The 55,223-nt window shown below is 70.7% G+C and carries 56 protein-coding genes and 3 pseudogenes (2 of these 59 only partly in view); 31 read left to right on the top strand and 28 right to left on the bottom strand.

What is annotated here, in order from left to right:
* The 4 genes from ACFV2X_RS01090 to ACFV2X_RS01075 all read left to right on the top strand — a co-directional run.
* On the top strand, positions 1–1,000 hold the 3' portion of the coding sequence (locus tag ACFV2X_RS01090) for a globin domain-containing protein (protein WP_385609768.1). Its footprint begins 206 nt before the window's first position; 1,000 of the gene's 1,206 nt are visible here — the last part of the coding sequence; its start codon lies off the left edge, out of view; the stop codon is at positions 998–1,000.
* 182 nt (positions 1,001–1,182) lie between these two features.
* Complete coding sequence (locus ACFV2X_RS01085) at positions 1,183–2,100, top strand: sigma-70 family RNA polymerase sigma factor (RefSeq protein WP_385609766.1); 918 nt, start codon at positions 1,183–1,185, stop codon at positions 2,098–2,100.
* A gap of 144 nt (positions 2,101–2,244) precedes the next feature.
* Positions 2,245–2,667: a hypothetical protein gene (locus ACFV2X_RS01080; RefSeq protein WP_385609764.1), complete on the top strand. Its 423-nt coding sequence runs from the start codon at positions 2,245–2,247 to the stop codon at positions 2,665–2,667.
* 72 nt (positions 2,668–2,739) lie between these two features.
* Complete coding sequence (locus ACFV2X_RS01075) at positions 2,740–3,612, top strand: hypothetical protein (protein WP_385609762.1); 873 nt, start codon at positions 2,740–2,742, stop codon at positions 3,610–3,612.
* A gap of 46 nt (positions 3,613–3,658) precedes the next feature.
* Here ACFV2X_RS01075 and ACFV2X_RS01070 read toward each other — a convergent pair whose 3' ends face one another.
* The 4 genes from ACFV2X_RS01070 to ACFV2X_RS01055 all read right to left on the bottom strand — a co-directional run bounded on the left by ACFV2X_RS01070 (position 3,659) and on the right by ACFV2X_RS01055 (position 6,198).
* Complete coding sequence (locus tag ACFV2X_RS01070; RefSeq protein WP_385609760.1) at positions 3,659–4,099, bottom strand: PPOX class F420-dependent oxidoreductase; 441 nt, start codon at positions 4,097–4,099, stop codon at positions 3,659–3,661.
* 191 nt (positions 4,100–4,290) lie between these two features.
* Positions 4,291–4,602: a hypothetical protein gene (locus ACFV2X_RS01065; protein WP_385609759.1), complete on the bottom strand. Its 312-nt coding sequence runs from the start codon at positions 4,600–4,602 to the stop codon at positions 4,291–4,293.
* 134 nt (positions 4,603–4,736) lie between these two features.
* On the bottom strand, positions 4,737–5,774 hold the full coding sequence (locus tag ACFV2X_RS01060; protein WP_385609758.1) for a zinc-binding dehydrogenase: 1,038 nt from the start codon (positions 5,772–5,774) through the stop codon (positions 4,737–4,739).
* Positions 5,767–6,198: a 4-oxalocrotonate tautomerase family protein gene (locus ACFV2X_RS01055; RefSeq protein WP_385609757.1), complete on the bottom strand. Its 432-nt coding sequence runs from the start codon at positions 6,196–6,198 to the stop codon at positions 5,767–5,769. The genes ACFV2X_RS01060 and ACFV2X_RS01055 overlap by 8 nt, the downstream gene beginning before the upstream one ends.
* 102 nt (positions 6,199–6,300) lie before the next feature.
* On the opposite strand from ACFV2X_RS01055, the gene ACFV2X_RS01050 reads away from it, so the two are divergent.
* Positions 6,301–6,891: a TetR/AcrR family transcriptional regulator gene (locus ACFV2X_RS01050; protein WP_385609756.1), complete on the top strand. Its 591-nt coding sequence runs from the start codon at positions 6,301–6,303 to the stop codon at positions 6,889–6,891.
* 32 nt (positions 6,892–6,923) lie between these two features.
* Here ACFV2X_RS01050 and ACFV2X_RS01045 read toward each other — a convergent pair whose 3' ends face one another.
* Positions 6,924–7,400 carry a tautomerase enzyme gene (locus tag ACFV2X_RS01045; RefSeq protein ID WP_385609754.1) on the bottom strand — a complete coding sequence of 159 codons (477 nt, stop codon included), beginning with the start codon at positions 7,398–7,400 and terminating at the stop codon, positions 6,924–6,926.
* Between the two features lie 112 nt (positions 7,401–7,512).
* Positions 7,513–8,037 carry a TetR/AcrR family transcriptional regulator gene (locus ACFV2X_RS01040; RefSeq protein WP_385609753.1) on the bottom strand — a complete coding sequence of 175 codons (525 nt, stop codon included), beginning with the start codon at positions 8,035–8,037 and terminating at the stop codon, positions 7,513–7,515.
* Positions 8,038–8,294: 257 nt separating this feature from the next.
* On the opposite strand from ACFV2X_RS01040, the gene ACFV2X_RS01035 reads away from it, so the two are divergent.
* Both ACFV2X_RS01035 and ACFV2X_RS01030 read left to right on the top strand, forming a co-directional pair.
* Complete coding sequence (locus ACFV2X_RS01035; RefSeq protein ID WP_385609751.1) at positions 8,295–9,131, top strand: SDR family NAD(P)-dependent oxidoreductase; 837 nt, start codon at positions 8,295–8,297, stop codon at positions 9,129–9,131.
* On the top strand, positions 9,128–9,787 hold the full coding sequence (locus ACFV2X_RS01030) for a DsbA family oxidoreductase (RefSeq protein WP_385609749.1): 660 nt from the start codon (positions 9,128–9,130) through the stop codon (positions 9,785–9,787). Before ACFV2X_RS01035 ends, ACFV2X_RS01030 begins: the two co-directional genes overlap by 4 nt.
* A 51-nt stretch (positions 9,788–9,838) precedes the next feature.
* Here the strand turns inward: ACFV2X_RS01030 and ACFV2X_RS01025 are convergent, their stop codons facing one another.
* The gene (locus tag ACFV2X_RS01025) at positions 9,839–10,174 is read right to left on the bottom strand and encodes an ArsR/SmtB family transcription factor (RefSeq protein WP_385609747.1); all 336 of its coding nucleotides are present in this window, start codon (positions 10,172–10,174) and stop codon (positions 9,839–9,841) included.
* Positions 10,175–10,361: 187 nt separating this feature from the next.
* Here ACFV2X_RS01025 and ACFV2X_RS01020 point away from each other — a divergent pair.
* Positions 10,362–11,711, top strand: a pseudogene (locus tag ACFV2X_RS01020) (DHA2 family efflux MFS transporter permease subunit); the annotation flags it as partial.
* Here the strand turns inward: ACFV2X_RS01020 and ACFV2X_RS01015 are convergent.
* A complete protein-coding gene (locus tag ACFV2X_RS01015; RefSeq protein WP_385610354.1) occupies positions 11,638–12,213 on the bottom strand; it encodes a hypothetical protein in 576 nt (191 codons plus the stop codon). The pseudogene ACFV2X_RS01020 and the gene ACFV2X_RS01015 sit on opposite strands and share 74 nt — an antisense overlap.
* A 189-nt stretch (positions 12,214–12,402) precedes the next feature.
* Here ACFV2X_RS01015 and ACFV2X_RS01010 point away from each other — a divergent pair.
* Positions 12,403–12,651: pseudogene (locus tag ACFV2X_RS01010) on the top strand (oxidoreductase); the annotation flags it as partial.
* 41 nt (positions 12,652–12,692) lie between these two features.
* On the opposite strand, the gene ACFV2X_RS01005 reads toward ACFV2X_RS01010, so the two are convergent.
* The 3 genes from ACFV2X_RS01005 to ACFV2X_RS00995 all read right to left on the bottom strand — a co-directional run bounded on the left by ACFV2X_RS01005 (position 12,693) and on the right by ACFV2X_RS00995 (position 14,326).
* The gene (locus ACFV2X_RS01005) at positions 12,693–13,061 is read right to left on the bottom strand and encodes a VOC family protein (RefSeq protein ID WP_385609746.1); all 369 of its coding nucleotides are present in this window, start codon (positions 13,059–13,061) and stop codon (positions 12,693–12,695) included.
* 87 nt (positions 13,062–13,148) lie between these two features.
* The gene (locus ACFV2X_RS01000) at positions 13,149–13,559 is read right to left on the bottom strand and encodes a zinc-binding dehydrogenase (RefSeq protein ID WP_385609744.1); all 411 of its coding nucleotides are present in this window, start codon (positions 13,557–13,559) and stop codon (positions 13,149–13,151) included.
* Positions 13,560–13,729: 170 nt separating this feature from the next.
* Complete coding sequence (locus ACFV2X_RS00995) at positions 13,730–14,326, bottom strand: CGNR zinc finger domain-containing protein (RefSeq protein ID WP_385609742.1); 597 nt, start codon at positions 14,324–14,326, stop codon at positions 13,730–13,732.
* Between the two features lie 100 nt (positions 14,327–14,426).
* Between ACFV2X_RS00995 and ACFV2X_RS00990 the strand changes: the two genes are divergently transcribed.
* Positions 14,427–15,200, top strand: coding sequence for an MBL fold metallo-hydrolase (locus tag ACFV2X_RS00990; protein WP_385609741.1), 774 nt, complete (start codon positions 14,427–14,429; stop codon positions 15,198–15,200).
* A 76-nt stretch (positions 15,201–15,276) separates the two neighbouring features.
* A complete protein-coding gene (locus ACFV2X_RS00985; protein WP_385609739.1) occupies positions 15,277–16,545 on the top strand; it encodes an MFS transporter in 1,269 nt (422 codons plus the stop codon).
* Between the two features lie 94 nt (positions 16,546–16,639).
* Here ACFV2X_RS00985 and ACFV2X_RS00980 read toward each other — a convergent pair whose 3' ends face one another.
* The 3 genes from ACFV2X_RS00980 to ACFV2X_RS00970 form a co-directional block, all read right to left on the bottom strand.
* Positions 16,640–17,314: a hypothetical protein gene (locus ACFV2X_RS00980; RefSeq protein WP_385609738.1), complete on the bottom strand. Its 675-nt coding sequence runs from the start codon at positions 17,312–17,314 to the stop codon at positions 16,640–16,642.
* A 48-nt stretch (positions 17,315–17,362) separates the two neighbouring features.
* Positions 17,363–17,548: a DUF1737 domain-containing protein gene (locus ACFV2X_RS00975; protein ID WP_385609736.1), complete on the bottom strand. Its 186-nt coding sequence runs from the start codon at positions 17,546–17,548 to the stop codon at positions 17,363–17,365.
* Positions 17,549–17,665: 117 nt separating this feature from the next.
* Positions 17,666–18,610: a LysR family transcriptional regulator gene (locus tag ACFV2X_RS00970; RefSeq protein ID WP_385609734.1), complete on the bottom strand. Its 945-nt coding sequence runs from the start codon at positions 18,608–18,610 to the stop codon at positions 17,666–17,668.
* Positions 18,611–18,708: 98 nt separating this feature from the next.
* Between ACFV2X_RS00970 and ACFV2X_RS00965 the strand changes: the two genes are divergently transcribed.
* From ACFV2X_RS00965 to ACFV2X_RS00955, 3 genes are all read left to right on the top strand, one after another.
* Entirely contained in the window at positions 18,709–19,830 is a 1,122-nt protein-coding gene (locus ACFV2X_RS00965; protein WP_385609733.1) for a diaminopropionate ammonia-lyase, read from the top strand.
* Between the two features lie 124 nt (positions 19,831–19,954).
* Complete coding sequence (locus tag ACFV2X_RS00960) at positions 19,955–21,220, top strand: M20 family metallo-hydrolase (protein WP_385609732.1); 1,266 nt, start codon at positions 19,955–19,957, stop codon at positions 21,218–21,220.
* Positions 21,221–21,335: 115 nt separating this feature from the next.
* Complete coding sequence (locus ACFV2X_RS00955) at positions 21,336–22,529, top strand: ArgE/DapE family deacylase (RefSeq protein WP_385609730.1); 1,194 nt, start codon at positions 21,336–21,338, stop codon at positions 22,527–22,529.
* On the opposite strand, the gene ACFV2X_RS00950 is transcribed toward ACFV2X_RS00955, so the two are convergent.
* Together ACFV2X_RS00950 and ACFV2X_RS00945 are read right to left on the bottom strand one after the other, a co-directional pair.
* A complete protein-coding gene (locus ACFV2X_RS00950) occupies positions 22,498–23,742 on the bottom strand; it encodes an MFS transporter (RefSeq protein ID WP_385609729.1) in 1,245 nt (414 codons plus the stop codon). The two genes, ACFV2X_RS00955 and ACFV2X_RS00950, sit on opposite strands and share 32 nt — an antisense overlap.
* 368 nt (positions 23,743–24,110) lie before the next feature.
* A complete protein-coding gene (locus ACFV2X_RS00945; protein ID WP_385609728.1) occupies positions 24,111–24,518 on the bottom strand; it encodes a RidA family protein in 408 nt (135 codons plus the stop codon).
* A 100-nt stretch (positions 24,519–24,618) separates the two neighbouring features.
* On the opposite strand from ACFV2X_RS00945, the gene ACFV2X_RS00940 reads away from it, so the two are divergent.
* On the top strand, positions 24,619–25,002 hold the full coding sequence (locus ACFV2X_RS00940; RefSeq protein ID WP_385609727.1) for a winged helix-turn-helix transcriptional regulator: 384 nt from the start codon (positions 24,619–24,621) through the stop codon (positions 25,000–25,002).
* A gap of 53 nt (positions 25,003–25,055) precedes the next feature.
* Here the strand turns inward: ACFV2X_RS00940 and ACFV2X_RS00935 are convergent, their stop codons facing one another.
* The 5 genes and pseudogenes from ACFV2X_RS00935 to ACFV2X_RS00915 all read right to left on the bottom strand — a co-directional run bounded on the left by ACFV2X_RS00935 (position 25,056) and on the right by ACFV2X_RS00915 (position 32,503).
* A complete protein-coding gene (locus ACFV2X_RS00935) occupies positions 25,056–28,430 on the bottom strand; it encodes a pyruvate carboxylase (protein WP_385609725.1) in 3,375 nt (1,124 codons plus the stop codon).
* A 245-nt stretch (positions 28,431–28,675) separates the two neighbouring features.
* Positions 28,676–29,005 carry an ArsR/SmtB family transcription factor gene (locus ACFV2X_RS00930; protein WP_385610351.1) on the bottom strand — a complete coding sequence of 110 codons (330 nt, stop codon included), beginning with the start codon at positions 29,003–29,005 and terminating at the stop codon, positions 28,676–28,678.
* A gap of 105 nt (positions 29,006–29,110) precedes the next feature.
* Positions 29,111–29,563 (bottom strand): annotated as a pseudogene (locus ACFV2X_RS00925) (tellurite resistance TerB family protein); the annotation flags it as partial.
* Between the two features lie 280 nt (positions 29,564–29,843).
* Positions 29,844–30,863, bottom strand: coding sequence for a sporulation protein (locus ACFV2X_RS00920; RefSeq protein ID WP_385609724.1), 1,020 nt, complete (start codon positions 30,861–30,863; stop codon positions 29,844–29,846).
* A gap of 158 nt (positions 30,864–31,021) precedes the next feature.
* Positions 31,022–32,503, bottom strand: coding sequence for a short-chain fatty acid transporter (locus ACFV2X_RS00915; protein ID WP_385609722.1), 1,482 nt, complete (start codon positions 32,501–32,503; stop codon positions 31,022–31,024).
* A 229-nt stretch (positions 32,504–32,732) separates the two neighbouring features.
* Between ACFV2X_RS00915 and ACFV2X_RS00910 the strand changes: the two genes are divergently transcribed.
* From ACFV2X_RS00910 to ACFV2X_RS00895, 4 genes are all read left to right on the top strand, one after another.
* A complete protein-coding gene (locus ACFV2X_RS00910) occupies positions 32,733–33,449 on the top strand; it encodes a GntR family transcriptional regulator (RefSeq protein ID WP_385609721.1) in 717 nt (238 codons plus the stop codon).
* A gap of 58 nt (positions 33,450–33,507) precedes the next feature.
* Positions 33,508–34,512, top strand: coding sequence for an ADP-ribosylglycohydrolase family protein (locus ACFV2X_RS00905; protein ID WP_385609719.1), 1,005 nt, complete (start codon positions 33,508–33,510; stop codon positions 34,510–34,512).
* A gap of 64 nt (positions 34,513–34,576) precedes the next feature.
* Positions 34,577–36,070, top strand: coding sequence for a purine-cytosine permease family protein (locus ACFV2X_RS00900; protein WP_385609718.1), 1,494 nt, complete (start codon positions 34,577–34,579; stop codon positions 36,068–36,070).
* Positions 36,067–37,086 carry a PfkB family carbohydrate kinase gene (locus ACFV2X_RS00895; protein WP_385609716.1) on the top strand — a complete coding sequence of 340 codons (1,020 nt, stop codon included), beginning with the start codon at positions 36,067–36,069 and terminating at the stop codon, positions 37,084–37,086. Before ACFV2X_RS00900 ends, ACFV2X_RS00895 begins: the two co-directional genes overlap by 4 nt.
* 45 nt (positions 37,087–37,131) lie before the next feature.
* Here the strand turns inward: ACFV2X_RS00895 and ACFV2X_RS00890 are convergent, their stop codons facing one another.
* The 3 genes from ACFV2X_RS00890 to ACFV2X_RS00880 all read right to left on the bottom strand — a co-directional run bounded on the left by ACFV2X_RS00890 (position 37,132) and on the right by ACFV2X_RS00880 (position 42,177).
* Positions 37,132–37,293: a hypothetical protein gene (locus ACFV2X_RS00890; RefSeq protein WP_385609714.1), complete on the bottom strand. Its 162-nt coding sequence runs from the start codon at positions 37,291–37,293 to the stop codon at positions 37,132–37,134.
* Positions 37,290–41,726, bottom strand: coding sequence for an HAD-IC family P-type ATPase (locus ACFV2X_RS00885; RefSeq protein ID WP_385609713.1), 4,437 nt, complete (start codon positions 41,724–41,726; stop codon positions 37,290–37,292). The genes ACFV2X_RS00890 and ACFV2X_RS00885 overlap by 4 nt, the downstream gene beginning before the upstream one ends.
* A gap of 274 nt (positions 41,727–42,000) precedes the next feature.
* The gene (locus tag ACFV2X_RS00880; protein ID WP_385609711.1) at positions 42,001–42,177 is read right to left on the bottom strand and encodes a three-helix bundle dimerization domain-containing protein; all 177 of its coding nucleotides are present in this window, start codon (positions 42,175–42,177) and stop codon (positions 42,001–42,003) included.
* Between the two features lie 170 nt (positions 42,178–42,347).
* On the opposite strand from ACFV2X_RS00880, the gene ACFV2X_RS00875 reads away from it, so the two are divergent.
* From ACFV2X_RS00875 to ACFV2X_RS00820, 12 genes are all read left to right on the top strand, one after another.
* A complete protein-coding gene (locus ACFV2X_RS00875) occupies positions 42,348–42,965 on the top strand; it encodes a hypothetical protein (RefSeq protein ID WP_385609710.1) in 618 nt (205 codons plus the stop codon).
* Positions 42,962–43,159, top strand: coding sequence for a hypothetical protein (locus tag ACFV2X_RS00870; RefSeq protein WP_089505642.1), 198 nt, complete (start codon positions 42,962–42,964; stop codon positions 43,157–43,159). The genes ACFV2X_RS00875 and ACFV2X_RS00870 overlap by 4 nt, the downstream gene beginning before the upstream one ends.
* Positions 43,160–43,326: 167 nt before the next feature.
* Entirely contained in the window at positions 43,327–43,734 is a 408-nt protein-coding gene (locus ACFV2X_RS00865; protein WP_014172832.1) for a hypothetical protein, read from the top strand.
* Positions 43,735–43,779: 45 nt separating this feature from the next.
* Positions 43,780–44,355 (top strand): phage tail protein, encoded by a 576-nt coding sequence (locus ACFV2X_RS00860; protein WP_385609707.1) that lies wholly within the window; start codon positions 43,780–43,782, stop codon positions 44,353–44,355.
* A gap of 34 nt (positions 44,356–44,389) precedes the next feature.
* On the top strand, positions 44,390–44,680 hold the full coding sequence (locus ACFV2X_RS00855; RefSeq protein ID WP_089505644.1) for a hypothetical protein: 291 nt from the start codon (positions 44,390–44,392) through the stop codon (positions 44,678–44,680).
* Between the two features lie 14 nt (positions 44,681–44,694).
* Positions 44,695–45,096 carry a hypothetical protein gene (locus ACFV2X_RS00850; protein ID WP_385609705.1) on the top strand — a complete coding sequence of 134 codons (402 nt, stop codon included), beginning with the start codon at positions 44,695–44,697 and terminating at the stop codon, positions 45,094–45,096.
* A gap of 15 nt (positions 45,097–45,111) precedes the next feature.
* A complete protein-coding gene (locus tag ACFV2X_RS00845) occupies positions 45,112–45,759 on the top strand; it encodes a hypothetical protein (protein WP_385609704.1) in 648 nt (215 codons plus the stop codon).
* 20 nt (positions 45,760–45,779) lie between these two features.
* Entirely contained in the window at positions 45,780–46,937 is a 1,158-nt protein-coding gene (locus tag ACFV2X_RS00840) for a hypothetical protein (protein ID WP_385609702.1), read from the top strand.
* Between the two features lies 1 nt (position 46,938).
* Positions 46,939–47,850 carry a phage distal tail protein gene (locus tag ACFV2X_RS00835; RefSeq protein WP_385609701.1) on the top strand — a complete coding sequence of 304 codons (912 nt, stop codon included), beginning with the start codon at positions 46,939–46,941 and terminating at the stop codon, positions 47,848–47,850.
* A 115-nt stretch (positions 47,851–47,965) separates the two neighbouring features.
* A complete protein-coding gene (locus ACFV2X_RS00830; protein ID WP_385609700.1) occupies positions 47,966–49,009 on the top strand; it encodes a hypothetical protein in 1,044 nt (347 codons plus the stop codon).
* A 5-nt stretch (positions 49,010–49,014) separates the two neighbouring features.
* Positions 49,015–50,103 carry a hypothetical protein gene (locus tag ACFV2X_RS00825; RefSeq protein ID WP_385609698.1) on the top strand — a complete coding sequence of 363 codons (1,089 nt, stop codon included), beginning with the start codon at positions 49,015–49,017 and terminating at the stop codon, positions 50,101–50,103.
* A complete protein-coding gene (locus ACFV2X_RS00820) occupies positions 50,103–50,300 on the top strand; it encodes a hypothetical protein (RefSeq protein ID WP_385609696.1) in 198 nt (65 codons plus the stop codon). Before ACFV2X_RS00825 ends, ACFV2X_RS00820 begins: the two co-directional genes overlap by 1 nt.
* Before the next feature lie 93 nt (positions 50,301–50,393).
* On the opposite strand, the gene ACFV2X_RS00815 is transcribed toward ACFV2X_RS00820, so the two are convergent.
* The 4 genes in view from ACFV2X_RS00815 to ACFV2X_RS00800 are tightly spaced (at most 2 nt apart) and all read right to left on the bottom strand, a layout consistent with a single transcriptional unit that may run on beyond the window.
* A complete protein-coding gene (locus ACFV2X_RS00815; RefSeq protein ID WP_385609694.1) occupies positions 50,394–51,890 on the bottom strand; it encodes an FAD-dependent oxidoreductase in 1,497 nt (498 codons plus the stop codon).
* 2 nt (positions 51,891–51,892) lie between these two features.
* On the bottom strand, positions 51,893–53,821 hold the full coding sequence (shc, locus tag ACFV2X_RS00810; RefSeq protein ID WP_385609693.1) for a squalene--hopene cyclase: 1,929 nt from the start codon (positions 53,819–53,821) through the stop codon (positions 51,893–51,895).
* Positions 53,811–54,230: a DUF2834 domain-containing protein gene (locus ACFV2X_RS00805; protein ID WP_385609691.1), complete on the bottom strand. Its 420-nt coding sequence runs from the start codon at positions 54,228–54,230 to the stop codon at positions 53,811–53,813. Before ACFV2X_RS00805 ends, shc begins: the two co-directional genes overlap by 11 nt.
* Before the next feature lies 1 nt (position 54,231).
* Positions 54,232–55,223, bottom strand: the 3' portion of a protein-coding gene (locus tag ACFV2X_RS00800) for a flavin-containing monooxygenase (protein ID WP_385609690.1). The gene runs 523 nt beyond the window's last position; 992 of the gene's 1,515 nt are visible here — the last part of the coding sequence; its start codon lies beyond the right edge, outside the window — the gene reads right to left on this strand; the stop codon is at positions 54,232–54,234.

Here is a 55,223-nt window from a genome sequence, read left to right as displayed (position 1 = left end):
GGTCGAACGCCCCGACGAACGTCCCGACGCCATCTTGTCGCGCATCGCGCACAAGCACGTCTCGCTGGGCATCACCGCCGACAAGTACACCCTGGTCGGCCGCCATCTGCTGGCAGCGATCGCCGAAGTCCTCGGCGACGCCGTCACCCCCCAGGTCGCCGCCGCCTGGGACGAGGTCTATTGGCTGATGGCCAACTCCCTGATCGCCGTGGAGGCCCGTCTGTACGCGCAGGCATCGGTCCAAGACGGCGATGTGTGGCGGCAGATGGAAGTAGCCGAGCGCCACCAGGAGTCCCCCGATGCCGTCTCCCTGGTCCTGCGCCGCCCCGATGCCCTGCCCGCCACCGCCTTTCTGCCGGGGCAATACGTCAGCGTCCGCGTCGAACTGCCGGACGGCGGCCACCAGATCCGCCAGTACAGCCTGTCCACCGCCCCCGGACAGAAGACCTGGCGCATCACCGTCAAGCGCGAGAAGTCCGCCGACGGCACCGCCCCCGACGGCGAGGTCTCCTCCTGGCTCCACGCCCATGCCCGCCCCGGGCGCACCCTCGAGGTGTCCATGCCCGCCGGTGATCTCGTCCTGCCCGACGCCCACACCCCGCTCCTCCTCGCCTCCGCCGGCATCGGCATCACCCCCATGCTCTCGATGCTCGACCACCTCGCCCTGGCCGGCTCCACCCGCAGGGTCACCGTCATCCACGCCGACCGCACACCTGCCGACCACGTTCACCGCGACGAGCAGGCCGAACTCGTGGACCGTCTGCCCAATGCCACCCTGCACCTGTGGTACGAGAACAACGCCCACCAGTACCCCGCCCCCAACGTGTCACCCGGCCGGGCCACCCTCGACAACCTCACCCTGTCGAAGGACACCACCGCCTACCTGTGCGGCCCCCTGCCCTTCATGCGCGCGGTACGAGGCGATCTGCTCCACCAGGGGCTGCACCCCTCCGCCGTCCACTACGAGGTCTTCGGTCCCGACCTCTGGCTCGGCAAGTAGCTGATCAGAACACTTCACGCCGCACACTTCACGCCGCACACTTCACGCCGCACACTTCACGCCGCACACTTCACGCCTCGCACTTCGCGCCTCTGACCAGCGGTGACGCTGAACCGCGCCCGAATTACTAGGATTGCCACGAGCACAGAGTGGGTCGGTCCAGTAGCGGAGGCATTGGCGGCATGAACAGGTCAGACGAGCCCACCCCTGACTCGCTCGACGAGGCGGCGGAGACCTTCCTGCGGCTGCGACCCCGGCTGTTCGGCATCGCCTACCGCATCCTGGGCAGCGTGGACGAGGCGGAGGACGTCGTCCAGGACGCCTGGCTGCGCTGGCAGGGCACCGACCGGAGTGTCGTGGAGAATCCCGGGGCCTTCCTGGCGACGGCGACCACGCGGCTGGCCATCAACGTGGCCCAGTCGGCGCGGGTGCGGCGCGAGTCACATGTGGGCTCGTGGCTGCCCGAGCCGATCGACACCAGCATGGACCCGCACGTCGGTGCCGAGCGCGGCGAGGCCCTTGAGCTGGCCGTGCTGTTCCTCCTGGAGAAACTGAATCCCGTGGAGCGGGCGGCCTATGTGCTGCGCGAGGCATTCGAGTACCCGTACGACCAGATCGCGAACATTCTGCAGCTGAGCCAGGCCAACACACGGCAGATCGTCAGCCGGTCCCGTAAGCGACTGTCGGCCGAGCGCCGTGAACCCGTCGACACGGCGGAGCTCCGTCGCCTGCTGGAAGCCTTCCTCGCCGCCGCGGCGACCGGCGACATCGACGCCCTTGAGGAGCTGCTGTCGGCCGACGTCGTCGCCTACGCGGACGGCAACGGCATGCGGGGAGTGGCACGGGTCGCGGTCACGGGAGCCCTGCGTGTGGCCAGGATCAGCACATTCGCAAAGAAGTTCATCCCCTGGGACGAGTACCGCATCGTCGAGGTCAATGGCCGTCCCGCTCTGCTGACCGCCAAGGAGGGTGTCGCCACCGCGCTGGTGACCATCACCGTGGGACCGGACGGGATCGACGGGTTCTACTGGATCCTGACGCCGGAGAAGCTCCGGGCGTACGAGCGGTCGTCCCACCGAGCTGTCCCGCGTCGGCCGTAGCGGCGGTTCGAGCGTCGCCACCAGGCTGGCACGCAGTGCTAAGCAACTGTCGCCCCCTGCGGATGACATTCGCTCCGCCCGATCGGCAGGATCTTCCATATCGGGCCGATGGTGTCGGCCCGGGAAGAAAGGGGCGAACCTGATATGAAGCAGCAGATGCGGCTTGGTCTTGGCGCGGGGGCCATGGCGGTCGCCGGCGCGTTTCTCCTGGCGCCGACGGCGGGCGCCAGCCCCGCCGCACCGGACCACGCACGCGGTGCCGCGACCGCTGCGGCGGCGTGCCCCGCGCCGCTGCACGCATACCAGTACACGAACTACACCGGTGGCTACAAGAAGTTCTGCAAGTCGGACATGAAGCTGTCCGACAACCGGTTCAACAATGGGGGAAAGGTCAACGACCATATCCGCTCGGTGAAGAACCTCACCCGCGGCTGCTACTGGACCCTGTGGACGGACTACTGGAACCGCGGCCGGAAAACCCAGATGGATCCGTGGAGCTGGGACGCCAATCTGGCCAACAACCGGGTCGGGTACAAGACCAGCTCGCTCTACAAGTGGTGTAACTGACACCTGATTTCCGCCGGGGCGCCCCACGTGCCACGCCACCTGGGCGCCCCGGCTCCCCAGGGAGCTGATGTGATGCACGCTCGCCCGGCCGCCGTGGCAGCCGTGGCCGCCGTGTGCCTGGTCGCCACCGGCTGCTCCGCCGGCGAAGCCGACCCAGCGGGCAGCGGCCCCGCGCAGCACACGCCCCGGCCTCCGGCCCCCACACGGGAGGTGAGAAACCTCGTCCTTCCCTTCGACGCCTACACCCTCGACAGCCCTCAGGTGGCACGCATCGCGGTGGCGCAGGACCGTCTGATCGGATCCTGCATGGCGCGCAGCGGATTCCACTGGCTCCGGCTGCCCGGGCGTCGCACCGAGTCCTGGCCGAACCGCGGTCGGTACGGACTGATCGAAGCGGAGCCCGCGAAGCGGTACGGATACCACCCCCTGCCCGATCCCCGCTCAGAGGCCGCCGAGGCATGGATCGCCCGGCGCGAGGAGGGGCTTACCGCGAAGGAGCGGACAGCCGCCTACGGCAGGGACGGCACGTCGGGCTGCGAGAAGGAGGCGCACAGCGAGCTGCTGCGCAATGTGCCCAAAGTCGACTTCGGCCGCTTGGACCGGATCTCGGCCGACACCTACGAGCGCGCCAAACGCCATCCGGACGTGGTGAAGGCGTTCGCCCGCTGGAGCGCCTGTATGCGTGGCGAGGGCTTCCGCTACCCGGACCCGATGGCCGCCAACAACGACCCCCGGTGGACGGGGGATTCCCCCTCGCAAGCCGAAATCGCCACGGCCCGGGCCGATGTCGCCTGCAAGCGACGCACATCGTTGGTGCGCATCTGGTGGCGAACCGAGGCCGACTACCAGGAACGGCAGATCCGGCAGCACGCGCAGTGGTTCGCCCAGATCCGTCTCGCGCGGACCCGCTACCTGACGAACGTCGACGCTCACGACGGCGCCTGACGGCTGAGAGCCGACTTCGCGAGAGCCGACTTCGGACAGATCACGCTCACGCGTCCGGCAGCACTCCGGGCCGGAACTTCTCAACGCCGACCACACGGTGGACGTGGTACGGCTCGATGTAGACCGCCACTCTCACCTCGCCGGGGGCCAGCCAGGGAAACGTCTCCGTGCCGAGGTACTTCTGCGCGAGCCGGTCCATGACCCGCACGGCCGGCTCTCCCGCCACGAAGCGGACCGCGCGGCCCCGGATCTCCACCCGGTGGTACGGGTTCTCGGTGTCCATGCAGCACAGCGACACCCGGGGGTCACGCCGCAGGTTCTCCTCTTTGATGCGGCCGACCGAGGTGTTGATGACTACCAGGCCGTCCTCCAGGTCGGCCCACATCGGTGTCAACTGCGGCGAACCGTCCGGGTTCAAGGTGGCCATCTGCCAGAACCGGGGCTCCTGAAGCCAAGCGCGTGTGATCTCGTCCAGTGCGGCTGCCATGCGATCGCTCCTTACTCACATACTCAAGCGATCCAACGCATTGGTGATCACCAGGGTTCCGGACAGGGCGCGGCGCGGTCGCTTCACACGGGCCGCGCAGCCACCCGCGCCGTCGCCGTTCACATACGGCGACGGCGCGGGTGGCCGTGCTCGCCCCGCCGTCCCGGTTCAGAAGCCGGGCCTGGTGTTCATCAGTCGACCCAGACGGCTCGGCCCAGAATGGCGATGGCGCCTCCCGCGGAACGGCCGCCGGGCGGGATCACGTCGATGACGGGACCGGTGCAGTTGGCGTTCTCGTAGGCGAGGGCGTATTCGTTGGTGGAGTTGTACACGTGGAACCTGTTGTCTTCCAGCGGTACCGCAATACAGCCGGTGGGGTTGACGACGTGCCAGGTGCTGTTGCGGAGGTCGCCATGAGAGGCGGAGGCTGATGTGGCCATGCCGAGGGTGAGGACGCCTGTGGCGGCCAGGATCCCGGCAGTGGTGGTGACGCGTCGCATCATGCCTGACTCCTTCGGAGTGCTGCGGTCGGTGTGGCAGTTCCAGACCGACTGACAGCCATCTGGATTACCTGGGGACACAAGAATCCCGGTGGAGCGCAGGGCGCCGTGCCCGTAGCCGGGCGGGCCTGAGGTGGTCAGCCGTCGGCGCGGACGAAGACGGGCTTGAGGTGTTTCTCGGGGAGTGCGTCGGGGAGTTGTTCCCAGTCGAGGACGTGGGAGACGACGCGTGCGGGGTCGACGTGGCCGGTGCGGGCGAGTTCGAGGGCGTCGGGGATGTGGCTGCGGACGTTGTCACGGGCGATACGGATCGTGACGCCGGTGAGGTACATGTCGAGCAGGGGCAGCTCGCCGGGGCGGAAGTGGTTGCCCGCCGACTCGCAGATGCCTTCCGGGGCGAGGCATTTGACGGCCAGGGCGAGCTGGTCGACGCGGCCGGTGGCCTCGACGGCGATGTCGAATCCGTGCCGTACGGGCTCGAGGGTTTCCGCGGTGGCGGTGCCGTAGCCGCGGGCGATCTCGCGGTGTTCGGGGTCGGGGTCGACGTACAGCACCTGCGAGGCGCCGAGCGCGCGGGCGATGTCGCAGACGTACAGGCCGATGCTGCCGCGGGCGACGACCAGCACGCGGGCCCCGGGCCTGCTCTTCAGATGGGGCGCGACCAGGCGCCAGGACAGGGACCAGTTGTCGCTGGCCGAGGCCATGGCGACCGGGTCGAGGTCGGCGGGCAGGGGGACCAGCATGGCGTCCGCCCACGGCACGCGGACCAGGTCGGAGAAGAGCCCGCCCCAGTTGCCGCCGATCGGCGCGCCGTACATGGCCATATGCGGTACGGCCGAGCAGTGCGCGGTCAGCCCTGCGCGGCAGTGGTCGCAGCTGCCGCAGTTGATGGACCAGGGGACGACCACCAGGTCGCCGGGGGCCACGGTGGTGACGGCGTCACCGGTTTCGACGACCTTCGCCACGCACTCATGGCCGAGGGCGAACGGCGGATCAACGCTGTGTTTGATATGCGGCTGCCGCCGCGTGGCGTGTCCGGCCAGGATCGCGGAGTCGACGTCGCAGGAGGTCGCGGCCACCGGGGCGACGATCGCCTCCTGGCCGGACCGGAGCTTGGGGTCGGGGGCCTCGCGCCATTCGACGGTGTGCCGGGCGACGTAGGTCAGTTCACGCATCGGTCCGCTGCTCCTTCACCAGGGCCACGAGGTCGGCGTAGCGGAGGACGGAGCCGCCCGCACCCCAGCTGCCGTCGGGCTGCTCGTGCACCAGCGCCCATACGCGCAGGGCGTCGGCGGGGGAGAGCCCGGCCGCGTCGAGCACGGTCTTGGTGGCGTCCTCGACCAGGCCCGCCTTGCGCCGCTCGGACAGCGCGCCCTGGGGGACCGTCACCTCGACGAGGAAGCGGGGCGCGTCGTCCTCGGCGGTGGTCTGCGCACCGTCGGGCAGCTCGACGAGGTAGCTCCACGCCTGGGCGCGGAAGAACGCGGTGTCGGGCGCGCCCTCCCAGCGCAGCAGGACGGCGGCCAGCTCGCGCTGGACGCTCTCGCGGCCCTCCTCGGTCAGGGAACCGGGCGGGGCGGTGAGCCGGATCATCGGCATGGCGAAGTCTCCCTTCGGCCGCGCTCACGGCCTATAACGGTCGTTATAAACGGAGGTCACGCTAGACTATGACGTGCGTTATAGCCAGAGGGGAGCCCGGGCGTGACCAAATCCAGCGCGCCGTCGCGCGAGCGCATCGTGGCCGGTGCGGCCGACATGATCAGCAGACGTGGCCTGAACGCCACCAGCATCCGTGAACTGGCCAAACACGCCAAGGCGCCGCTCGGCTCGACCTACCACTACTTCCCCGGGGGCAAGCAGCAGCTGGCCACCGAGGCGGTGCGGTACGCGGGCACGGCCGTCGCCCGCGTCCTGCGCAAGGAACTGGACGCGGGCCCGGCCGCCGGACTGCGCGCCTTCCTGGCTGTGTGGCGCGGCATCGTCGTCGGGAGCGACTTCCGAGCCGGCTGCCCCGTACTGGCCGTCTCCGTCGAGGAGCCACCGGCCGACGGGATCCCACCCGCCCTCGTCGCCGCCGCCGAGGCGTTCGAGGACTGGGAGAAGCTGCTCGCCCAGGCGCTACGGGACCACGGCGCCGCTCCCGAACGGGCTCCGGGGCTCGCGACCCTCATCGTGGCGTCCGTCGAGGGTGCCATCGCCATGTGCCGCGCCAAGCGCAGCATGCAACCCCTGGATCAGGTGGCGCAGCAGCTCGAAGCGCTGATCGCCGACGCGCTCGACGGCTCCGGCTGACGGTTCCGGCCGATGGTGGAGGGCGATTGGGGTCAGGCGCCGATCGCCGCGCGGATCGCCTTGGCCTTCTCCTCGGTGAACACACCGCTCTCCAGAGGGGAGAGGATGGACAGCGCGCTGCCGCCCGAACCCCAGCTGCCCTCCTCGATCACCCGGAAGTTGACCCACCAGGTCGGCGAAGGCTCCGGCAGCCCACAGGCTTCAGTCAGCGCGGCCAGGACGCGCTCGATGACCTCGGCCCGGACCTCCCGGCGCCAGTCCCCGTCCATGACCGCCACATCGATCACCATGACGTCGGGACCCTGACCGGCGTCGGTGAGCAGGCGTCCGCCGATGGCCATCATGTCCGGCTCGCGCTCGACGAAGTGCACCTGAAACCCGACCCGTGCGGCCGGCGCGAACTGGCCGACTTCGGGTACGAGCACCGCGTCCGTCAGTGTCTCGGCCAGCGTGCGGCGCTGCTCGAGGGTCAGGCGCCCTGTCGGGGCGTTCACGGTGATGACGGTCACGGCTACCTCCTATGACGATCGTTATAGCGAGACCTTACCCCAGTCCTATAACGGGTGTCATAGGTACGGCCCGCGAGGGGCGGGATCGTTGAATTGGCCCTGCTGTGCGCGGCTACGGCGCGCCGGTGAGGTTGCCCAGCACCTGCTGATGCTGATGCTGGTGCGGGGACAGCGGGGCGACGGGCAGGGGGTGGGCGGCTTCGGTGCGCAGGCCGTCGAGCGTGAAGGCGAGGCCGCGGCGCCAGGCGTCGGGAGCGGTGTCCTTGGCGGCGCGGGCCAGCAGGGCGTTGGAACCGAAGAGGAACAGCAGGTCCTCGCTGGTGAAGTCGGGGCGCAGGGCGCCCGCCTGCTGGGCGCGCCCGATGAGGCGCGCGGCGGCGGCCTGGGTGCGGTCGCAGAGGGCCATGAGTCGTGCGGCGCCGGGGTAGCGACCGGTGACCACGTCGCCGATCGCCGGTTCGGTGGCCTGGAGTTCGCACACCTTCTCGATGTAGTACGCGAATCCGTCCCAGGCGCTGTCGTGGGCCAGGGCCTGCTCGGCGACCTCGTCGAGCCGGACCGCCGCCAGGTCGACCGCCACTTCGTCGATCAGTGCCTCGCGGGTGCCGAAGAGGTTGTAGAGGGTGCCGTGGCTCACGCCGGCGCGGCGGGCGATCTCCTTCAGGGGGCCTGGAGGCCGCGTTCGCGGAAGACCTCGGCGGCTGCTCGCAGCTTCTCCGCATTGCGTTGCGCATCGGCCCGCATCCGGTGTTCCTCCTGGTCCGCTGTGTCCGGCATCCATGGTCGCATCCCGCGACCCGGCGAACTTGACCCATGGGTCAAGTTGAATGTCAGGCTCGAGGCATAACTTGACCTGTGGGTCAAAATATTCTCGACAGCAGCGGGAGCAGCCCTATGTCCAAAGTGATCGCCGTCTTCGGCGCCGGTACCGGCCTCGGCGTGTCCGTCGCGCGCCGCTTCGGCCGCGAAGGGTTCCGAGTCGCCCTGGTGGCCCGCCGTAAGGACGCCCTGGACACACTCGTCGGACGGCTCGCCGACGAGGGCATCGAGGCCGCCGCTTTCCCCGCCGACCTGACCGACACCGCGCAGGTGTCCGCCCTGATCGGCGCCATCCGCGACCGGTTCGGCCGCATCGACGTCGTCGAGTACGGACCGATCGGCGGCGACCAGCTCTTCACCCCGGCCAAGGACCTGGACGCCCGCACTCTGGAGCGCCTGTCACGGCTGTTCCTTCTCACCCCGGTCGAGGTGGTCCGCGCGGTGCTGCCGGAGATGACCGAGCGCGGGGACGGTGCCATCCTGCTCAGCCACGGAGGTTCGGCGGTGCGGCCGGCGCCCTGTATGAGCGGCCTCGGCCCGGTGATGGCGGCGGCCCGTAACTACCTTTACTCCCTCAGCGGTGAACTGGCGGACACCGGCGTCTACGCGGCCACCCTCACCGTCAACGCCGTCATCGACGGCAGCGAACTGGCCGACTTCGGACGCAAGTTGTACGCGGAGGCCGCGGACGCCGCGGATGCCGATGCGCCGACCGCCACCGAGATCCCCTCCGTCGACCCGGACGACCTCGCCGAGTGCTACTGGGACATGTACACCCACCGCGACCGTGTCGAGGAGGCCCGGCCCGCCACGCCGGTATCGCAGGCCGGCGGGGCTGCGGGCGGGGTGCCTCTCATGAACCTGGGCCTGGACACCGCACCCGCCTGCACCGATGGGGTGTGCGCCCGGTGAGTACGCTGCGCATCGATATCTGGTCCGACGTCGTCTGCCCGTGGTGCTACATCGGCAAGCGGCGCCTGGAGACGGCACTCGCTCGGTTCGAGCACGCCGACGAGGTGGAGCTGCGCTGGCACAGCTTCCAGCTCGACCCGTCCCATCCCCAGGGTCACCGCCGGCCTGTCTTCGAGACGTTGGCGGAGAAGACGGGAGCCCCACCGGCGCAGGTACGGGCTATGACCCGGCAGGTCACCGAACTCGCCGCCGCCGAGGGGCTGGAGTACGACCTGGAAGCGGCCGTCTCGGTCAACACGATCGACGCCCACCGCCTGACCCACCTCGCCACCGCGCAGGGACTGGACGGGCAGATGCACGAGCGGCTGCTCCGTGCCCACTTGTGCGAGGGCGAGGTCGTCGACGAGCCCGACACGCTGGTGCGGCTCGGTGCCGAGGTCGGCGTGCCCGAGGACGAGATCCGGCGGATGCTGGAGGGTGGCGCGTACGCGGACGAGGTGCGGGCCGACTTCGACGACGGGCGCCGCTTCGGCGCCACGGGCGTGCCGTTCTTCGTCCTCAACCGCGCCTATGGCATCTCCGGCGCGCAGTCGTCGGACACCTTTCTCTCCGCGCTGCGCACCGTCTCTGCGAACTCCACGGCAGAGAACAACTGAACCGGCCTCCGGCTCTCGCCGCGGTACGAGCGGTGCGGCGCGGCAACCGCCCTACAGCGGCTCGCTGTTCGGCGACTCGGCCGCGGCGAGGCGCAGGATCGGATCGAGCAGGCCCGGGAAGCGGCTGCTGAGATCGTCGCCGCGCAGCCGGATCCGCCGGTGCCTTCCGTCGACGGTCATGCTGATCAGCCCGGCCTCGCGCAGGATCCGCCAGTGGTTGGACAGCGTCGATATCGGCACATCCATGCCGTCGGCGAGAGCGGCGCACGTCGACTCGGGATTGCCCCGGGCCCGCCGCACCAATTCCAGGCGCACCGGATCGCTGAGCGCGTGCAGCACTGGCGCGAGCGTCAATGACTCGCGGGCGGGCTGGGGGAGCGGTCGCATGGCTCCACGATACCAAACTGTTCGACAGTTCGGGATTATGGAACTATCTTGTGTCGGAGCACCCGCAACGTGGGAGGGAACGGCGTTGACCGCACGCAAAGGCACGACAGCGGCTGGATCATCGGCGGCCGTAGACAGCCGATCGGCTCGGGCAGCCTTACTCGCAGTGTCCTGTCTGGGGCAGTTCATGGTGCTGCTCGACAGCACCATCGTCGGTGCGGCGCTGCCCGATATGCAGGAGCGATTGCACACCGGGTTGAGCGGTCTGCAGTGGATTGTCGACGCCTATGTGCTGCTGGTCGCCATGCTGTTGCTGTCCGGCGGCGTCTTCGCCGACCGTTTCGGCCGCAAGCGGGTGTTCTTGGCGGGCGTCACGGTGTTCACCGTCGCGTCCGTGGTGTGCTCCGTCGCGCCGTCCATCGGTTGGCTGATCGCCGGACGGGCGGTGCAGGGCATCGGGGCCGCGGCGCTGAGCCCGGCCTCGCTGGCGCTGCTCGCCGCCGCGCATCCCGTTCCGCAGGAACGGGTCAAGGCGATCGGGTTGTGGGCCGGATTCAGCGGAATCGGCCTGGCCGCCGGACCGCTGGCCGGTGGCATTCTGGTGGATGCCTTCGGCTGGCCCGCCATCTTCCTCGTCAATGTGCCCATCGGCGCGGTCCTGCTGCTGGCCGGACTGCGCGTCCTGCGTGAGTCCCGTAATCCGAACGCGCCGGCGATCGACATCCCGGGGACGGTCCTGTCCGTCCTGGGCGTGGGGGCACTGGCCTACGGGCTGATCGAGGGCGGTTCCCGTGGCTGGACCTCGCCGTTGATCCTGGGCACCTTCGCCGCCGCGGTGGTGATCCTCGCCGTCTTCGTCGCCGTCGAAGCACGTAGCGCGACGCCGATGCTGCCGTTGCGGCTGTTCCGGCAGCAACTGTTCACGGTGTCCAACACGGCCATGGTCGTAGTGGGTTTCGCGCTCATGGGTTCGTCCTTCTTCTTCTCCCAGTTCTTCGTGTATGTCCAGGGCAGTTCGATTCTGCGCGCCGGTCTGCAGACCCTGCCCGCCTCCCTCGCCATGGTGATCGTCAGCCCGTATGCGGGCCGCCTCGCCGCCAAGTACGGCTTCCGGATCGTGGTCACCACCGGCCTGGCCCTGGCCGGTCTCGGGCTGCTGGCGCTGGGCTTTGTCCACGCGGACACCGGCTACGGGAACGTGTGGTGGCGGCTGGCGGTCGTCGGCATCGGTTTCGCCCTCACCATGTCCCCGCTGACCGGCGCCGCCATCCAGGCGGTGAGCCCGCGGGAGGGCGGCCTCGCGTCGGGCATCAGCAGCACCACCCGGCAGATCGGCGCGGTGCTCGGCGTGGCCGTGCTGGGAGCGATCGTGCGCACCCGGGAGTCCGGTGGCGCGTCCTTCGAGGCCGGCCTCAACAGCGCCTTCGTCGCGGCGGGCGCCGTCACCCTGGCCGGCGCGGTGTTCACCGGTCTGTGGATGGTGAAGCCCGAGCCAAGCCCTGTGCCCAGTCCGACAGCAGGGCGAAGTCCGCTGCCGTCAGACCGGTCCGAGGGTCGACGCGGTGGAGCAGGGCCTGACCCACGTGGTGTTCTCGAGTCCACACGCGATCCGCGTCCGTGATCTCGTCGTCGACCCACGCGAACGGCCGGCCCCGCGCCCAGGCGACGATCGAGGGAGTCTTCCAGAACACGCCGTTCTCCGGCTCGGGCCGCGGTTCGGGCCAGGGGATGAACGGCAGGGTGGGCAGCCCCAAGAGGGGCGCGAGGAAGTCGTTGGCCTCGTCTTCCCAAGTCGTCGCCCAGACCAGGTCGTACGGGAGCGAGGTCAGCGCCGGCCCGTGGTCCGGGTTGAGCCAGACCCGCAGCGGCTTGACCGGTTTGTCGGGCAGCCCCCACTCGTCGAGCCGACGCCGCTCGGCGGCATGCCACCGCGGTGTCAGCAGCCGGTGCGTCTCATAGCCCTCGGGACGCCTGTGCGGCCTCGCCGCGTACGGATTCAGCGGTCCGTCGACATCCACCAGCAGCACCGGCCGCACCAGCCCACCCCCCCGTGAGGTCGTCCCCGCACGCTACCGGCCGATACCGGGGAGCCACCAGCGGTTTCGAGGGCCGCCGCCGGGAGCAGGCGCCGCGGCTCCTGCGGCCCGCCGCGCACCGGCAGGATCCGTACGCCGGGCGGCGCCGCGGAGGCCAGCGCGCAGGACATGGTGGTCAGGCCGCAGCCCGCCCGCGGCAGCGGCAGGGTCCCGGCCGAGCTCGTCAAGACGGTCGAGCAGGGCGCCGCCACGTCCGTACTCCTCGCCACCTCACCCCTGCTGGAAGGCATCGGCGGCCGCTACTTCTCCGACTGCAACGAGACCGAGATCGTCGACCGCGGCACCGGCCCCCTGCACGGCGTGGCCCGATATGCCATCGACCCGGTGGGCGCCCAGCGGCTGTGGACGCTCTCGCAGGAGCAGCTTGCGGCCGCGAGCTGAACCGCCGGGCGCCCGGTCCGCTGCTGTTTATGAGCGAGCAATCAGCCTCTGACCAGGCAGAAAGGATGCCCGGCCGGATCGGTGAGGACCCGCCACCGACCCGCATTCGGCTGGTGGTCCGGTTTGCCCGCGCCCAGTTCCAGCAGCCGGGCCTCGGCCTCGTCCAGGTCGTCGACCGCGAAGTCGAGGTGAAACTGCTGGGGAACGGCCTGATCGGGCCAGCGCGGAGCCCGATAGTCGTCGACTCGCTGAAAGCCGATGAAGAGCCCGTCCTCAGACGTGAGACCAGCGAAGTCGGCGTCGGATTTCGGGTGCGGTTCGAGCCCGGTGGCCTGCTGATAGAACGCCGCCAGGGCCAGCGGATCAGGGCAGTCGAGTGTTACCGCGGACAACTTCATCTGCAGGGACATGGCACCTCCGGCCGATCCGTGGACTTCCGCCATGCACACCCTAGAGGTGGCCACCTCCCCCGCAGACGGTGATTCACGCCCGAAGGGTCAGCGCACCCGCAGCACGGTCTTGCCGCGCAGCCCCGCGACCTCGATGCCGTCGAGGAGGGCTCGCGGTGCCTCCTCCAGGGGGAGCCGTTCGTCGAGGCCGAAGGCGGTCGAGAGCAGTGCGCCGCCGTCCCGTACGGCGCCGGCCACGCCGCTGGTGAGGGAGCGGTCGCCGACGAGGTCGAGGATCGCGTCGAAACCTTCGGGCGCGGGCCCGCGCAGCGCCTGGAGCAGGGGCTCCGCGCCGCGGACGACGATGTCGGTGGCACCGAGCTCTCGCACCTGTTCGGCGAGTTGGGCGGACGCCGTCGCGATGACCCGGATTCCACGGGCCGCGGCGGCCTGCACCACGAAGCTGCCGACGCCGCCCGTCGCGCCGATGACGAGCACCGTGCCGTGCTCGGGCGCCATCTGTACAACACAGACCTCCGCGGCCGGAGCGCTCCCGCAGCCGTGGTGCGGCCGCGCTGGTGCGCGCGGCGGTGGCCGTCGCCGAGTCGCGGAGGATGGGCGCGGCTGTGGAGGCGCCGGGGTAGCGCCGTGTTCTGATGCGCCGTACCGCCCGACGGCCGCCGCTATGGTCAGGCTTCCGGGCGGGTGCGCCGGGCATACGCGCGGGCGGCGCGGGCGCGGTCGCCGCAGCGGGTGGAGCACCAATGGCGGCGCCCGTGGCGCAGCAGGTAGCGGTTGCAGGGGGCGGAGCCGCAGCCGGTGAGGCGGTCGGCGTCGGGGCCGGTGAGGAGGTCGGCCGCGTTGGCCGCGAGGGCCGCGAGGGCGCGGTCGAGGATTTCGTTGGTGGGGCACGGGGCCGCGCGGTAGGGGCCTTTCTTCTCGTCCCAGTACAGCAACGCGGCCGTGGGAGCTTTGCTCAGCGCGTCGTTGACGGCGGACAGCGCCGAGGGCAGGGCGGGCAGCCCGGTGACGCGGGCGGCGAACAGCGATCTGAGGTGTTCGCGCAGGGAGCGCAGCTGCGCCGCGCACATCTCCTGCACCCCGGCGTCGGCCGGCGCGAGGCCGCGTTCGGTCAACCATCGATTCGTGGCACCGGGGGTGCCGAGGAGATCGATGAAGTGCCCTCCGGGCAGCGCGATGGCGCTGTTGGCGAAGTCGAGGGCGAGGTATTCCTCCGCCCCCGGCGCGGGCGGCGGCATGGATTCGGCGGTCGGAGTCTCGCGCATGGCTGTCATGGTACGGCTTGTGTTCATCCGTGAGACACGGCTATCGTCCCTCACGGATAAGCCGCTCTACATCCGTGAGGTTTTCATGCCTGGCGTCCGTATGCCCACTGAGCAGATCCCCGTCCGTGTCTTCGGCGGCCCGACGGCCCTTTTCGAATTCGGGGGCCTGCGATTCCTGACCGACCCCACCTTCGACGAGCCCCGCGACTACCACGTGCCGGGCGGACGGCTGACCAAGACGGCGCCCTCCTCCGCCGCGCCGGCCGACCTCGGCCGTATCGACGTGGTCCTGCTCTCCCACGATGAACACCCCGACAACCTCGACGACTCCGGCCGGGCCCTGCTCGCCGACGTCCCGCTGACCCTGACGACGCCCGGGGGCGGGCAGCGCCTGGGCGAGGGGGCCAAGGGGCTGGCCGACTGGGAGTCGATCGAGCTGGACCGCCCCGGCGGCGGCACGATCACCGTCACGGGCGTGCCCGCCGTCCACGGGCCCGGCGCGCGCGAGGACGTCGAGCCGATCACCGGCCAAGTCGTCGGATTCGTGCTGACCGCGGAGGGCCTTCCCGCGGTCTACGTCAGCGGCGACAACGCCTCGCTCGACCTGGTCAAGGACATCGCCGAACGGCTCGGCCCGGTGGACACCGCCATCCTGTTCGCCGGGGCTCCCCGCTTCTCCGTCCTCTTCGACGGCGCGCTGATCGTCCTCGACAGCGCGCAGGCGGCTGAAGCCGCTCGGATCCTCGGTGCGCGCCGGGTGGTGCCCGTCCACTACGACAGCTGGGCGCACTTCACCGAGGGCCGTGACGAACTGATCGCCGCCTTTACGGACGCCGGGCTACTCGACCGCCTGGACCTGGGCGACCGGGGCTGACCACGCGGCCGGGCGGGCCGGTGGCCTGTCGCCGTCCGGGTCGCGCCTAGCGCGCGCCTAGCGAAAGAACTCTCTTGTGACGACTACCGTGCCCGCTCGGGTCGAGGATCTCCCGCGGTCCCAGGCGCAGCGCCGCGTCCTGATCGTCCTGATTGCCGCTCAGGTGTTCAGCGGCGCCGGGCTGGCGGCGGGGGTGACCGTCGGTGCCCTGCTCGCGCAGGACATGCTCGGCTCCACCAGCCTTGCCGGTCTGCTCGGCGCCCTGTCCACCGCCGGTTCCGCGCTGGCGGCCGTCGCGGTCGGCCGTATCTCTCAAGCGCGCGGCCGCCGCCCCGGCCTTGCCGCCGGGTACCTGGCCGGTGCCATCGGCAGCGCGGGCGTCATCGCCGCCGCCGTCGCCGGCAGCTCCGTGCTGCTGTTCGCCGCGATGTTCGTCTACGGTGCCGGTGCGGCCACGAATCTGCTGGCCCGCTACGCCGGTGCCGACCTGGCGGATCCTGCGTACCGCGCCCGCGCGGTGTCCACCGTGCTGGTCGCCACCACCCTGGGCGGCGTGGTCGGCCCCAATCTCGCAGCGCCCGCCGGTGACCTGGCGCACGCCCTCGGCATCCCCCGCCTGACCGGGCTGTTCCTTCTCTCGGGTGCCGCCTACGCGCTGGCCGCCCTGGTTCTGGCCGTATGGCTGCGTCCCGACCCGCTGCTGCTGGCCCGCACACTGGAGGCGGAGCGTGCCGCCGCGGTGGTCGCGCGCCCGGACGATGTCGGCGGTCGGGTGCGGCCGGCGGCCGGACGGCGCGGCTCCGGCGTTCTGGTGGGTGCGCTGGTCATGGTGGTCACTCAGCTGGTCATGGTCGCGATTATGACGATGACGCCGGTCCATATGCACGACCACGGCCACGGCGCCGCCGCCTCCGGCCTGGTCATCTCGATCCACATCGGGGCGATGTATCTGCCCGCGCCCCTGTCCGGCTGGCTCGTCGACCGATACGGCCGGCTCACGGTCGCCGCCGCTGCCGCGCTGGTCCTGCTGGCCGCGGGGATCGTCGCCGCCAACGCCCCCGTCGGTTCCGCTGCCATGTTCGCGGTGGCGCTCGCGTTGCTGGGCGTGGGCTGGAGTCTCGGCCTCGTCAGCAGCACCGCGATCATCACGGATGCCGTCCCCCTGGCCACCCGTGCCAGGACCCAGGGGTTGGTCGACGTCTCCATCGCCATCGCGGGCGCCACGGGCGGTTTGGCCTCCGGCCTGGTCGTCGCAGGCGCCGGCTATCCCGTCCTGGCCGTCGGCGGCGGCATCCTGGCATTGGCCATCGTGCCGACGGTCGTCGTCTTTGCGCGCAGCCGCTGAGCGACGGTTTCCTGGCATCCATCCGCTCTCCCGCGCGCCCCGCACACTGATCGCCGGCACAACACAGCCCGGCAGGGCACAGCCCGAGGTCGGTTCAGGGCAGGCGAATGTTGTCGTACCTGGTGTTCCGCTCCCCGCTGGCGTACACGCGCGGGGAGGTGAACACCCCGACCAGGTCCTCGTCGACAATGGCCCTGCGGGGCAGGTTCAGCCCGTAGTGCTCGCCCATCAGCCGGTACACATCCCGCATGGGCGGGACGTGCAGCCCCCACTCGTCCGGCTCGTCGGGGAAGGCGGGGTCCGGGTCGACGCTGCCGAGCCTGAGCTCGGGGATCATCCGCTGGGTGAGGGGGTGATCCGATCTCACCACCTCGTGGACCTCGCCGTCGAAGTAGCTCCAGTCCAGCTCTCCGTCCACGATGACGTGGATGGTGGGCGGGTCCATGGTGGTGTCCATGATGTTCAGCCATGTGCGGCCCGCCCACAGATGCCGCACATGGTCGGGATGGCGCATATAGAAGCCGTCGCCGCCCCCGCACAAGGCGAAGGCCCACCCCGCGTGCTCGCCCAACCTGGCCCAGTCCGGGATGTTCGTGGACAGGCGCACCGCCGTGTTGAACACGTCAGGGGACATGATGCCGAGGTCGGGGTCCGCCCCCAGCATCGCCGCCAGTTCCTCGACGCTCACGCCTTTGACCATCTCCAGGTAGAAACCCCAGGAGGTGAGGTCTTCCTGTATCCACTCGAAGCCGAATCCGTCATCGCTCATGATCGGGAGCGTGGCAGCGGCGTCTGACAACCTGGCCCCGGCAGGTCCCTACGACCGTGTCGGCCAGATCAGCGCCTGGGCGACGATGACCCTCTCACCGTTGAAGGTGACGGCGGGACCTTCGTACAGTTCGTAGCCAAGGCCAATCATTTCGCTCACGCGCTGGCAGAACGTGGCGTCGTCCGGTCCGGTCAGGACTCGGTAGATGGGCAGTCCGTCTGGTGGTGTGCTCATGAGGCGAAGAATTCCACAAGGGCCGGCGCGGCACGCTCGGCACCCGTGAAGTATGGCGAGTCCTGCCAGGATGCCACGACGTGATCCGCTCCTCCGATTCCCCGGCGGTGTCCCGCCCTACGCCTGGTCGGAGCGGAGGGCGGCTGCCCGGAGCAGGGCGTCCCGGCAGGCGAGCACGGCGGGGTGCTGGCTGCGGCCACGGCGTACGACGGTGAACACGCGGCGAGTGCGCCGGCCGCGGGGGAGTCGTCGCAGGGTGACGGTCGGAGGTTGGCCGCTCCAGACGAGGTCGGGGAGGAAGGCCGCGGCGTGTTTCTGCTCGACGAGGCGGAGGTGGAGCAGCAGGTCGGTGGTCTCGAACCGTACGTCGGGTTCGAAGCCGGCGTTGCGGCACAGGGTCATGGCCCAATGCCGCGCGGCTGTGCCCTCGGGTTCCATCACCCAGGGGTGGTCCGCCAGTGAACGCAGCGCCGCCAGCGGGGTGTCAGTGCCCCGGCCGCCGGTGTCCGGGCCATCGGTGTTCTCGGCCGGCTCCGGCAGTGCGAGGTGCAGGGGGTCCTCGAGCAGGTCTTCCTGTTCGAGTTCGGCGGGCCGCGGGTTGGGGTTGCCGGGGTATTCCTCGGCGAGGACCAGGTCGAAGTCACGGGCTTGCAGGGCGGGCAGGGCCTTCTCCGGTTCCATGTGCGTGACATGGACGCGCAGGTGCGGGTGCAGATCGCGCAGAAGGCTCAGCGCGGTCGGGACCAGGGCCAGGGCGGCCGTCTGGAACGAGGCGATGCGCAGGGTGCCGGTCAGCTCGGTGAGGGAGGTGGCGATATCGGCCTCCGCACGCTCCAGGCGTTCGAGGACCGCTTCGGTGTGGGCGACCAGGATCTCGGCCTGCTCGGTCAGCCGCACCCGCCGACCGACCGGCTCCAGCAGCGGGACGCCGACTTCGGCTTCCAGCTGGGAGAGCTGCTGAGAGACGGAAGAGGGCGCGTAGGACAGGGCTGTGGCGACGGCCGCCAGGGTGCCGCGGTGCTTGAGTTCGCGCAGCAGGCGCAGTCGGTGCAGATCGAACATCGCCGGCCCACATCTTCTTTAATGGTCGGTTTTTCCGATGAGTATACGTTGAAAACATTCGCTGGACCGATCCTAGGGGGATATCGGACCCTGATCGTGTGCTTGAGAACCTTTCCTCCTCCCGTGCGCTGCCGTGGTTCGTACGGCCCAGCGCCCGTACCTGGCGGTGTGATCCCGCGCCCGCCGAGGTGCGGGGCTTCCATGCCGCGCTGCCCGACTACGCGCCCACCCCGCTGACCGAACTCCCGCAGCTGGCCTCCGAGTCGGGGGTCGGCCGGGTCTTCGTCAAGGACGAGTCATGCCGTCTGGGGCTGCCCGCCTTCAAGGCGTTGGGCGCGTCCTGGGCGGTCCACCGCACCCTGGCCGAGCGGGCCGCGAGCGGTCGAGCATCGGGTCCGGTCACCCTGGTGACCGCCACCGACGGCAACCACGGCCGCGCGGTGGCCCGTACGGCACGTCTGCTCGGGCAGTACGCCCACGTCTTCGTTCCGCAGGGTGTGCATCCGCAGGCCGTGGCGGCCATCGCCGCCGAGCGGGCCGAGGTCACCAAGGTCGAGGGGGCGTACGACGAGGCCGTACGCCTGGCGGCCCGGGCCGCCGCCGCACCGGACGCGGTCCTGGTCCAGGACACCGCCTGGCCGGGCTATGAGCAGATCCCGGGATGGATCGTCGAGGGCTACTCCACCCTCTGCGCCGAGATCGACGAGCAGTTGGCGGCACAGGGCATCGCCGACGGACCCGACCTCGTCTCCATCCCGGTGGGCGTGGGCTCGCTGGCCCAGGCCGTGATCACCCACTACCGCAGCCGTCCCTCGGGGCGGGCTCCGGCGCTGCTGTCGGTGGAGCCGGAGGCCGCGCCCTGCGTCCTCGAAAGCCTCATCCGCGGCGCACCCGTCGGCGTCACCACCGGCGAGACCACCATGGCCGGACTGAACTGCGGCACCCCGTCCAGCATCGCCTGGCCTCATCTCAACGGCGGGCTGGACGCCGCTGTCGCCATCCCTGACGCCGACAGTGCCCACGCCGCCGCCCGCCTCGCCGCCCTCGGCGTTTCCTCGGGCCCCTGCGGGGCGGCGACGCTCGCCGGTCTGCGCGCGGTGCTCACCGGCGCGGGCGGCGGAGAACGCCGTACGGCGCTGGGGATGGCCGCGACTTCGGTCGTCGTACTGCTGAGCACCGAGGGCGCGGCCGCCAACCCGCACTCCACCACCGATCACTGAGCGCCCGGGGCCGGCTACCTGGTGTTCCTGGGCTTCGGGCTCGTGGTCGCGACCCCGGCCCACTGATCCGCCCTCACCATCGCCCACCTCACCACCGCTTCCGCCAACCACCTGGAGACAAGCCATGACAAGCCGGAAGATCACGATCAACGGTGATCGCCTGTGGGAGTCCCTCATGGACCTCGCCGAGATCGGCGCGTACGACGACGAGCGCACCGGCCTGCGCGGCGTCAACCGTCTCGCCCTGACCGACGCCGACGCGGCCGGCCGCCGCCGGGTCGTGGCCTGGATGGAAGAGGCCGGACTGGCCGTCCGTATCGACCGGATGGGCAACATGTACGGCCGCCGCGAGGGCACTGACCCGACCGGGGCCCCGGTCCTGACCGGCTCGCATATCGACAGCGTCGCCACCGCCGGAGCCTTCGACGGCTGCCTCGGCGTCCTGGGCGGCATCGAGGTCGTCCGCACCCTCAACGAACGCGGCATCACCACCCGCCGCCCGATCGAGGTCGGCGTCTTCACGGAGGAGGAGGGCGTCCGCTTCGGCACCGACATGCTCGGCAGCGCCGTCGCCGCCGGCCGCCTCACCCTGGAGTACGCCCACACCCTGACCGACCGCGACGGCCAGACCCTCGGCGGCGAACTCATCCGCACCGGCTTCGCCGGCCCCACCGACGTACGCCTCGCCCCGCCCCACGCCTACGTCGAATGCCACATCGAACAGGGCCCCGTCCTCGCCGAGCACGACGTCCCGGTCGGTGTCGTCACCGGCGTGCAGGGCATCTCCTGGCAGGAGATCACCATCCACGGCCGCGCCGCCCACGCCGGCACCACCCCCACCCATCTGCGCGCCGACGCCGGCCTCGCCGCCGCGCAGATCATCGTCCAGCTGCGGTCCCTGGTCGACTCCGGCGAGTACGGCGAACTGCGCGCCACCGTCGGCCATCTGATCGTCCACCCGGACCTGACCAACATCGTCCCGGCCCGTGCCGAGATGACCGTCGATCTGCGCAACCCCGACGACGCTCGGATGGCCCGCGCCGAGGAAGCCCTGGCCGCGTTCCTGCGCGACCTGGAGAACAGCCAGTCGGGCCTGTCGCTGACCACCCGGCGGATGGCCAAGACCGCCTACGTGCCCTTTGACGACGGTGTGCAGAAGGTCATCGCCCAAGCCGCCGACGACCACGGCCTGGAGCACATCTCCCTGCTCTCCGGCGCCGGCCACGACGCCCAGGAGATCGCCGCGCTCTGCCCCACCGCCATGATCTTCGTACGCGGTGAGTACGACGGCATCAGCCACAACCCCCGCGAGTACTCCACGCCCGAGGCATGCGCCCACGGAGTCGACGTGCTGGCCACCACCCTCCTGCGCCTGGCCGACCAGGACTGATCGCCCACGGCGGCCCACACCGCACAGAGCCCACAGCCGGTCAAAACACCGCCACCCCCCACGTACCACCCGCCCCTGATCCCCCGGGGCGGCATCGACACGTCGGAAGGCCCTCATGCTCCCCGAGACCCCCTCAACTCCACCGGCTACAGCGGCTCCCGACACCCTGGACCCGGAGCCCGGCCGTCTGCTGGCCAGGCTGATCTCCATCGACTCCGTCAACCCGGACCTCGTCCCCGGCGGGGCCGGCGAGACCGTCATCGCCGATTTCTGCAGCCAATGGCTGGCCGCCCGCGGCTTCGAGGTCCACAGCCTCGAAAAGCGCCCCGGCCGGCCCTCACTCGTCGCGATCGCCCGCGGCACCGGCGGCGGCCGTTCGCTCATGCTGGGTGGCCACCTCGACACCGTCAGCCTCGCCGACTACGACGGCGATCCGCTCGATCCGCGGATCCACGACGGCAAGATGCACGGCCGCGGCGCCTTCGACATGAAGGGCGGCATCGCCGCCATGATGGCCGCCGCCGCGCGCGCCACCGCCCAGGGTCCGCTGCGCGGCGACGTGATCGTCGCCTGCGTCGCCGACGAGGAGCACGGCAGCCACGGCACCGCGGAGGTGCTGGAGTCCTTCACCGCCGACGCGGCGATCGTCACCGAGCCGAGCCATCTCCAACTGACCCTCGCCCACAAGGGCTTCGCCTGGTACGACGTGGAGATCGAAGGCCGTGCCGCCCACGGTTCGCGCCCCGAGCTCGGCATCGACGCCATCGCCAAGGCCGGCCACTTCCTGGTCGCGCTGGAGGAACTGGGACGGCGCCTCGCACAGGGCCCGGCACACCCCCTCCTGGGCGCCGGCACCGTCCACGCCTCCGTCATCCACGGTGGCCAGGAACCCTCCACCTACCCGGCGCACTGCCGCATCACCCTGGAGCGCCGCACGGTCCCCGGTGAGAGCGCCGACACCGTCGAGCGGGAACTGACCGACGTCCTCGACCACCTCGCCGCCACCGTCCCCGACTTCCGCTACCGGCTGACCCCCGGTCTGCACCGCGAACCCTTCCAAGCCGACCCCGACGCGCCCATCGTCCGCACCCTCACCCGCCACGCCGAACAGGCCCTCGGCCATCCGCCCGTGGTGCGCGCCGAGCCGTTCTGGACCGACTGCGCCCTGCTGGACCGCGCGGGCATCCCCTGCCTGCTCTTCGGCGTCGACGGCGCGGGCGCCCACGCGGCCACCGAGTACGTCGACCTCGCCTCGCTGGACCGCCTCACCGACATCCTCACCCACACCATCGCCGACTTCTGTTCCTGAGCCCCAGCTTCCGAGCGGTGACGGAGAGGACGAGGAGGACCAGCCCGGCCGCCGGGGCCAGCGCGAAGGCGGCGGACGCGCCCAGGCTGTCGGCAGTGCTGCCGGCGAGGGACGCCGCAAGCGCCGAACCCGCCGCGCCGGCCGAGTTGTTCCAGGTGAACGCCTCCGTGAGGACCGTCGGGTGGACGGACTTCTCGGTGAGGACGTTCAGCAGGACGAGCGTCGGCGGCACCGCCGCCTCCGTGACCACCACGGCTGCGCCGAGCCAGATCGCGGATGGTGCGAGGGGAAGCAGCAGCCCTGTGCCTGCCAGGTACCCGGTGGCGACGATGAGTTGGAGATGTGCCGGGGCGCGGTGCCGACGCAGTCCGTAGAGCCAGCCGGAGAGCAGTCCGCTGAGGCTGGCGGCTGCGGTGATCGGCGCGGCTGCCTCGGGCATGCCGTGTCCGATAGCGAAGGCGCTCACCGAGACGCCCATGGTGCCGAAGTAGAGCCCGATGGCCAGGTTGAGCAGGGCGAGGAGGAGGAAGTCCGGCCGCAGCAGCGTCCGTTCGGTGTTCTTGATGCTCTCGGTGCTTTTGGTGCTCTCGGTGCTTTCGGTGGTCTGCCCGCGGGCGGGCCGGGGTGCGGTGCGGCGCTGGGCGGCCAGGGCGCCTCCTCCGCCCAGGATCAGGGCCGCGGCGATGGCGGTGGCCAGGGCCGTGTCGTCGGCCGCACCGAGCGCGGTGACCACGACGGGCCCGAGGAGGAAGGCGGTGGCGTTGGCCAACGATTCCAGGGAGAAGGCGGTGGGCAGTTCGCCGGTCCGCTCCTCGCGCAGCAGATGGACCCAGCGGGCTGCGGAGAGAGCTCCGAGCTGGGGGACTGCCGCGCCGGCGCAGACGGCGGCGGCGATGAGTCCGGTCGAGGAGGTGGCGGCCAGGACGCCGACGATGGCGGTGCCGTGGGCGAGCAGCGAGAACGGCAGAACGCGGGTCTGGCCGAACCGGTCGACCAGACGCGCCAGACAGGGGCCGATCAGCGCCTCGGCCAGGGCGAACCCGGCGGTGGCCAGGCCGGCGGTGCCGTACGAGCCGGTGCGGGCGTGTACCAGCCAGACCAGACCGAGGCCGGTCATGGCGATGCCGACGCGGCCCACGGCGGCGGCAAGGAAGAAAGCGGCGGCACCGGGGGTACGCAGCAGCGGACGGTAGCCGGACGCGTCGGACGACATGAGGAGTCCTTCGTCGCCGCCGGGCGGGGCGGGCCATCTCAGGTCGCCGGCGCCTGGCACCCCGCCGGGGTGCGAAGAAAACAGTGCGAAGAAGAACACTGCGAAGAAAAATTGGTGCGACCCGTGGCCCGCCAAGGACGTCCATGACTGCGGAAGGACGGGACACGCGCCCTCGCCGCCACCCCGAACACCAGGCGGAGGAGAAATACCGGGCCCGGGCCAAGGCGGGACCGAGCGACTGGGATGACGGTAACAGGACTTGAGGGTTCACCGGACCCTGGTCCGGTGAACCCTCACCGTACGCCCTGGTATGGCCGTTTACGTCGGCGAGCCCGGCCGAGGTGACGGCGCCGCAGGGCAGGGCGCTGTCAGTCGAGGATCGCGGTGGCTTCGATCTCGACGAGATGGTCGGGTACGTCCAGTGCCGCAACGCCCAACAGCGTGGCCGGCGGGGTCGGGGTGACGCCCAGCTTCGCGGCCGCCCGAGAGATCCCCTCCAGGAGCGCGGGCATCTTGTCGGGCGTCCAGTCGACGACGTAGACGGTCAGTTTCGCCACATCGTCGAAGGAGCCGCCGACCCCGGCGAGGGCGGTGCCGATATTGAGGTAGCACTGCTCGACCTGCGCGGTGAGGTCGCCCTCGCCGACCGTGTTCCCCTCGGCGTCCCAGGCGACCTGCCCGGCGATGAAGACCTGCTTCGACCCGGATGCGATCGACACCTGCCGGTAGACATCGATCTTGGGCAGTCCGTCGGGGTTCACCAGGGTGATGGCCATGCTGCCAGTCTCCTTGCTTGCTCTCTTGTGGTTACTCAGGAACTGTAGGAGAGTGGCCGCTGACGTGGAAGAACGCACTTTTCGGTGACTGAGGAACCTTATGGTGACCAAGCAGTTCAAGGGCAGTTCGCTCGACGAAGCGGACCTGAGGCGCGCGGATTCCCTGGCGCGGGAGATCTTCTCGGACGTCGCCAACAAATGGGCGTTCCTGATCATCGAGATGCTCGGTGAGCGCACCCTGCGCTTCAGCGAGCTGCGGAACGAGGTCGAGGGCATCAGCCACAAGATGCTCACCCAGAACCTGCGCATGCTGGAGCACAACGGCCTGGTCGAGCGGACGGTGTACCCCACCGTCCCGCCGCGGGTCGAGTACACCCTCACCGAACCGGGCCGAGCCCTGCGGGCGACGGTCGATGCGATGTGTGCCTGGACTCACCAGTACCTCGGCCACATTGAGACCGCCCGCCACCGCTTTGACGGCTGACGGGCGGTCACGACGCATCCCGGGGCGCCTTCGAGGCGCGCTCGGGGGCGGCTCTAGCTGAGCTCGACGAGCAGGTCACCGCCCTCGACCTGCTGGACCCGGCTGATCGCGAGCCGGGACACCTTCCCCGCCTTGGGGGCGGTGATGGTGGCCTCCATCTTCATCGCCTCGATGGTGGCCACGGTGGCACCGGCCTCGACCGTGTCCCCTTCGGCCACCGTGAGCGTGACGACGCCGGCGAAGGGGGCCGCGACATGGCCAGGGTTGGCCTTGTCGGCTTTCTGAGTCGCCGGGATGTCGGACGCCACGGAGGTGTCCCGCACCTGGATCGGCCGCAGCTGGCCGTTGAGCGAGGACATCACGGTGCGCATACCGCGTTCGTCGGCCTCGCCGATCGCTTCGAGCTCGATGAGCAGCCGGACACCGGGCTCGAGGTCCACGGCGTACTCCTTGCCCGGGCGCAGCCCGTAGAAGAAGTCCTTGCTGGCCAGCAGGCTGGTGTCGCCGTAGTTCTGGCGGTGGGTGGCGAAGTCCCTGGTCGGCCCGGGGAACAGCAGCCGGTTCAGCGTCGCGCGCCGGTCCTTCTCCAGCAGTTCACGGTCCTCGGCGGACAGCCCGGGGGTCGGCTTGGGGTCCGGGCGGCCCTGCAGCGCCTTGGTACGGAACGGCTCCGGCCAGCCGCCGGGCGGGGTGCCGAGATCGCCGCGGAGAAAGCCGATGACCGAGTCGGGGATGTCGTACTTGTTCGGCTCGGCCTCGAAGTCCTCCGGCGCCACGCCGGCCCCGACCAGGTGCAGTGCGAGGTCGCCGACCACCTTCGACGAGGGGGTGACCTTCACCAGGTGGCCGAGCATCCGGTCGGCGGCGGCGTACACCGCCTCGACCTCCTCGAAGCGGTCGCCGAGGCCGAGCGCGATGGCCTGGGTGCGCAGATTGGACAGCTGTCCGCCGGGGATCTCGTGGCGGTAGACGCGCCCGGTCGGCGAGGCCAGACCGGCCTCGAACGGGGCGTAGACGGCGCGTACGGTCTCCCAGTACGGCTCCAGGTCGCCGACGGCCTGGAGGTCAAGACCGGTGGGCCGGTCGGAGTGGTCGGTGGCGGCCACGATCGCCGACAGCGACGGCTGGCTGGTGGTGCCCGCCATGGAGGCCACCGCCCCGTCCACCGCGTCCGCACCGGCCTGGACCGCCGCGAGATAGGTGGCGAGCTGGCCGCCGGCGGTGTCGTGGGTGTGCAGGTGCACCGGCAGGTCGAACTCCCGGCGCAGCGCGGACACCAGCTTGGCCGCGGCCGGGGCGCGCAGCAGCCCGGCCATGTCCTTGACGGCCAGGATGTGCGCGCCGGCGGCCACGATCTGCTCGGCCAGCCTCAGGTAGTAGTCGAGGGTGTACAGCTTCTCCGACGGGTCGGAGAGATCGGCGGTATAGCACAGCGCGACCTCGGCGATCGCGGTGCCGGTGTTCCGTACGGCGTCGATGGCGGGGCGCATCTGCCCGACGTCGTTGAGGGCGTCGAAGATCCGGAAGATGTCGATACCGGTGTTCGTGGCCTCTTCGACGAAGGCGTCCGTCACCTCGGTCGGGTACGGGGTGTAGCCGACGGTGTTGCGGCCGCGCAGCAGCATCTGCAGGCAGATGTTCGGCACCGCCTCGCGCAGCTGGGCCAGGCGCTCCCAGGGGTCCTCGGCGAGGAAGCGGAGTGCGACGTCGTAGGTGGCGCCGCCCCAGCACTCCAACGACAGCAGCTGCGGCAGCGTCCGTGCCACCACCGGGGCCACCGCGAGCAGGTCCTTCGTCCGTACGCGGGTGGCCAGCAGCGACTGATGGGCGTCACGGAAGGTGGTGTCGGTCACCCCGATGGTCGGCGAGTCGCGCAGCCACCGCGCGAAGCCCTCCGGACCGAGTTCGGTGAGCCTCTGCCGGGAGCCGGCAGGCGGCTCGGTGGCGGGGGTCAGCGGCAGCTTGGTGGTCGGGTCGAGCAGCGCCGGCCGCTCGCCGTGGGGCCTGTTCACCGTGACGTCGGCGAGGTAGGTGAGCAGCTTCGTACCGCGGTCGGCGGAGTGCCGTGCGGTCAGCAGGTGCGGCCGCTGCTCGATGAACGACGTGGTGACCCGCCCGGCCCTGAAGTCCGGATCGTCCAGCACGGCCTGGAGGAACGGGATGTTCGTGGCCACCCCGCGGATGCGGAACTCGGCCACGGCACGCCGGGCGCGGCCGACCGCGGTGTCGAAGTCCCGGCCCCGGCAGGTCAGCTTGACCAGCATCGAGTCGAAGTGCGCGCTGATCTCCGTACCGGCGTGGGCGGTGCCGCCGTCCAGGCGGATGCCCGAGCCGCCCGGCGAGCGGTACGCGCTGATCATGCCGACGTCCGGGCGGAAACCGTTGGCCGGGTCCTCGGTGGTGATCCGGCACTGCAACGCGGCACCGCGCAGCGTGACGGTCTCCTGCGAGAGACCGAGATCGGCCAGCGTCTGACCGGAGGCGATCCTCAGCTGTGACTGCACCAGGTCGACATCGGTGACCTCCTCGGTCACCGTGTGCTCGACCTGGATCCGCGGGTTCATCTCGATGAACACGTGGTTCCCGGCACGGTCGAGCAGGAACTCCACCGTGCCCGCGTTGCGGTAGCCGATCTGCCGGGCGAACTTCACCGCGTCGTCGCAGATCCGCGCCCGGAGCTCCGGGTCGAGATTGGGCGCGGGCGCCAGCTCGATCACCTTCTGGTGCCGGCGCTGCACCGAACAGTCACGCTCGAAGAGGTGCATGACGTTGCCCTGCGCGTCGGCGAGGATCTGCACCTCGATGTGGCGGGGCTCGACGACGGCCTTCTCCAGGAAGACGGTCGGGTCGCCGAACGCGGAGGCGGCCTCGCGGGATGCCGCCTCGATGGACTCGCGCAGCGTCCTCCGGTCCTCGACCCGCCGCATACCGCGTCCGCCACCGCCGGCCACGGCCTTGACGAAGACCGGGAAGCCGAGCTCCTCCGCGGCCCGGACCAGTTCGTCCACATCGGTGGAGGGCTGTGAGGAGCCGAGCACCGGGACTCCGGCCGCACGGGCCGCGGCCACCGCCCGCGCCTTGTTCCCGGTCAGCTCCAGGATCCGCGCGTCAGGGCCGACAAACGTGATGCCCGCCTCCTCGCACGCACGCGCGAGGTCGGGGTTCTCGGACAGGAATCCGTACCCGGGGTAGACCGCGTCCGCGCCCGCCGCTCGCGCCGCGCGGACGATCTCCTCCACGGACAGATAGGCCCGTACCGGATGCCCCGGTTCACCGATCTCGTACGCCTCATCGGCTTTCAGCCGGTGCAACGAGTTGCGGTCTTCGTACGGGAACACGGCGACGGTCTTCGCGCCCAGCTCATAGCCGGCTCGGAACGCCCGAATCGCGATTTCACCACGGTTGGCAACGAGGATCTTCCGGAACATCGCTGTCCCCCCTTGTTCGGTCGGGCCGTCGATCGGCTCTTCATCGCACCCTGGAAGCGATGTGAACGTTAGTGGCACCAGGTGCCAATGAAAAGGGACGCGGCGCGCTCGATTGCAGGGAATATGCGTTACAGAGGCTATGAAATCGGGTGAAATTGGGGCGCGCCGACGGGCCTAAAGCGACCGTCATTCGCCCCGCATATGGCACCCGGTGCCGCCGGAGGTGTTCCCGTGGGCGCTCGCCGCTAGCTCTGGGAAGCGCGAGTGTCCTGCGGTTCCGAAGGGGAGAGCAGGTAGGAATGGAGCTGATCGAGCAGTTCGGCGATGCCCTCTTGGTCGGCCCGGTAGCGGACCAGCTTGCCGGTACGCGTTGACTGGAGCAGACCTCCGCGTCGGAGGACGGCAAGGTGCTCGGAGGTGGTCGACGGGCCGAGTCCGGCACGCTCGGCCACCTCGCCGACGGTCAGCTCCTCCCCGTCCGCGAAGTGCGAATAGAGCTTCTGACGCGTCGTGCTGGCCAGTGCCTTGAGAAAGACCTGAAGGTCGTCGTCCGGTATGGCGGCCTCGGGGCGCACCGCCTGTGCCGTACCGGAGTCCGCTCGCGGAGACAGCCGGTCGTCCGCCACCTGGGGGAGTTCGTCCAGGGCTCGGTATCGGCGGGGAGCGCGGAGAGCGCGGTGCAGGTCGAACTCGGCCGGCGGGATGTCCAGGGCCGTGCAGACCTCGCGGACGACGGCCCGTTCGCTGTCGTCGAAGTAGCCGTCGGCGCAGCCGATGACGATGCCGATCTGGATGACGGCTCGTGCCTCCGCGGGCTTCCTCCGCGCCTTGCCGATCTCCTTCATGGCGCTCACCTTGCCGAGGGGGAAGTCCTCGGTGAGCTTGTCGAGGTGTTCCTCGAAGCGGTGATGCAGATCGTCCGGCGGGAAGTGCTGGAGCACGTCGTTGGTGGTGATGAGCTGGGCGACGCGTTGTCGCTCGGACGGGTCGATCGTGCCGTCCGCCGCCGCCACCAGGGCGCACATCGCCATGCTCGCGTCCCGGAACGCCCCGCTCTGCAACTCGTTCTTCTTCGCCGTGAGCTGGGCCTGCATCGTCTGGGCCGAGTCCTTGATGCGGTCCCACAGCGCCATCCGTATCTCCTTGCCAGTACTTCCGCCATATGAGGAAGAAACAGAATCTACAGGTATGTAGAGAGCTACCGGAAAGGAAGCCGTAGCGGAGGGTGAGTCGATCGTAGCCGGATGTCCGGGGCCGGCGTCGGTGCGGCCCGGTGCGGACCTTCAGAGGTGGGGGAGGGGGCGTAGCGGGGGCGCGCGTACGCCCCCTCCGGTTCCTGGCTGCTCCTCGGGTCACACGGTCATGTCGACGTTGCCGTCGGCGCCGCCGATGACGGTGTGGCCCTCGGTCGGCTCAGTCGTCCTCTTCCTCGTCCTCGAAGGCGTCGCCGATCTCGTCCACGACCTCGGCGGCCACGATGCCGCCGACGACACCAACCGCGACCCCGGCCGCGACGCCCGCAACCACCGCGCCGGTGCCCGGCCCTGAGCGGCGATGCCCGTCGTGCCCGTGGCCGTCGTGGCCGTCGTGTCCGTATCCGCCGTATCCGTCGTGGTGGGCGTAACCCTGCCCGTAGGGCGCGCCGTGCCGGCCGTGCGATGCGTGGCTGTCGACCAGCTGCCGGACCCAGGCGTCGACCTCCGCGTTCCAGTCGCGGTGTTCGACTCCGTCGTGGCTGACGGTGAAGCGGTTGAGGGCGTCGTGGCCGCCGGAGAAGAGCCCGCCGCGCTTGTCGGCCTCCAGGACCACCTCCATGCCGCCGGGGTGGGCGAGGAAGGTGACCTCGATCTCGTTGACCGCGTGCGCGTACTGCGGGGCGGGGGCGAGCTCGATCTCCTGGTAGAACGGCAGTGTCTGGCCGGTGCCGCCGATGTGGCCCAGCTCCAGATCGGCCGACTTGAAGCCGAAGCCGAGCTGCCCGAACGCCTCCAGGACGGCTTCCTGTGCGGGCAGTGGGCCCACGGTCAGCTGGTCCAGGTCGCCCTTGTCCTTGGCGCCCTTCACCTCGAGCTCGGTGCGCACCCCCATGACGACGCCCAGCGGCTGCCCGTACAGCTCGGTGACGGGGGTCTCCCACGGGATGTGGACGGAGAACGGCACGCTGCGGTGCTCTCCCTCGGCGAGCCGGAACCCGCCGCCGACCGTGAAGCGGTCGAAGGTGACGACGCCCTCGTGCTCCCCGTCCTCGTGCTCGGCCTCGACCCGGGCCACCAGTTCCAGGGTGATCTGCTCGATCTCGAAGTCCGAGGATCCGCCCTTGAGATGGACCTGCCCGCTCAGCGGACCACCGGGACGCACCGGCCCGCCTTCCAGGACCGTGTCCACGGTGGGGCCGCCGACACCGAGCGAGCCGAGCAGTCGCTTGAACACCATCGCGGCGTTCACTCCTTCGTACATGTTGTGTTCTGATCTACACGCATGTAGAAGCATAGAGGCGATCCACCTCGATGAGGCGGCATCCCGGCGACTGCTCATGGAAAGTCCGAAAAGTTGCGCCAGACGGGCCACTTGGCGCCGATCGCGCTGGTCCGTCAGGGAAAGGTCAGGGTCTGAGCGAGCAGCGTCACGAGGACGAGCACCGTGGGAAACAGCGCGAGGAACATGGCGAAGGTGTAGCCCATGATGTCGCGCGCCTTCAGACCGAGGATGGCGAGGGTGGGAAGCATCCAGAACGGCTGGAGCAGATTGGCGCTGGCCTCGCCGAGGTCGTACACCACGACCATCCACCCCTGGTTGACGTGGAGTTCGTTGGCCGCCCCGAGGACGTAGGGCGCCTCGACCACCCACTTGCCACCGCCACTGGGTACGAACACCCCGAGCACACAGCTGTAGACGCCGATGAGGGCCGGGTAGAGGTATTCGTTCGACACCGACACCAGCCAGTCGGCGATGGTCTGGTGCAGTCCGGTGAAGGCGATCATCCCGAAGATGCCGCCGTACAAGGGGAATTGCAGCAACACGCCCGAGGCGGCAGGTGCTCCCTCCCGGAAGGCGCGGGCGAGGTGTACGGGCCGCCAGTGCAGGATGAGGGCCAGCAGGATCAGAATCAGGTTGACGGTGTTCAGATCGAGCGCGTTGAGCGCATTGCCCTTGGCCTGGGTGAAGTGGCGGACCAGATACCACAGGCCCAGTACGAAGAGCGCGATCGTGAAGGTTGGACTGAACTCGACCCACTCGCCGGGGCGGCTGCGCCGGGAGTCCGGGCTCTTCGTACGGAGCGCGGGACCGAGGTCGATACCGAGGCGCTCCGCGGTCATCGCGCGCTCCGGTGACGGGGCCAGGAACCACGCCATGGTGACCGCAACCGCGAAGACGACCAACGTGGCCACGATGCCCTGCCAGAGGAAGATGGTGTCGGTCAGCGGAATGACCCCGCTGCCACCGCGCCCCTCGGCGATGATCTTCTGCACGGCGGCGGGGCTGGACACCGCGCTGGCCACCTGTAGCGCGGCCGATCCCGACAGGCCCTGGGCCCATACGGTGCCGAGGCCGAGGAAGGCCATGGCCCCGATCGCGCGGTAGTCGACTCCGGGCAGTCGGCGGGCGATCTCCTTGGCGAGGATGGCGGTGAAGACGAGGCTGAAGGCCCAGTTCACATACGAGGTGGCCATGGCGACGGCGGCGGTGAACGGGATGGCGCCGCGCGGCGTTTTGGGCACGGCGGCGAGCCGGGCGATGAGACGGGCGACCGGCGGCGAGACCGCGACCGCGTAGCCCGCGATGACGATGATCGCCATCTGCAGGGTGAACTCGATAAGTGACCAGAAACCCTTGCCCCATGCGTCCACGAGGCCGAAGCCGCTGGTCGCTTCCGGGTCGCTCGGCTTGCCCAGCAGGCTCTCCCCGGAGGCGAGCCCCAGGGCGAGGACCACGAAGGTGCCGATCAGGACGAAGCCGAGGGCATCGGGCAGCCACTTCTCGGAGAAGCGGGTGAACCGCAACGCCAGCCGGGCAAGCCAGGTTTCCTCGCGGCTCGCCTCTGCTTCCGACGTCTTGAGGGGGTTCGTGGGCATACGCATCTCCTGATCGCGGGGCAGGGTGCGCAAGATCCTCATGGGGAGCCGGTGAACGAGGCAATGGGGAGATCGCACACCGGTTGCCGCCACACCATGTGGAGCCTCCCTATCGATCACCGGCAACTCGATCACCGGCAACTCGATCACCGGCAACTCGATCACCGGCAACGACGGAAGGAAAAACTGGCACTAGACAGGACTGGACATGTATGGCTAGCTTCCAGACATGCCTAAACAGGTCCTCAAGCATCAGCGCATCGCCCGCGTTCTGGCCCGTGAGATCCACAGCGGCGTTCTGGAACCGGGCAGCAGGCTGCCCGGCGAACACGCGCTCACCCGGCGCTTCGCGGTCAGCCGGACCACGGTTCGCCAGGCGTTGGACGAGCTCAGCAAACAAGGGCTGATCTCCACGCACGCGGGCGTCGGCTCGTTCGTCGCCTTCGACGGCAGCCTGCTGGACAACAGCTTGGGATGGACCAGGGCCCTGGCCGACCAGGGCGCCCGGATCACCACGGAGGTGCTCCGTCTCGAAGCGGTGCGCGATCCCGGACTGGCGGCGGACCTGGGGCTGGAGAGCAGCGAGTTCATGGCGCTTGACCGGTTGCGCGTGCTGCCCGAGGGCACTCCTGTCTCGCTGGAGCGCAGCAGGGTTCCGCTGGTCCCGGCGCTGGGCGACGTCCCGGTCCGCGGGCTCCTCGACGACTCGCTGACCAAGACCCTGGCCGCGGCCGGACTGAAGGCCACACATGGCGACGAGTGGGCGTCCGTGCGGCCCCTGGCCGCCGAAGAGGCGACACTGCTCCGCCGCCCGGAGGGAGAGGTCTGGCTCAACACCCGCCGGGTCAGCCGCGGAGCGGACGGCCGGATCGTCGAGCAGGTGACCAGCCTGCTGGACCCCGGCCGCTTCCAACTGCACCTCGGCTTCGGCGAACCGCCCCAGTGAGCCGGCCCGTGCCCCACGGCGCGCCCGACGCACCCCGCACACCGACAGAAAGCCCCGCATGAACCACCAGCACGACCGCGCGCTCGGCGCCCTGTACGGCCTGGCCATGGGTGACGCCCTGGGCATGCCCACCCAGATCATGTCCCGGCGGTCGATCACCGCCCGGTTCTCCACCGTCACCGGCTTTGAAGCCGGTCCGGCGGACAATCCGGTGAGTGCCGGAATGCCCGCCGGTTCGGTCACGGACGACACCGACCAGGCCCTCATCGTCGGCCGCCTGCTGACCGAGGACGGCGGGCGCGTCGACCCGCGGCGGCTCGCGCATGAACTCCTGGAGTGGGAGCGTGCCATGAAGGCCAAGGGCTCCTTCGATCTGCTCGGTCCCTCCACCAAGGCCGCCCTGGAGGCCGTGTCCCGCGGCGTACCGCCGGAGGAAGCGGGCAAGTCCGGGGCCACCAACGGCGCGGCCATGCGGATCACCCCGGTCGGGGTCGCCTTCCCCGCCACGCCGTTGGAACCCTTCATCGACCGGGTGGCGGCGGCCTGCCAGGTCACCCATGACACCGGCATCGGCATCGCCTCCGCGGCCGCCGTGGCGGCGGCCGTCAGCCGGGGCATCGACGGCGGAGACCTGGAGGACGCCTTCGCCGCGGCGATCACGGCGGCCGAGGCCGGCGCCGAGCGCGGCCACTGGGTCGCCGGTGCCGATATCGCCGCCCGTATCCGCTGGGCCGTGGACCTGGTCCGCGGTCTGCCCGAGGACCAGGCCCTGGACCGCGTCTGCGACCTGGTCGGCACCAGCGTCGCCAGCCAGGAGTCGGTCCCCGCGGCCTTCGCCGTACTGGCCCTCGCCGAGGGCTCCCCCTGGCGGGCGTGTCTGCTGGCGGCCAACCTCGGCGGTGACTGCGACACCATCGGCGCCATCGCGGGCGCCATCGCCGGAGCCATCGGCGGGGCCTCGGGACTGCCCGCCGATGCCCTCGCCACCCTGCGCTCGGTCAACGGCCTCGACCTGGAACCGCTGGCCACCGCCCTGCTCGCGCTGCGCGCCGGCCCGGCCTGATGAACACGCGCCCGCCCATCCACCCGCACCGGAGCGCCCCCCGTACAGAAAGACAGGTACCACCATGGCGGCTTCAGAGAATGACCGCGTCGGCTCCGTGGAGACCCGTGGCATCGAGCCGGTTCCGGACACCGAGCGCCACGGCCACGCCGGACAGATGTTCTGGACCTGGTTCGCCGCGAACATCAGCATCCTCGGCCTGCCGCTCGGCGCGGCTCTGGTCAGCTTCCGCGGTCTGAACATCTGGCAGGCGGCCGTCGTGGCCGTGCTCGGGTCCTTCGGCTCCTTCGCCCTGGTGGGCGCGCTCAGCATCGCCGGCAAGCGGGGCGGGGCGCCCGCCCTCACGCTGTCCCGGGCGGTGTTCGGGGTCCGTGGCAACGCGGGTCCCACGCTGGTCACCTGGATGAGCCGGCTGGGCTGGGAGACCATCAACACCACCACGGCCGCCTTCGCCCTGCTGGCGCTGCTCGACGTTGCCTTCGGTATCCGGCGGAACACCGTGCTCACCGTGGTCTGTCTGCTGGTCTTCATCGGCTGCACCCTGCTGATCAGCGGCCTCGGACACGCAACCATCATGTGGATCAACAGATGGGCCAGCTATGTCTTCGGCCTGCTCAACCTGGTGGTGATCGGTTTTCTCGCGGCCACCGTCGACTGGGGCAAGGTGGGCCACGCGCCGGCCGGTCCGGTGAGCGCGATGGTCGTGGGCGTCGGCATGATCGCCGCCGGGACCGGGATCGGCTGGGCCAACACCGGCGCCGACTACGCCCGTTATCTGCCCCGGCGGATCCCCGGCGGGCGGCTCGTGGTCGCGTCCGCGTTCGGCGCCGGTATTCCGCTGGTCGTGCTGATCTCGCTGGGCTCACTGCTCGCGGCAGGTGAGCCTGACCTCGCGTCCGCCTCCGATCCGGTCTCGGCCATCAACGCGATGCTGCCCACCTGGATGTCCATCCCGTATCTGATCGCCGCCTTCGGCGGGCTGCTGCTCTCCAACCACCTGTCCGTCTACTCGGCCGGACTCACCATGATCACCCTGGGCATACGGGTCCGGCGCACCCTCGCCGTCGGCCTGGATGTGATCGTCACCTTCGCGGGCGGGATCTACTTCATCCTGATCGCCAAGGACTTCTACGGCCCCTTCATCACCTTCCTCACCCTTCTCGCCGTGCCGATCAACGCCTGGGTGGGCGTCTTCGCCGTCGACCTCATCGTCCGCCGGTCGTATGACAGCGCGGCCCTGATGGACGTCGGGCGCTCCAGCCGCTACTGGTTCCGGGGCGGGGTCGCCTGGGCCGCGATGATCGCCTGGGCGATGGCCATCGTGGTGGGCCTGCTGTTCACGGAGGCGAGCACCAGCCCGACCGACGTATGGTTCTCCGGGCCGCTCGCACGCAGCTGGATCGGCTCCAACGGTCTTGGCTGGGTCGTGACACTGGCCCTCGCGGCCGCCGTCTACGCGCTGCTGCGCAGGCTGGACGGCACCGTCCGCCAAGAAGCCGCCGGACAGCGTCCCCAGCAGCAGGTCCTGTCCGCCCCGGCCACGCGGGAGATCTCATGAACGGGCTCGTGAACCCCGGCGCCCGGGACGGCGTCCCCGGCGAGCCCACGGGCGGCCGGCTGGTCCTGGTCGGCAACGCCATCGTCGACCTGGTGATGCGTGTGCCCGCACTGCCCGAACGCGGCGGCGACACCGTGTCCCAGGACACCAACCTCACCACGGGCGGCGGATTCAACGTCCTCACCGCGGCCCGCCGGCTGGGCCTGCCGACCCTGTACGCGGGCGCCCACGGAACGGGGCCGTTCGGCGACCGGGTGCGGGCGGACCTCGCCGGGGAGGGCATCGAGATGGTGCTGGACCGGGTCGCGGAGGCGGACACCGGATTCTGCGTCGCCTTCGTCGACGACGGAGGCGAGCGCACCTTCGCCACCAGCCTCGGCGCGGAGGCCCGGCTGACAGAGGCCGATGCCACGGCCGTGCTCGCCGCGCTGCGCCCCGGCGACATGGTGCAGATCTCCGGATACGGGCTCGCCTACCCGGTCAATGGCCCGATCCTGGCCTCGCTCGTCGCGCGGCTGCCGGAGCACACCCGGGTCTCCCTCGACCCGGGCCCCCTGGTCGACCAGATTCCGCAGGAGGTGCTGGCACCCGTCCTGGCGCGCTGCGACTGGGTCAGCTGCAACCAGCGCGAGGGAAGGCTGCTGACCGGCCTGGCCGACGCCCACGAGGGCGCGGCCGCGCTCGCCGCCCGGCTCGGCCCCCGTACCGGGGTGCTCCTGCGGGCCGACGCGGCCGGCTGCTGGCTGGTCCCGCCCGGCGGCGAGCCGCTGCACCTCCCCGGCCGCCGCGTGACCGCGGTCGACAGCAATGGCGCGGGCGACGCCCATACGGGAGCCTTCCTGGCCTTCCTCGGTCACGGGCTCGACCCGATCGCCGCCGCACAGGGCGCCAACGCCGCGGCCGCCTTCGCGGTCACCCGGCACGGCCCCGCCACCGGACCGACCGTCGACGAGCTCTACGACTTCCTCGACGGCGATCCGCCCGGCGCGCTGCTGTCCTCGGTGCTCCGGCGGTAGCGCGGCGTCCTTCTGGAAGCGGTGCCTCAGGCCGGAAGCGGCGCCTCAGACCGCGGCCGTCATCGGGCGACCGCGGTGGGCGAAAGTGTTCCAGAGGTGGACGGTCAGGCGCATGAGAAGCGCCTCGAGTACGGCGACCGCGGCCTTGGTGAGGAGGGTGGTGAACAGCTGCGGCATGACAGCAGCCCTTTCTTGTGCATGCTTCACTTACCGCTCCTTTGTGCGGTCTCGGAGCTTCGTACGCATGGAGTACAAGGGGCTGCCAGGTGAACGGTCGGTGTCATTCCGGCGCCCGTGTCGGAGCGCACACGAGCGGTGAGGAAGTGCCACGCGGCGGGCAGTACGACGGGGGCCGCCGCCGCTGCCAGTCCGATCGTCCAGCCCGCCGGGCCCAGGGGCCGGCTGCCGAAGAAGTGGCTGAGGCCGGGGAGCGCGACCACCAGGCCGAGGGCCACGAGGGATCCGACGGCGGCGAGGGCGACCACGGGATCACGGCCCGCGTCGGCGAGGGTCTGCAACAGCTGGGAGGCGACGAGCGCGACCAGGGAGACGGTGTCGGCGCGGGCCCTGGTGCCGGTCGCCCGGGCGACGGCCCACGCGCAGCCCGCGGCGAGCGCCGTGAGGGTGGCGCGCAGGCGGATGTGCCGGGTGAGGGCTCTGCCCAGGGACACCTCGGGGCCTTCGGCGAGCAGTTTCTCGGCCCTGCCCGCCGGAGGACGGGCGGCGATGGCCATGGCCGGCAGCATGTCCGTGAGGAGATTGACGAGGAGCAACTGGCGCGCGTTGAGCGCGCTTCGTCCGGTGAACGTGGAGGTCGCCAGGACGAAGGCGATCTCCCCGAGGTTGCCGCCGAGCAGGATGCCCAGCGCCTTGCGGACCGAGGCCCACATGGCGCGTCCCTCCACGATGGCATCGACGACGGTCTCGATACGGTCGTCGGTGACCACCACATCGGCGGCGGTGCGCGCCGCGGGGGTCGCCCGGGAGCCGATGGCGATCCCGACGTCGGCGAGCCGGATGGCGGGGGCGTCGTTGGCGCCGTCGCCGGTCACGGCCACCACCCGGCCGACCGAGCGCAGCGTGGTGACGATGCGCACCTTGTGGGCGGGGGTGACCCGGGCGAAGACCGAGATCCGCGGCAACGCCTCGGCGAGGGCGGCGTCGTCGAGCGCGTCCATCTCCACTCCGGTCATCATCCGCAGCCCCTCGTCCGGCTGCAGCTCACCGGCGATCGCGGCGGCGGTGCTCGGGTGGTCCCCGGTCAGCATGACGACCCGTACGCCGGCCCGGGTCAGCCGGCGGACGCTCTCGGCGGCGGTGGCCCGTACCGGGTCCGCAAGGCCCAGCAGGCCCAGTAGCCGCAGCCCCTTGACGTCCGTGTCGTCGAGGGCCGGGGGAGTGGCGGCGACGGTGTCCGGGCCGATGCGTTCGGCGACCACCAGCACCCGCAGCCCGCGGCGCGCCAGCCGGTCGATGTCCCGGTCGACCGCCTCCCGCAGCCTCTCGGTGAACGGCATGGTGGTGTCGTCGCGCCCGACCTGTACGCAACGGGTCAGGACGACCTCGGGCGCGCCCTTGACCACCAGCCGTGCCCGGCCCTCGGCCCGGCCGAGCACGGCGTGATATCCGCGCCCCGGTTCGAACGGCAGCTCCGCCAGCCGCTGCCAGCCGTCCGCGGCCTCCCGCCCCTCCGGGGCCGGGGCGGCGCCGACCCGCTCGGCCCCGGAGGCGATGGCACGGTCCGTGGGGTGGGTGAGCGCCGACGTCGGGCCGACGGGTCCCGCGAGGGCCGCGGTGGCGACGATCCGCCGCAGCCGCGGGGTGAGCGCGTCGAGCGTGCGCCGCTCGAGGCCGTCGGACACCTGCTGGAGGCTGATTCTGCCTTCGGTGAGCGTGCCGGTCTTGTCGAAGCACAGCACATCGGTGCGGCCGAGCGCTTCGATGGTGGGGGCGCTGCGCACCAGGGTGTTACGGGTGGACAGCCGGCGGGCCGCGGCCAGTTCCGCGACGGTGGCGACGAAGGGCAGACCTTCGGGTACGGCGGCGACGCACAGGCTGACCGCCGAGCCCAGGGCCGCGCCCAGGGGCCGCCTGCGGGTGAGGTCGGCGAGGAACAGTGCGACACCCGAGGCGATGGACAGGGGCAGGAACCAGTGGCCCAGAGTGTTCAGGCGGTGTTCCACACCGCTTTCCGGGAGCGCGCCCGCCGGGGCTGCCTGAGCGGCACTGCCGGCCTCGGTGGCGGTTCCGGTGGCGACGACGACGGCGAGCGCGCTGCCTGCCGCCACCGTCGTGCCCTGGTACAGCATGGAGTGCCGGTCCGCGACCGCCCTCGCCGCGGTCGGGGCGGGCGTCTTCAGCACGAGCTGGGATTCGCCGGTGAGACTTGATTCGTCCACCTCCAGGCCCGTCGCCTCGAGCACCCGGCAGTCGGCCGGGACCGCGTCACCGGCGCGCAGCTCGATGACATCGCCGCTCACCAGGTGGTCGGCGGATGTCTCGGCGAGGCCGGGCCGGCCCGCCCTGCGCAGCCGGGCCCGGGCCGAGGTCGCCTCGACGAGCCGCTCCGCCGCGCGGTCGGCGCCCAGCCGCTGGGCTCCGCCCACCAGCGCGTCGACGGCGAGCACGACACCGATGAGCACCGCGTCCAGTACGGAGCCGAGCGCCGCCGAGATGCCGCCGCCGATCGCGAGGATGGGCGTGAGCGGGTTGGCCAGCTCCTCCACGACCCTCCCGACGAGGGTGACGGCGGTGGTCGGCCGCTCGTGCCCGTCGAACCGACGGCGCCGCCCGGCCTCGGCCTCGTCGAGCCCCCGGGACGATGTGCCGAGCCGGGCGATCACTTGACGTACCGTCATGGCATGCCAGGGCGTCCGCTCTACCGCGGCGGGGGCCGGATGGCCGCGCAGCGCCCATCCCGCCCAGACACCCGTCCCGATTCCGGCGATGGCCGTACCGTCGCTCACGACACGGGCCCGCGCCCAGGCGCCACGCCGGGGAAGGGCCAGGGCCAGCGTCGCACCCGCGACAGCGCCGACCGCTTCGATACGGATACACAGCCGACTCAGCCTGCGGGCGTCCGGAACAGCGGTCAGCAGCAGATGCGCCACATCGGGCGGCGCGGCGACATCCGCGTCCCACGCCACCCGGCGCAAACCACCGGACACCCCGATGCCCAGATCGGCCTGGGCCAGGGCGCGTCCGGTATGAGTGGCGACCACGGCGACACCGCGGCCCTCGCCCTGGAGGGAGCGGACCAGAGCCGCCGTACGGGTGCCTCCGGTGGGCACGGCCTCGTCCAGTCCGAAGCGGCGGTGCAGGCCGGGCGGACCGCCCGCGAGCACCACCCGGCCGCATGCGCGCGCCGCGCGCACCAGGTGCTCGGCGAGCGGCTGCAACTGCGGCACCAGGCCCGCGACCGCGACGGGGCGGCCGTCCCGGACGACCAGCAGCACCCGCGCACCCTGCTCGGCCCACTCCTCGGCCAGGGCGGCCGCCTCTCCGGGCAGCTCCGCTTCCGCGTCCTGGCGCTCGGTGAGCGGCCGCAGCGTCCAGCCACCCTGTTCCAGAGACCGTGCCGGGTCGGTGCCGTCGATCAGCTCGTGGATCACGGCGTGGATCTCATCGAGGTCCGGACCCGCGGCCGCGGTCCCGCCAGGCGCCAGGGGCGCCACCGTGCCGACCGTCCATGTACCGGTGGCCAGCACACGGGCGTCGAGGACGACCGTGTCGATGCGGTCGAGCCGACGCAGCGCCTCCGGGCGCAGCACGAGGGCTCCCCGATCGGAGGCGCACTGGCCGACCGTCGCGGCGAAGGTCTCAAGGCCGGACCAGGCGGCTCTCGGGATCCCCGCGATCATCGAGGCCAGCGCCCGGTCACGGCTGCGGGTCAGGGTCCCCGTGACGCCGTAACCCGCCAATGCCGCCGGGACGGCCGCATGCGCATACCGCCCGGCCGGCCCCTGCGGCAGCGGCATCGGCCGCTCATGGGCCGGAGCGGCATCGTGGCGGTACGCTCCGTCGCGCCCGCCCAGCCGCAGCGCCCAGTCCTGCCACGCCTGGCGCCGGGCCTTCGCCTCCGTGTACCGGACGGCGGCCAGCAGACCGGATACGACGGGGCCCAGCGGGCGGAATGTCAGCGTCGTGGTGATCAGGTTCGCCGTCGCCCAGCCGACGTCGGCAGCCGCCGCGCCCAGCTTGCGGGCGGCGGCATCATGCAGCCGCGGAGTGGCCTCCGTGAGCTCGAGCAGGGCCGGTACGGCCGGTGGCAGACCCGGGATCCTGGCGATCCGCCCCACCACCGCCACGCCGAAGGCCACCAGACTCCCGGCGACCTGGACCGCGGCACCGGCCTGCGCCTCGGGGCCACCGGGGAAACCGACCGCGCGCGGGATCCGCGCCTTGTCGGCGCCGGCCTTGCCCCCGACCTCCCCACGGGCCGTCTCCCGGGCGGCGGCCTCGGCCTCCGCCTCGGCTTCCGTAACGAGGCGGACGACGGATCCCAGGTCGCTTCCGTCCGGTTCGCAGCCGACGAACACGCAGCCGAGCGTCCCGTTCACCTCCACGCGGCCCACTCCGCGCACCTCACCCAGCCGGGCCTCCAAGCCACGCGCGAACTCGGCTGCTCCGGGCCGTCGCACGTACCGGACCTCGATCTGCACCCCACCAGGAACCTGCCACATACGACGCGTCCGCGGCGTCAGCATCCGCCCGAGTGCCGAGAGCACTACGGGAGTTGCCGCCACCGCCCCCGCGGCACTCCGGACGGTCCCGGAAAGCAGGCTTACGATCACATGGCCTCCACCACTGGTGGCCACTGACACGGCACCGTCCCGACGGGCGGCGCCCTTCATTCCCTCAGTATGCGCACATCGCCGCTCCGGCGTCGTGCCGGAGTCCCCTCGGCCGCTCGGATCAGTTGGCGGGGCCTTTCAACATGCGGCGTACCCCGCGCTCCACGAGGACCGGAATGAACGCGAGCACCGGCCGGTCGCGCAACGCGGCGCACGCCGTGGCCACGGCGGTATCGATCTCCTCCGGGGGACACCCGCCCGTGTAGTTCCCATGTTCACCCGTGGGCTGGATCGTCACCAGCGGTCAACGAGTGGTTCGGCGGCCGTCCCCCACAAGCGCTCCATTCCGGTAGGAACCCTTCCGCGTCGTCCGCGGTTCCTAGTGGGCGAGGGGGCAGAGAGACATGGGGGATTCTGTTGAGCAATGACGCACTTGCGCACCCTGACCGCATCAGAGCGAGCCACTGGATGGCCGTATTGGCGCGGCAATTCCCCGAGCTGCGGGCGGAGCTGGCACCCTCCCCGCACCGCCCCGGGCTCGGGCGGCGGCGCGGGGGCGCCGACCGGCACGGGCCCTCGGCTCCGTTGCGCATGCGGGTCTGCGACACCGTACGGGACATCACCGACGGTGTGGTGGAGCTCGAGGAGGCCGTCCACGACCGGCTGGGGCTGCCGCCCGCCGGCAAGGGATCGGTCGAGGTCAGGCTGGGCCGCCTCGCGGGGCTGCTGGACCGGGTCGAGACCGACCCGGTGCTGATGCGGCATCTGCTGGACGAGGTCGGCGGAATGGCGCGACGCTGCTCCGACGCGCTCGGGGACGCCGAGCCCGTGGTGCGGCTGCGCGGCAGATGTCCGCTGTGCGCGTCCGTCTCGCTGCGGGCCTTTCCGCTGCGTGGGGCGGTGCTGTGCATCAACCCCGGCTGCCGGTGTCCGCAACCGGACTGCGGCTGCCATGAGGACCGGACACATCGGCACTCCTGGCCGGAGGCCGAATGGGGAGAGCTCGTCGGGCGGGGCGGGATGGCCCTGGAGGAGATCACCGCCGCCCTGGACGGCCGGTCCACTGCCGGGGCGGTGGGCCGATGAGGACCGCTCGGGCGCCCGAGGAGGCGCTGGTGACCGCCGACCTGGCCGCCCTGGAGGTGGGTGTCACCCCGGCCACCATCCGTAAGTGGGTGCAACTGGAACGGCTGCGGCCCGCGGGTCGCCAGGGCAAGGCGTTCCTCTACCGGCTGGAGGATGTGTTCGCGGCCGAACGTGCCGCCCGGCGACGCATGTGACCTGCGGGCCCCTTGGTCATATAGCGATAAGTGACGACAAGTGGTTGTGCGTGGACCCGAGTTGCGTCACACTTGGCGACAGCGGCGGAGCTGTGCCCGTGGAAACGGGCCACGGTCCCGCCGCTTTTCGCTGTGCGCAGCCCCTGACAACAGCAAGGAGTGCGCGCATGACCGAGCCCTTGGTGATCTTTCCTGACGTCGAACGCCTCGTCGTCGAGCATCTGAAGAACCGCCCCGAACTGGCCGGGGTCCTCGTGGACAACCGGACCCCGCCCGACTTCGACGGAACCCAGAAGGCCGTTCTGGTCTCCCGCGCGGGCGGCGTCTGGGTGGAGGACATCCACCTGGACCAGCCGCTGGTCGACCTTGAGGTGTACGGCCCCGACAAACCCACCGCCCACACCGTGGCCACGGCCGCCCGTACGGCGCTGTTCACCGTACGCGGCACCACGTTCGGCACCGCCTTTGTCACCGACATCACCGAGGTGGACGGCCCCCGCTGGCTGCCCGACCACCTCCACGCCGCGGCCAGCCGCTATCTGTCCACGGCCCGGCTCTCCATCCGCCCGGCGTAGCCGCCCGCTTGCCGCTCTTCCACATCTCGTCACAAGGAGCCACGCATGCCCGGAATGAACCCCAACGAGATCCGTGTGGCGGGGACCGGCCGCATCCTGACCGCCCCGCTCGGAACCACCGTCCCGGCCGACGTGTCCACGGCGTGGGCGTCGGCCTGGAAGGACCTCGGGTACACCAGCACCGACGGCATCAAGTTCAACAAGAAGGACAAGATCGACCCGGTGGACACCTGGCAGTCGGTCAGCCCGGCCCGTTTCGTCTACTCCGACCGCGATCTGACCGTGAAGTTCCAGCTGCTCCAGCTCAACGAGGACACCCTGCCGTTCTTCTTCGGCGGCGACGCGGTGACGGAGACCGCGGCCGGCTCCAAGGTGTACCGCTATGAACTCGACGCCGAGCCGAAGAAGGACGAGCGGATGCTCGGCGTGGAGTTCGCGGACGGTGATGTCATCAAGTACCGCTTCATCATCCGCAGGGGCCAGGTCACCGAGACCGAAGAACTCCAGCTCACCCGCACGGCCGCGGTCCGCCTCGGCGTCACCTTCACCGCGCTGTCCGTGGACAACGACACCCCGCTGGCCACCTGGCTGATGAACGACCCGGCCTTCGCCGGGTCCTGACCCCATTGTCTCTGTCGCGAAGGAGCCGTCGTCCATGCCCCCGTTCAATGTCAACGCCGCTCGCGCCCAGCGCCTCGAAGCTCTGGGCCAGACCTGGGACTTCGAGGTCGACGGGGAGACGTTCTCCCTGCCCACCGAGATCCCCCGCCGCTCGGCGCACGCCCTCGCCGAGCTCAAGGACAACGACCTGGACGGGCTGCTCGCCCTGCTCATGGGTGAGGAGAGCTACAAGCGCCTGTGCGAACACGAGGTGAGCGTGCAGGACATCGCCGCGATCCTCGAGGCGTACGGCCAGGACACCGGGCTCGGCGTGGGGGAAGGCTGAGCCTCGGCGCGCTCGTGGAGGAGCACGCCGAGGCGCTGGAGGCCGATCTGCTGCGGTACTACGGCGTCGATCTGCTCGACTGGCACCGGCAGACGCTGTCCTCGCGGCGGCTGTCGGTCCTGGTCCGCCATCTGCCACCGGACTCGGCGTTCGTACGGGCCCGGGAGGGCGAGGCCGCGGAGTGGCGGCTGACGGACCATCTGCTGGCGGCGGTGGTCGACCACCTCGCGATCGCCAACTGGATGTACGCGTCGGTCAACCGCGACGAGTACGCGGACCCGCCGGAGGCGCCGGTACCGGTGCCCCGGCCGGGCGCGGGGGCCGCCGATGCGTCCGAGGGTCCACCCGAGGCCCCGGCCCAGGCCGCCGCCGGGCGTGGGCCGACCGCGGCGGAACTGGCGCGATTCTTCGGGTGACTTGCGGGAGGGACGATGGGTGACACAGTGAGAGACCTGCTCGGAATTGTGCAGGGTCTGCGCAAGGCCGTGAACGAGCAGATCAAGCCCGAGCTCGGCCGGGTGAAAGTGGCGCTCACCGCCGTGAACTCCGAGGCCAACGCCCTGAAGGCGGAGGTCACCGGCATCACCGGGGCCGCCAAGTGGGGGTCCGCCGAAGTCACCGGCGCGTCCGCCGGCTTCAAGTTGTTCAACGCCGAGAAGACGCTGTTCGACATGCAGGAGATGCGCGACAAGGCCCGCGGCCTGGACCCGGAATCGCTCAAGACGGGCATCAAGGCCGTGGAGCAGCGGGTGGCGGCGACGCGTACCTCTCTCGCCCGTACGATCCTCCGCGTCCGGGGGGAACTGACCGCCCTCAAGTCGGCGACCGAGACGGCTGTCGCCGGTGCGAAACACGCCGCCGAACGAGCCGCCGGCAAGGCTGAGGCCGCCGAGGAGAAGGCGGAACACGCCGAGGCACGGGCTCAGCGCGCGCTGGGGCAACAGCGCAGCGCCGCGACGGCGGCAGGCAGACCAACCGGCCGGGAGCGAGCCGTGGACGTGCGCAACATCCGCGAGGCGGAGCAGGCCATCCGCGCCTTGGAAGGACGAATCAACCGACTCGTACAGGCTCTGGAATGACAGGGCCGGAAGGGTGACCGATGTCGCTCCTGCAAGCGCTCAACAGATCCCTCTCCGGCTTCCGCGGCCTGCGCAGCACCGTGGGCCAGACGGACACCAGTGTCTCCAAGTTCGCCCGGACCGCGACCCAGGCCGGCGGCGCCGTCGGCCGTATCAAGGACGACGTCGACAAGTCGGCCAACTCCATGCGCACCCTGCAGCGAGAAGCCAACGCCGCCGAGCGCAGCGTCGCCAAGAGCGGCCGTTCCATGTCCACCGCGGGCCGCAGCGCGGCGACGGGCGGGGGGCTGATGGGGCGGATGAAGACGGGGCTCCAGGGGGTGACCACGGCCCAGAAGGGCCTGAACACCGCCATGAAGTCGAATGTCTTCGGGGCCATCATGGCGCTGCTGATGCCGCTGATCATGAAGCTCGTCGACATGGCCATGCAGTCCAAGACGGTCCAGCGCATCGTCCAGGCAGCCTTCAAAATCGTCGGCCAGGTCATCGGCAGCACGATGCGGGTGGCGAAACAGGTGGTGCAGGCGACCTGGAATGCCATCAAGGTGGCGTTCACGGTCGTGCTGAAGGTCATCTGGACCGTGGTGAAGACCTACTTCAACATCTACAAGACCATCATCACCACGGTCATCCACGCCATCATGGCCGTGATCCGCCCCCTGTTGTCCTTCTTCTCGGAGAAGATCCCCGCCGCGTTCCGGGCCACCAGGAACGGCATCCAGCGCGCGTTCAGCGGGCTGGCGGGGATCGTGCGGGGTGCGTTCAGCGCCGTGCTCGGTGCCGTGCGGGGGCCGCTGAACGGGGTGATCGGGCTGGTCAACCAGGCGATCGGGGCGCTGAACCGGGTCAAGGTTTCGGTTCCCTCGTGGGTGCCGGGGATCGGTGGCAAGTCGTTCGGGGTGAACCTGCCCACCATCCCCACACTCGCCCAGGGCGGCATCGTGCTGCCCCGCCCCGGGGGCACCCTCGCGCTGCTCGCCGAGGCCGGGCAGGCCGAGGCCGTGTTGCCGCTGAACCGGCTGAACGCGCTGCTGGCCCGTACCGGGCCGGCGCCCGGGCTCGCCATGGCGGGCAAACCGGGTGGCGGGTTCGTCATCGAGCACTACTACGAGGCCCCGGGCGCCAGCGCCCGGCAGACCGCCGAGGATCTGATGTTCCTGATGAAGGCCAGGGGGTGACATGGCGAGCGAGACCAGCACCGCCGCCGAGCCGGGACCGCTGATCACCGCCGATGGGCAGGTGCAGTGGGCCGGGCTGCTGATGGGGCCCGGCACCGACTACTGGATCGCCGCCGAGGGGCTTACCGGCTGGGAGGAGTTGCCCGCCCTGGACACCTCCGACGCCGACCGCCCGGTCGGCCACGGCGGCTGGCCGGGCTCGCAGTGGGCGCAGGCCCGTACGGTCACCGCGCAGGTGTGGTTCGCGCCGGACCCGGACGCCGGGCCCGAGGGCGTACGGGAGGCCCTGCGGGCGCTGCGTGTGGCCACCGCCGTACGCGACGAGGAGGAATGGCTCGCGGTGCGGCTGCACGGCGAGACGCTGGCCGTGCGGGCCCGGGTCACCCAGCGCGTCGTCCCCACCGACCGGCAGTTCGCGGCGAGCCGCCTGGCGAAGATGACGCTCCAGTGGAAGGCCAGCGATCCACGCCGCTACGAGGCGGTGGGGCGGCGGGACACCGTCGGGCTCCCGGAGCGGGAACCGGGCCTGACCTGGCCACTCGTATGGCCGCTTGTCTGGGGCGCGCCCGGCGCCACGGGCGACCTCACCGTGGAGAACGACGGCAGCGCCCCCGCCCATCCGGTGATCACCTTCACCGGCCCGTGCACCCGGCCGCGCCTGGCCAACCGGGCCGGCGGCGACTGGCTGGAGTACGCGATCACCCTGGCCCCGGACGATGAACTCGTCGTGGACACCGCCGAGGGGACCGTGATGTTCAACGGCACCGCGTCGCGCCGCCACACCGCCGTCCCGGGAAGCGCTCCGGAGGAGTCCTTCACCTTACCGCCCGGCACCTCGCAGCTGTCCTTCCGGGCCGCGTCGGGAGGTGCGGGCGCCACCGCCACGATCGACTGGCGGCGCGCGGAGTGGTGAGCCGCGGCACCGCCACGGCCCGGCCACCCCACGCGCATGGACAACACCGCACACCACACGCCGCACACCCACACGAGAAACACAGAAGCCCTGTGATCACCATGGGAGCCGTCCTATGACCGTTCGTTCCGCCTGGCATCTGCCCACCGGCCAGACCCGCGAGGACACCCGGCTCGCCGTCGGCCTCGGCATGGCGTCCGCCGGGCCGCTGCTGACCCGCGCCGGGTGTGTGTTCGGCGGGCTGCAGCTCACCGGCACCGCCGCCACCAGCATGCAGGCCAAACTCTCTCCCGGGCAGGTGTGGATCGCGGGCACGTCCACCGGTTCGCAGGGTGGCTACCCGGTCACCGTCGACTCCGACACCCTGCTGACCGTCGCCGACGGGCACGCCAGCCTGCCGCGTGTGGACGCGCTGGTCGTACGGGTCTACGACAACGACTACGACGGCCTCGGCAAGTACGAGGCCACCCTGGAGCTCCTTCAGGGCACCCCGGCCGGTTCCCCCACCGCCCCGGCCGTGCCCAAGAACGCCGAACTCCTCTACGAGATCGCCGTTCCCGCCGGGGCGTCCGCCGCCAAGGGCATCACCTGGGCCTCCGCCATCACCGACCGCCGCCGCTACACCGCGGCGCTGGGCGGCATCGTCCCCGCGGTGGGCGGGGCGCCGCACAACGGGGCGTATGTCGGGCAGTACCGTGACGTGGGCGGCCGGCTGGAGCGCTGGGACGGCGCTCAGTGGACGAAGTTCATTCCGAACGCGGTGCTGATGCACACCGCGGACTGGGGCGGCACCACCTCCACCTCGTATGTCGAGGTCCTTCCCATCGACACCACCGTCCCCCTCGTCGCCACCTTCACCGCGCCGCCCTCGCGGTGGGTGTCCCTCACCTTCGGTGCCTTCACGGCGGCCGACGGGGACGCCACCGCGTACATCTCCTTCAGGATCAGGCTGCAGAGCGGCACCGAAGTGCTCGCCCCCTCCGACGACCGGGCGGCGATCCTCGTCGGTGCGGGCAAGGCATCCATCTCCACCTGCTTCCCGGTGGGCAACCTCACCCCCGGCGCCGTCTACACCGCGACCGCCGCCTACCGGTCCTCCGTCGCCGGCACGCGTGTGCACTTCGACAGCCGTTTCATCCGCATCGACCCCGTGGCGTGAGTGCCGTGGACGCCAGCTACCGCGCCGTGTTCACCGATCTGCGCACCGACCAGGCGATCGATGTGCTGCCGCTGCAAGGCGTGGAGTACGACGACTACCTCGGCAAACCCGGATCGCTCAGCGCGACCCTGCCGGTGCCCGACGCCCGGATGGCCCGGCGTGTGCGGGAGCTGGCGGAGGGACGTACCGCCGTCTATCTGGAGCGCGGGGACGAAGTGTGCTGGGGTGGCATCGTATGGACCCTGACCCCGGCCACGGACGACCGGGGCAGCACGACGGTCGGGCTGCAGGCGGCCACCTTCGACTCGTACGCGGGCCGCCGCTACATCCGCGCGAACCTGAACTTCTCCGCGGTCGACCATCTGGAGATCGTCCGTGGGCTGTGGGAGTACATGCAGGGGGCCGAGGGCGGCCGGATCGGGGTGGAGTACGAGACGACGGCCCCGACCACCTCCCGTACGGTGGCCTACCGCGACGGGGACGAGACCCTGGTGGAGGAGGCGATCGGGCAACTGGCGGCGATGGAGCCCGGCTTCGAGTACCGGATCGCGGTGTACCGGGATCCGGTGACGGGACGGCGGGTGAAGCTGCTCCAGCTCGGCTCGCCGAGGATCCAGGTGGGCAGCCAGCCTGTGATGCTGGACCTGCCGGGCGATGTGCTGTCGTACGCATTCCCCCGCGACGCCACGCGTGGCGGGACGACCGCGCGGGCCAGGGGCGGTACCCCGGAGGGCGGGGCGAGCGGTCCGGTCCTGTCCGGGGAGCAGGTGGCCCAGGACCTGATCGCGGCCGGGTTCCCCCGGCTGGACACCACCTCCGACCACAGCAACGTCACCGACAAGGCGACGCTCGACGCGTTCGCCCGCTCCGAACTCGCCGCCCTGCGCGGCCCGGTGGTCATCCCCTCGGTCCGGATCCGTCTCGGCTCCGACACCACGCCCGCGCTGCTCGGCACGACCGTGCGGCTGCGGATCAAGGACGTGTGGTTCTCCGAGGGCCTGGACGCCCGCTATCGCGTGGTCGGCATCAAGGTCACCGCCCCCGAGCGGGGACGCCCGGAGACCGCCGATCTGTATCTGGAGGGGACAGACTGATGGCGAACCTGCCCGAGGACATCGTGGACCGGATCAGGGCCCTGGAACGGCAGGTCCACCGGCTCACCACCTACGTCAACAGCAAACCCGGCACGATGCCGGCGACCCTGGCGGCAGCGGAGCCGCCACCACCAGCCGCCCAGGAGGATCCCGCGGACGAGCCGCCGCCACGTGGTCCTGCGTCAGGGAACCCGTGACCGTGATGTGCGTTGCCGCCAGTCGTCGTCGCCCCGACGTGCCGTGACGGTGGCCGATGCGTTTACGGGCACCTTGGTTCCCATCGCTGAGGTCTACGGCTGCCCGCCGAGGTCGTGTTCGGCGGTGGCCGCCGCCCCGCGTCGCCGTGGGCGCCTTGCCAGCAACCGGACGGCCGCGGCGACCGGGGCGAGCGCCACCCGCAGGCCACGGGCGGCCGAGGGGTTGACCGTGCCGATGTCGTGGATCCGCACCCGCGGGGCGTCGGGACGTATCGCCCGGCGGACCGACTCGGCGGCGGCCAGCCCCGACCGGACCGCGCCTTCCATACCGGCCACACCCGGCGGGGCGGCGCAGAAGTCCCCGGCGATGTGCAGATTGGCCAGTGCGGTCGAGCTCACCGGCCGGTACTGGTCGGAGCCCGGCCCGGGGGCGAAGAACGGCTCCGCGAAGTGCGGTTGATAGCAGACGTGCTCGATGTCGTCCCAGGTGAGCGTCGGCACATAGCTCATCAGCTCCTCCACCAGGACCTTGACCGCCTCGGCTTCGGACAGCTCCGCGAGCCGCGCGACACGGCCGATCACGCAGTTGAGGAGGGTGGTGCGGTGGCCTTCCCAGACTTGACCGACGTCGATGAGGGTGATGGCATGGCGCGAGCCGACCAGGCGTATGTGCTCGTCCGGCAGCCCCGGCAACCGCCGCCGCAGATATATGTGCAGCGCCCCGAGCGGACGGGAGCGCAACTCGTTGACCCCATGAGCCGGTCGCAGCGCACCGGTGACGGCGGGGCCGAGCCGTGACAGGCGCCCGTGTGGGACCGCCAGCACCAGGTGTCCGTCGACCTCCTCGATCGCGGTGTCCCCGTCGCGCACCGTGATGGTGTCCAGACGATCGCCGGCCACGGAGGCCTCGAGCAGTTCCACACCGGTGCGGACCTCGACGCCATCGGCTTCCAGACGCCGACGGAAGGGGCCGATGAACCAGGTGTGCAGATCGCCCTTCGGCATCCGTATGCGACCGGGCTGCCCGGAGAACGCGGCGATGCTGCCGCGGAAGGCCGCCGCCGACGAGGCCCGGCTCTCCGCGGCGCTGGACGCGACGAACAGGTGCTCGATGTCGGCGATGGCCGTGTCGGTCAGATACCAGCGGCTGTGGAGAAAGTCGTGGAAGGATTCGTCGTGGCCCTCGTACCGCTGGGCGAGCAGATCGATCAGCCCGTAGTAGAACAGCAACCGGTCGGCGGCCGGAGTGACCCCCGACCGGATGTCCTTGACGAAGTCCCTCAGCGTGAAGAGCGACCGGAAGGTGCGGAAGGTGGGGAACTCACCCGGCATCAACTGGTAGAAGTTGTCGCACTCGCGCAGGTTGTCGACGATGCCCAGCTCCTCGACGAGACGGAGCGCATTGCCGTACCAGGCGGGGAAGATGTGCACTCCGTGGTCCTCGACCCGGTTGTCGATCACTCGCGATCCAGCCATTCCGCCGAGTTCCGGTGCGGCTTCCAGCAGCCGCACCGGCACTCCGAGCCTGCGGATGGTCCACGCCGCAGTCATCCCGGCGAGGCCGCCCCCGATCACGGTCACACTCGTCATCGTCACTCCGTTCCGTCGGCGGGGGATGTTCCGTCGGTACGGGCCGATCCGCCCATACCGGCCCGGTAGGCCGACATGGCCATGACCGGATAGACAAGGCGCAGCAGGGTGTCCCGCCAGTACAGGCCGTCGTGGTGGACGACCCAGGTGTGCCACGGTTCGTCCCAGTCACCGTCGGCTTGCTGGGTGCGGATCAGGAAGTCGAGACCGGCGCGTACCGGCTCGCTGTCGGCGCGGCCGGCGGCGATCAGCGCCAGCAGCGCCCAGGCCGTCTGCGAGGGGGTGCTGTCGCCGGTCCCGATCCACGCAGGATCGTGCAGCGCGCGGATGTCCTCCCCCCAGCCGCCGTCGTCCTGCTGGTGTGCGACGATCCAGGCGCACGCCCGGGTCACGGTCGGGTCGGTGCCCGGGACCCCGCAGGCGGTGAGTCCGGTGACCGCGGCGCTCGTACCGTGCAGGTGGTAGCAGGCCCACCAGCCGGGCCACGATCCGTCAGGACGCTGGTTGCGGCGCAGCCATGCGACGCCGCGGCGGGCGGCGGGAGTGTGCGCCCTGCCATCGGCGCCCAGCGCCTCCAGCACATGTCCGGTGATATCGGCGGACGGCGCTTCGAGGAATCCGATCCGGGCGAGCGCGTCGCGTCCCGGCAGCTGCCAGCGCATCGGTTCGAAGGCCGTCCAGCCGCCGTCCTTGCTCTGTTGGGACAGCATCCACCGGCAGGCGCGCGCACAGGCGTCGTCGACGGCCGGGTTGGTGCCGGGCGGATGGAGCCGCCGCAGCGCGGCCACCGCGAAAGAAGTGTCGTCGGTGTCGGGGTTGGCGTCGTTGGTGAACTCGTACGGCCATCCGCCGGGGACCGGGTCCTTGGTCAGCACGGCCCAGTCGCCCAGTTCGGTGACCTGGTTGGTGAGCAGCCAACGCACCGACCGCTCGGCGGCGGACCGCGCGGCGGGGTCGCCCGTCATGGCGGCCGCGGACATGGCGAGGGCGGTGTCCATGACCACCGAGGTCCACATCTCCAGCCGGCGCTGCCCGTTCCTGGTGACCACATACCGGTCGAGCGCCGCCATCGCCGACTCGACGACCGGATGGTCCTGCCGGTAGCCGACGGCGTCCAGGCCCACCACGACATTCGCGGTCTGCGGCCAGTTGCCGCCCCAGCTGCCGTCCCGCTCCTGGGCGCGGACGAGCCACTTGGTGGCCTTGCGGATCGCCCGGCGGCGCAGGAAGCCGATCGGATGGCGGGCGTACCAATGGCTGAGCGTGGTCGCGATCCGTACCGCGCGGGGCCTCGGCAACTGCCGGGCGGTGGCCACGGGCCGGGCGAACAGCTCTTTGATGTCGAATCCGGCCGGGGTGACCGGGCGGTGCGCCATGAACAGGCTGTTGGCGACGACGACGCCGCGGGCGGCGGCGCCGATCTGGTAGATGTTCCCGGGAAATCTGCTGGGCAGCAGGACGAGCTCCGGCGGGATGAGCGGGATGTCGCGCCACGGCCACAGCCCGATGAGGGCCAGCCATGCGAGCATCGTCGGATTGTCGACCGCCTCGACGCCGCCGTTGCCACGGATCGACTCGGCCGCCGCGCGCATCGCCGGTTCGTCGGGGTCATGACCGGCGAGTCGCAGCGCGACATAGCAGAAGACGGACAGCAGGAGTTCGTCCGGTCCCTTGTGATAGCTCGCCCAGCCGCCCGTGGCCGACTGCTCGGCGAGGATCGTCTTAGCGGCGGCGGTGGTCACAGCGTCGTCCGACAACCGCAGAAAATGTTGCAGTATGACCTCGGCGGCCTCGCCGATCAGGCTGGTCTCGAACTCCCCCTTCCAATAACCGGCGGGGTCCTGGCGTCGCTGGAGCGCACCGACGGCCAGGGCCAGGGAGCGTTCGACGTTTTCGGTGAATTCGGTGAATTCGATGGCGTCAGTGGTCATCGCTGCCTTTCTCTCGTAATTCCGCGGACAGCCGTGCGGATGGGTTCGGGGCGCCCTTCGCCGCGGACGCGATTTTCAACTGGCGGATGAACATGAAGAGCGTGAAGCTCACGCACAGCGCCAGCAGCGGGGCGCCGATGATGTACGCCCAGACGTACCGGATCCCGAGCCGCCGCGCTTCGACGACCATGAATCCCGCGAGCGCGATCCACACGAGCGTCAGATCCGCGTAGATGAGCCGGGACGCCGCATTGGTCATGGCGTCGCGCAGAAAGTCCTCCAGGACCCCGAACGGGCCGTCCTCACGGTGTTCCAGTACGTAGGCGACGATCAGCGAAGTCATGGCCAGGAAGCCGCCGATGGTGAACAGCCCGTAGAACAGGCACAGTGCGCGGTCCCTGTCGCGCACGTCAGCCGACCACGTCGTAGCGGTAGTCGTCGAGGTCGAAGCGTCTGGCGCGCCGGGCGGCCTCGTACGTCGTGGCCGGCCGGACGGCCGGTGCGTCGCCGCGCCCGTCGAAGTAGTAACTGTTCGACCCCCTGCATCTGTCGCTGGCGAAGATGGTGTTCCGCTGCCGGCGCAGCGTTTCCTCAAACGATCTGTCATGTTTCTCCGGCCGGATCGCCACCTCCGTGGCGCGCCGTCGCCGTGCCTCCTTGATCACTCGCAGCGCATGCATGACTTGGTAGTCGATCGCGCCGAACCAGGACCCACCGGTGAAGGAGTACGGACCGACGATGAACCACAGATTCGGGAAGCCCTTCACCGAACTTCCCTCATAGGCCTGAAAACGCTCGGTCCGCCAGAACTCCCGGATATCCCGGCCGTCGGTGCCGTGCATCGGGAAGGGCGGCAGATTCTCCAGGACATGGAATCCGGTGGCCAGCACCAGCACATCGAGTGCTCGCTCCCCGCCGTCCACCGTGCGGATTCCGGTCTCGGTGATCCGCTCGATGCCTTCGGTGACGAGCTCGACATTGTCGCGGGTGAAGGAGCGCCAATATCCCTTGGCGAACGACGGTCGCTTGCAGCCCAGCGCGTACGCGGGCGTGAGCTTTTTCCGTAGCGCACGGTCGCCTCTGACCTGGCTGCGCAGATAGAGCCGGGACACCGCCTCCCCGGCCCGTACCAGAAAGGGGAACTGACGGTGGTGAACCATGGCGATCACAAAGCTGAGCTCGGTCACGGCATCCGTGAGCAGCCGTACCGTCCGCTGCGTCCACGGAGCGGTCCGAAACAGCCGGCTGACGGCCGCGGGCAGCGCGAAGTCCGGTTTCGGGAACAGCCATATCGGGGTGCGCTGGTAGACATGGAGCCGCGCCACCCGAGGCGCGATCTCCGGAATCACCTGCACCGCCGACGCCCCGGTGCCGATCACGCCCACGCGCCGGCCGGCCAGGT

Source organism: Streptomyces sp. NPDC059679 (genome assembly GCF_042734105.1).
Taxonomy (GTDB): Bacteria; Actinomycetota; Actinomycetes; order Streptomycetales; family Streptomycetaceae; genus Streptomyces.
The sequence above is the reverse complement of the archived record's forward strand: the minus strand, read 5'-3'. Positions and strand labels throughout refer to the sequence as shown.

Coding starts and splice junctions, on each gene's coding strand:
- ACFV2X_RS00920 (WP_385609724.1), bottom strand. CDS start 30,863: ATGGTGTTCAAGCGACTGCTCGGCTCGCTCGGTGTCGGCGGCCCCACC.
- ACFV2X_RS00975 (WP_385609736.1), bottom strand. CDS start 17,548: ATGAGCACACCACCAGACGGACTGCCCATCTACCGAGTCCTGACCGGA.
- ACFV2X_RS00950 (WP_385609729.1), bottom strand. CDS start 23,742: ATGTCGTCCGACGCGTCCGGCTACCGTCCGCTGCTGCGTACCCCCGGT.
- ACFV2X_RS00990 (WP_385609741.1), top strand. CDS start 14,427: ATGCCCACTGAGCAGATCCCCGTCCGTGTCTTCGGCGGCCCGACGGCC.
- ACFV2X_RS00940 (WP_385609727.1), top strand. CDS start 24,619: ATGGTGACCAAGCAGTTCAAGGGCAGTTCGCTCGACGAAGCGGACCTG.
- ACFV2X_RS00980 (WP_385609738.1), bottom strand. CDS start 17,314: ATGAGCGATGACGGATTCGGCTTCGAGTGGATACAGGAAGACCTCACC.
- ACFV2X_RS00865 (WP_014172832.1), top strand. CDS start 43,327: ATGACCGAGCCCTTGGTGATCTTTCCTGACGTCGAACGCCTCGTCGTC.
- ACFV2X_RS00900 (WP_385609718.1), top strand. CDS start 34,577: ATGGCGGCTTCAGAGAATGACCGCGTCGGCTCCGTGGAGACCCGTGGC.
- ACFV2X_RS00895 (WP_385609716.1), top strand. CDS start 36,067: ATGAACGGGCTCGTGAACCCCGGCGCCCGGGACGGCGTCCCCGGCGAG.
- ACFV2X_RS00970 (WP_385609734.1), bottom strand. CDS start 18,610: ATGTTCGATCTGCACCGACTGCGCCTGCTGCGCGAACTCAAGCACCGC.
- ACFV2X_RS00910 (WP_385609721.1), top strand. CDS start 32,733: ATGCCTAAACAGGTCCTCAAGCATCAGCGCATCGCCCGCGTTCTGGCC.
- ACFV2X_RS00915 (WP_385609722.1), bottom strand. CDS start 32,503: ATGCCCACGAACCCCCTCAAGACGTCGGAAGCAGAGGCGAGCCGCGAG.
- ACFV2X_RS00830 (WP_385609700.1), top strand. CDS start 47,966: ATGACCGTTCGTTCCGCCTGGCATCTGCCCACCGGCCAGACCCGCGAG.
- ACFV2X_RS00820 (WP_385609696.1), top strand. CDS start 50,103: ATGGCGAACCTGCCCGAGGACATCGTGGACCGGATCAGGGCCCTGGAA.
- ACFV2X_RS00845 (WP_385609704.1), top strand. CDS start 45,112: ATGGGTGACACAGTGAGAGACCTGCTCGGAATTGTGCAGGGTCTGCGC.
- ACFV2X_RS00860 (WP_385609707.1), top strand. CDS start 43,780: ATGCCCGGAATGAACCCCAACGAGATCCGTGTGGCGGGGACCGGCCGC.
- ACFV2X_RS01060 (WP_385609758.1), bottom strand. CDS start 5,774: ATGCGTGAACTGACCTACGTCGCCCGGCACACCGTCGAATGGCGCGAG.
- ACFV2X_RS00815 (WP_385609694.1), bottom strand. CDS start 51,890: ATGACGAGTGTGACCGTGATCGGGGGCGGCCTCGCCGGGATGACTGCG.
- ACFV2X_RS01035 (WP_385609751.1), top strand. CDS start 8,295: ATGTCCAAAGTGATCGCCGTCTTCGGCGCCGGTACCGGCCTCGGCGTG.
- shc (WP_385609693.1), bottom strand. CDS start 53,821: ATGACCACTGACGCCATCGAATTCACCGAATTCACCGAAAACGTCGAA.
- ACFV2X_RS01085 (WP_385609766.1), top strand. CDS start 1,183: ATGAACAGGTCAGACGAGCCCACCCCTGACTCGCTCGACGAGGCGGCG.
- ACFV2X_RS00870 (WP_089505642.1), top strand. CDS start 42,962: ATGAGGACCGCTCGGGCGCCCGAGGAGGCGCTGGTGACCGCCGACCTG.
- ACFV2X_RS00995 (WP_385609742.1), bottom strand. CDS start 14,326: ATGCGCGAGACTCCGACCGCCGAATCCATGCCGCCGCCCGCGCCGGGG.
- ACFV2X_RS01055 (WP_385609757.1), bottom strand. CDS start 6,198: ATGCCGATGATCCGGCTCACCGCCCCGCCCGGTTCCCTGACCGAGGAG.
- ACFV2X_RS00855 (WP_089505644.1), top strand. CDS start 44,390: ATGCCCCCGTTCAATGTCAACGCCGCTCGCGCCCAGCGCCTCGAAGCT.
- ACFV2X_RS00960 (WP_385609732.1), top strand. CDS start 19,955: ATGACAAGCCGGAAGATCACGATCAACGGTGATCGCCTGTGGGAGTCC.
- ACFV2X_RS00905 (WP_385609719.1), top strand. CDS start 33,508: ATGAACCACCAGCACGACCGCGCGCTCGGCGCCCTGTACGGCCTGGCC.
- ACFV2X_RS01025 (WP_385609747.1), bottom strand. CDS start 10,174: ATGCGACCGCTCCCCCAGCCCGCCCGCGAGTCATTGACGCTCGCGCCA.
- ACFV2X_RS01065 (WP_385609759.1), bottom strand. CDS start 4,602: ATGATGCGACGCGTCACCACCACTGCCGGGATCCTGGCCGCCACAGGC.
- ACFV2X_RS01070 (WP_385609760.1), bottom strand. CDS start 4,099: ATGGCAGCCGCACTGGACGAGATCACACGCGCTTGGCTTCAGGAGCCC.
- ACFV2X_RS00935 (WP_385609725.1), bottom strand. CDS start 28,430: ATGTTCCGGAAGATCCTCGTTGCCAACCGTGGTGAAATCGCGATTCGG.
- ACFV2X_RS01005 (WP_385609746.1), bottom strand. CDS start 13,061: ATGTCCCTGCAGATGAAGTTGTCCGCGGTAACACTCGACTGCCCTGAT.
- ACFV2X_RS00945 (WP_385609728.1), bottom strand. CDS start 24,518: ATGGCCATCACCCTGGTGAACCCCGACGGACTGCCCAAGATCGATGTC.
- ACFV2X_RS00835 (WP_385609701.1), top strand. CDS start 46,939: ATGGCGAGCGAGACCAGCACCGCCGCCGAGCCGGGACCGCTGATCACC.
- ACFV2X_RS00840 (WP_385609702.1), top strand. CDS start 45,780: ATGTCGCTCCTGCAAGCGCTCAACAGATCCCTCTCCGGCTTCCGCGGC.
- ACFV2X_RS00955 (WP_385609730.1), top strand. CDS start 21,336: ATGCTCCCCGAGACCCCCTCAACTCCACCGGCTACAGCGGCTCCCGAC.
- ACFV2X_RS01075 (WP_385609762.1), top strand. CDS start 2,740: ATGCACGCTCGCCCGGCCGCCGTGGCAGCCGTGGCCGCCGTGTGCCTG.
- ACFV2X_RS00875 (WP_385609710.1), top strand. CDS start 42,348: ATGGCCGTATTGGCGCGGCAATTCCCCGAGCTGCGGGCGGAGCTGGCA.
- ACFV2X_RS01080 (WP_385609764.1), top strand. CDS start 2,245: ATGAAGCAGCAGATGCGGCTTGGTCTTGGCGCGGGGGCCATGGCGGTC.
- ACFV2X_RS01000 (WP_385609744.1), bottom strand. CDS start 13,559: ATGGCGCCCGAGCACGGCACGGTGCTCGTCATCGGCGCGACGGGCGGC.